Origin of the sequence: Actinomyces sp. zg296 (assembly GCF_009829695.1) — a bacterium.
GTDB lineage: Bacteria > Actinomycetota > Actinomycetes > Actinomycetales > Actinomycetaceae > Actinomyces > Actinomyces marmotae.
In genome coordinates this window covers 1-56,755 of the sequence record NZ_VWPG01000012.1, presented here as the reverse complement: position 1 = coordinate 56,755, position 56,755 = coordinate 1, and the positions used below count along the sequence as shown (strand labels likewise).

General features: G+C 71.5%; 48 protein-coding genes, 3 tRNA genes and 1 pseudogene (1 of these 52 cut by a window edge). 17 read left to right on the top strand and 35 right to left on the bottom strand.

What is annotated here, in order from left to right; all coding sequences use genetic code 11:
* Nucleotides 1-635: the 3' portion of a DMT family transporter gene (locus tag GVV76_RS09300; RefSeq protein WP_159626586.1), read on the top strand. It extends 316 nt beyond the left edge of the window; 635 of the gene's 951 nt are visible here — the last part of the coding sequence; its start codon lies beyond the left edge, outside the window; it ends in the stop codon at nt 633-635.
* 111 nt (nt 636-746) lie between these two features.
* Nucleotides 747-1,616 (top strand): LicD family protein, encoded by an 870-nt coding sequence (locus GVV76_RS09295; protein WP_159524043.1) that lies wholly within the window; start codon nt 747-749, stop codon nt 1,614-1,616.
* Here the strand turns inward: GVV76_RS09295 and GVV76_RS09290 are convergent.
* The 3 genes from GVV76_RS09290 to GVV76_RS09280 are packed head-to-tail and all read right to left on the bottom strand — an operon-like array spanning nt 1,595 to nt 4,624.
* Nucleotides 1,595-2,863 (bottom strand): lipopolysaccharide biosynthesis protein, encoded by a 1,269-nt coding sequence (locus tag GVV76_RS09290; protein ID WP_159626584.1) that lies wholly within the window; start codon nt 2,861-2,863, stop codon nt 1,595-1,597. The genes GVV76_RS09295 and GVV76_RS09290 overlap by 22 nt on opposite strands.
* Nucleotides 2,864-2,871: 8 nt before the next feature.
* The gene (locus tag GVV76_RS09285; protein ID WP_159626582.1) at nt 2,872-3,789 is read right to left on the bottom strand and encodes a glycosyltransferase family A protein; all 918 of its coding nucleotides are present in this window, start codon (nt 3,787-3,789) and stop codon (nt 2,872-2,874) included.
* Nucleotides 3,779-4,624, bottom strand: coding sequence for a LicD family protein (locus tag GVV76_RS09280; protein ID WP_159524040.1), 846 nt, complete (start codon nt 4,622-4,624; stop codon nt 3,779-3,781). The genes GVV76_RS09285 and GVV76_RS09280 overlap by 11 nt, the downstream gene beginning before the upstream one ends.
* Nucleotides 4,625-4,849: 225 nt before the next feature.
* Between GVV76_RS09280 and GVV76_RS09275 the strand changes: the two genes are divergently transcribed.
* Entirely contained in the window at nt 4,850-5,959 is a 1,110-nt protein-coding gene (locus GVV76_RS09275; RefSeq protein WP_159626580.1) for a glycosyltransferase family 4 protein, read from the top strand.
* On the opposite strand, the gene GVV76_RS09270 is transcribed toward GVV76_RS09275, so the two are convergent.
* The 4 genes from GVV76_RS09270 to GVV76_RS09255 are packed head-to-tail and all read right to left on the bottom strand — an operon-like array spanning nt 5,947 to nt 10,451.
* Nucleotides 5,947-6,366 (bottom strand): DUF2304 domain-containing protein, encoded by a 420-nt coding sequence (locus GVV76_RS09270; protein ID WP_159626578.1) that lies wholly within the window; start codon nt 6,364-6,366, stop codon nt 5,947-5,949. The genes GVV76_RS09275 and GVV76_RS09270 overlap by 13 nt on opposite strands.
* The gene (locus GVV76_RS09265) at nt 6,363-7,133 is read right to left on the bottom strand and encodes a glycosyltransferase family 2 protein (protein WP_159626576.1); all 771 of its coding nucleotides are present in this window, start codon (nt 7,131-7,133) and stop codon (nt 6,363-6,365) included. Before GVV76_RS09265 ends, GVV76_RS09270 begins: the two co-directional genes overlap by 4 nt.
* Nucleotides 7,123-9,024 (bottom strand): DUF2142 domain-containing protein, encoded by a 1,902-nt coding sequence (locus tag GVV76_RS09260; RefSeq protein WP_159626573.1) that lies wholly within the window; start codon nt 9,022-9,024, stop codon nt 7,123-7,125. Before GVV76_RS09260 ends, GVV76_RS09265 begins: the two co-directional genes overlap by 11 nt.
* Nucleotides 9,021-10,451: a sugar nucleotide-binding protein gene (locus GVV76_RS09255; RefSeq protein WP_159626571.1), complete on the bottom strand. Its 1,431-nt coding sequence runs from the start codon at nt 10,449-10,451 to the stop codon at nt 9,021-9,023. Before GVV76_RS09255 ends, GVV76_RS09260 begins: the two co-directional genes overlap by 4 nt.
* Before the next feature lie 214 nt (nt 10,452-10,665).
* Between GVV76_RS09255 and GVV76_RS09250 the strand changes: the two genes are divergently transcribed.
* The gene (locus GVV76_RS09250; RefSeq protein ID WP_159626569.1) at nt 10,666-11,580 is read left to right on the top strand and encodes a glycosyltransferase family 2 protein; all 915 of its coding nucleotides are present in this window, start codon (nt 10,666-10,668) and stop codon (nt 11,578-11,580) included.
* Between the two features lie 121 nt (nt 11,581-11,701).
* Here the strand turns inward: GVV76_RS09250 and GVV76_RS09245 are convergent, their stop codons facing one another.
* From GVV76_RS09245 to GVV76_RS09220, 6 genes are all read right to left on the bottom strand, one after another.
* The gene (locus GVV76_RS09245) at nt 11,702-13,765 is read right to left on the bottom strand and encodes a glycoside hydrolase family 99-like domain-containing protein (RefSeq protein ID WP_175994001.1); all 2,064 of its coding nucleotides are present in this window, start codon (nt 13,763-13,765) and stop codon (nt 11,702-11,704) included.
* Nucleotides 13,766-13,781: 16 nt separating this feature from the next.
* Nucleotides 13,782-14,648 (bottom strand): rhamnan synthesis F family protein, encoded by an 867-nt coding sequence (locus tag GVV76_RS09240; RefSeq protein WP_159626567.1) that lies wholly within the window; start codon nt 14,646-14,648, stop codon nt 13,782-13,784.
* Nucleotides 14,645-14,884 (bottom strand): methyltransferase, encoded by a 240-nt coding sequence (locus GVV76_RS09235; protein WP_159524032.1) that lies wholly within the window; start codon nt 14,882-14,884, stop codon nt 14,645-14,647. The genes GVV76_RS09240 and GVV76_RS09235 overlap by 4 nt, the downstream gene beginning before the upstream one ends.
* Complete coding sequence (locus GVV76_RS09230; RefSeq protein ID WP_236263368.1) at nt 14,881-16,257, bottom strand: ABC transporter ATP-binding protein; 1,377 nt, start codon at nt 16,255-16,257, stop codon at nt 14,881-14,883. The genes GVV76_RS09235 and GVV76_RS09230 overlap by 4 nt, the downstream gene beginning before the upstream one ends.
* Before the next feature lies 1 nt (nt 16,258).
* Nucleotides 16,259-17,092 carry an ABC transporter permease gene (locus tag GVV76_RS09225; protein WP_159524031.1) on the bottom strand — a complete coding sequence of 278 codons (834 nt, stop codon included), beginning with the start codon at nt 17,090-17,092 and terminating at the stop codon, nt 16,259-16,261.
* Between the two features lie 128 nt (nt 17,093-17,220).
* Nucleotides 17,221-19,179 carry an N-acetylmuramoyl-L-alanine amidase gene (locus GVV76_RS09220; RefSeq protein WP_159626565.1) on the bottom strand — a complete coding sequence of 653 codons (1,959 nt, stop codon included), beginning with the start codon at nt 19,177-19,179 and terminating at the stop codon, nt 17,221-17,223.
* Nucleotides 19,180-19,496: 317 nt separating this feature from the next.
* On the opposite strand from GVV76_RS09220, the gene rfbB reads away from it, so the two are divergent.
* Nucleotides 19,497-20,492, top strand: coding sequence for a dTDP-glucose 4,6-dehydratase (rfbB, locus tag GVV76_RS09215; protein WP_159626563.1), 996 nt, complete (start codon nt 19,497-19,499; stop codon nt 20,490-20,492).
* Between the two features lie 15 nt (nt 20,493-20,507).
* Here rfbB and GVV76_RS09210 read toward each other — a convergent pair whose 3' ends face one another.
* From GVV76_RS09210 to GVV76_RS09200, 3 genes are all read right to left on the bottom strand, one after another.
* Entirely contained in the window at nt 20,508-22,667 is a 2,160-nt protein-coding gene (locus GVV76_RS09210) for a DUF6541 family protein (RefSeq protein WP_159626561.1), read from the bottom strand.
* Nucleotides 22,664-24,667, bottom strand: coding sequence for a DUF6541 family protein (locus GVV76_RS09205; protein WP_159626559.1), 2,004 nt, complete (start codon nt 24,665-24,667; stop codon nt 22,664-22,666). Before GVV76_RS09205 ends, GVV76_RS09210 begins: the two co-directional genes overlap by 4 nt.
* 70 nt (nt 24,668-24,737) lie before the next feature.
* Nucleotides 24,738-24,905, bottom strand: a complete 168-nt coding sequence (locus GVV76_RS09200; RefSeq protein WP_159524026.1) for a hypothetical protein — start codon at nt 24,903-24,905, stop codon at nt 24,738-24,740.
* 242 nt (nt 24,906-25,147) lie between these two features.
* Between GVV76_RS09200 and GVV76_RS09195 the strand changes: the two genes are divergently transcribed.
* Nucleotides 25,148-25,852, top strand: coding sequence for a glycosyltransferase family 2 protein (locus GVV76_RS09195; RefSeq protein ID WP_442858371.1), 705 nt, complete (start codon nt 25,148-25,150; stop codon nt 25,850-25,852).
* Nucleotides 25,853-25,912: 60 nt separating this feature from the next.
* A complete protein-coding gene (locus GVV76_RS09190; protein ID WP_159524024.1) occupies nt 25,913-26,281 on the top strand; it encodes a DUF2304 domain-containing protein in 369 nt (122 codons plus the stop codon).
* A gap of 97 nt (nt 26,282-26,378) precedes the next feature.
* On the opposite strand, the gene GVV76_RS09185 is transcribed toward GVV76_RS09190, so the two are convergent.
* Nucleotides 26,379-27,350: a glycosyltransferase family 2 protein gene (locus GVV76_RS09185; protein ID WP_159626555.1), complete on the bottom strand. Its 972-nt coding sequence runs from the start codon at nt 27,348-27,350 to the stop codon at nt 26,379-26,381.
* A gap of 129 nt (nt 27,351-27,479) precedes the next feature.
* Between GVV76_RS09185 and GVV76_RS09180 the strand changes: the two genes are divergently transcribed.
* Nucleotides 27,480-28,763 (top strand): LCP family protein, encoded by a 1,284-nt coding sequence (locus GVV76_RS09180; RefSeq protein WP_235905426.1) that lies wholly within the window; start codon nt 27,480-27,482, stop codon nt 28,761-28,763.
* A 12-nt stretch (nt 28,764-28,775) separates the two neighbouring features.
* Nucleotides 28,776-30,149, top strand: coding sequence for an LCP family protein (locus tag GVV76_RS09175; RefSeq protein ID WP_236263366.1), 1,374 nt, complete (start codon nt 28,776-28,778; stop codon nt 30,147-30,149).
* Nucleotides 30,150-30,436: 287 nt separating this feature from the next.
* On the opposite strand, the gene GVV76_RS09170 is transcribed toward GVV76_RS09175, so the two are convergent.
* Genes GVV76_RS09170 through GVV76_RS09155 form a run of 4 tightly spaced genes read right to left on the bottom strand, consistent with a single transcriptional unit; the run spans nt 30,437 to nt 35,644 of the window.
* Entirely contained in the window at nt 30,437-31,258 is an 822-nt protein-coding gene (locus GVV76_RS09170; protein WP_159524021.1) for a carbohydrate ABC transporter permease, read from the bottom strand.
* The gene (locus GVV76_RS09165) at nt 31,255-32,148 is read right to left on the bottom strand and encodes a carbohydrate ABC transporter permease (RefSeq protein WP_201288254.1); all 894 of its coding nucleotides are present in this window, start codon (nt 32,146-32,148) and stop codon (nt 31,255-31,257) included. Before GVV76_RS09165 ends, GVV76_RS09170 begins: the two co-directional genes overlap by 4 nt.
* 23 nt (nt 32,149-32,171) lie before the next feature.
* Nucleotides 32,172-33,518: an ABC transporter substrate-binding protein gene (locus tag GVV76_RS09160; RefSeq protein ID WP_175994000.1), complete on the bottom strand. Its 1,347-nt coding sequence runs from the start codon at nt 33,516-33,518 to the stop codon at nt 32,172-32,174.
* Nucleotides 33,515-35,644, bottom strand: coding sequence for a glycoside hydrolase family 36 protein (locus GVV76_RS09155; RefSeq protein WP_201292230.1), 2,130 nt, complete (start codon nt 35,642-35,644; stop codon nt 33,515-33,517). Before GVV76_RS09155 ends, GVV76_RS09160 begins: the two co-directional genes overlap by 4 nt.
* Before the next feature lie 220 nt (nt 35,645-35,864).
* Between GVV76_RS09155 and GVV76_RS09150 the strand changes: the two genes are divergently transcribed.
* Both GVV76_RS09150 and GVV76_RS09145 read left to right on the top strand, forming a co-directional pair.
* Entirely contained in the window at nt 35,865-37,397 is a 1,533-nt protein-coding gene (locus tag GVV76_RS09150) for a glycoside hydrolase family 16 protein (RefSeq protein WP_159626553.1), read from the top strand.
* 35 nt (nt 37,398-37,432) lie between these two features.
* Nucleotides 37,433-38,446 carry a substrate-binding domain-containing protein gene (locus GVV76_RS09145; protein WP_159626551.1) on the top strand — a complete coding sequence of 338 codons (1,014 nt, stop codon included), beginning with the start codon at nt 37,433-37,435 and terminating at the stop codon, nt 38,444-38,446.
* A 123-nt stretch (nt 38,447-38,569) separates the two neighbouring features.
* Here GVV76_RS09145 and galE read toward each other — a convergent pair whose 3' ends face one another.
* The 3 genes from galE to GVV76_RS09130 all read right to left on the bottom strand — a co-directional run bounded on the left by galE (nt 38,570) and on the right by GVV76_RS09130 (nt 41,943).
* The gene (gene galE / locus GVV76_RS09140; RefSeq protein WP_159626549.1) at nt 38,570-39,559 is read right to left on the bottom strand and encodes a UDP-glucose 4-epimerase GalE; all 990 of its coding nucleotides are present in this window, start codon (nt 39,557-39,559) and stop codon (nt 38,570-38,572) included.
* A gap of 518 nt (nt 39,560-40,077) precedes the next feature.
* Nucleotides 40,078-40,632 carry a 5-(carboxyamino)imidazole ribonucleotide mutase gene (gene purE, locus GVV76_RS09135; RefSeq protein ID WP_159626546.1) on the bottom strand — a complete coding sequence of 185 codons (555 nt, stop codon included), beginning with the start codon at nt 40,630-40,632 and terminating at the stop codon, nt 40,078-40,080.
* A gap of 81 nt (nt 40,633-40,713) precedes the next feature.
* Nucleotides 40,714-41,943 carry a 5-(carboxyamino)imidazole ribonucleotide synthase gene (locus tag GVV76_RS09130; protein WP_159626544.1) on the bottom strand — a complete coding sequence of 410 codons (1,230 nt, stop codon included), beginning with the start codon at nt 41,941-41,943 and terminating at the stop codon, nt 40,714-40,716.
* 58 nt (nt 41,944-42,001) lie between these two features.
* Here GVV76_RS09130 and GVV76_RS09125 point away from each other — a divergent pair, with 58 nt between their 5' ends.
* The 4 genes and pseudogenes from GVV76_RS09125 (at nt 42,002) to GVV76_RS09110 (ending at nt 46,017) form a co-directional block, all read left to right on the top strand.
* Entirely contained in the window at nt 42,002-43,390 is a 1,389-nt protein-coding gene (locus GVV76_RS09125; protein ID WP_236263363.1) for a hypothetical protein, read from the top strand.
* Nucleotides 43,391-43,450: 60 nt separating this feature from the next.
* On the top strand, nt 43,451-43,939 hold the full coding sequence (locus GVV76_RS09120; protein WP_159626601.1) for a GtrA family protein: 489 nt from the start codon (nt 43,451-43,453) through the stop codon (nt 43,937-43,939).
* Nucleotides 43,940-44,117: 178 nt separating this feature from the next.
* Nucleotides 44,118-44,735, top strand: a pseudogene (locus tag GVV76_RS09115) (VTT domain-containing protein); the annotation flags it as partial.
* A gap of 268 nt (nt 44,736-45,003) precedes the next feature.
* The gene (locus tag GVV76_RS09110) at nt 45,004-46,017 is read left to right on the top strand and encodes a transglycosylase SLT domain-containing protein (protein WP_159626542.1); all 1,014 of its coding nucleotides are present in this window, start codon (nt 45,004-45,006) and stop codon (nt 46,015-46,017) included.
* Between the two features lie 95 nt (nt 46,018-46,112).
* Here the strand turns inward: GVV76_RS09110 and GVV76_RS09105 are convergent, their stop codons facing one another.
* From GVV76_RS09105 to GVV76_RS09090, 4 genes are all read right to left on the bottom strand, one after another.
* Nucleotides 46,113-47,192 carry a sensor histidine kinase gene (locus tag GVV76_RS09105; protein ID WP_159626540.1) on the bottom strand — a complete coding sequence of 360 codons (1,080 nt, stop codon included), beginning with the start codon at nt 47,190-47,192 and terminating at the stop codon, nt 46,113-46,115.
* A gap of 24 nt (nt 47,193-47,216) precedes the next feature.
* Nucleotides 47,217-47,882 carry a response regulator transcription factor gene (locus GVV76_RS09100; protein WP_159524571.1) on the bottom strand — a complete coding sequence of 222 codons (666 nt, stop codon included), beginning with the start codon at nt 47,880-47,882 and terminating at the stop codon, nt 47,217-47,219.
* Nucleotides 47,883-48,089: 207 nt separating this feature from the next.
* Nucleotides 48,090-49,301 carry an adenylate/guanylate cyclase domain-containing protein gene (locus GVV76_RS09095; RefSeq protein WP_413227773.1) on the bottom strand — a complete coding sequence of 404 codons (1,212 nt, stop codon included), beginning with the start codon at nt 49,299-49,301 and terminating at the stop codon, nt 48,090-48,092.
* 110 nt (nt 49,302-49,411) lie between these two features.
* The gene (locus GVV76_RS09090; RefSeq protein WP_159524572.1) at nt 49,412-50,329 is read right to left on the bottom strand and encodes a biotin--[acetyl-CoA-carboxylase] ligase; all 918 of its coding nucleotides are present in this window, start codon (nt 50,327-50,329) and stop codon (nt 49,412-49,414) included.
* 75 nt (nt 50,330-50,404) lie between these two features.
* Here GVV76_RS09090 and GVV76_RS09085 point away from each other — a divergent pair, with 75 nt between their 5' ends.
* Nucleotides 50,405-51,082 (top strand): Maf family protein, encoded by a 678-nt coding sequence (locus tag GVV76_RS09085; protein ID WP_159524573.1) that lies wholly within the window; start codon nt 50,405-50,407, stop codon nt 51,080-51,082.
* Nucleotides 51,083-51,111: 29 nt separating this feature from the next.
* Here GVV76_RS09085 and GVV76_RS09080 read toward each other — a convergent pair whose 3' ends face one another.
* From GVV76_RS09080 to GVV76_RS09055, 6 genes are all read right to left on the bottom strand, one after another.
* The gene (locus GVV76_RS09080) at nt 51,112-51,693 is read right to left on the bottom strand and encodes a MarR family winged helix-turn-helix transcriptional regulator (protein ID WP_236263362.1); all 582 of its coding nucleotides are present in this window, start codon (nt 51,691-51,693) and stop codon (nt 51,112-51,114) included.
* A gap of 152 nt (nt 51,694-51,845) precedes the next feature.
* The gene (locus GVV76_RS09075; RefSeq protein WP_159626538.1) at nt 51,846-52,706 is read right to left on the bottom strand and encodes a MaoC/PaaZ C-terminal domain-containing protein; all 861 of its coding nucleotides are present in this window, start codon (nt 52,704-52,706) and stop codon (nt 51,846-51,848) included.
* 27 nt (nt 52,707-52,733) lie between these two features.
* Nucleotides 52,734-52,904 carry a 50S ribosomal protein L33 gene (gene rpmG / locus GVV76_RS09070; protein ID WP_159524576.1) on the bottom strand — a complete coding sequence of 57 codons (171 nt, stop codon included), beginning with the start codon at nt 52,902-52,904 and terminating at the stop codon, nt 52,734-52,736.
* A gap of 60 nt (nt 52,905-52,964) precedes the next feature.
* A tRNA-Met gene (locus GVV76_RS09065) sits at nt 52,965-53,038 on the bottom strand.
* A gap of 39 nt (nt 53,039-53,077) precedes the next feature.
* Nucleotides 53,078-53,149: transfer RNA gene (locus GVV76_RS09060), tRNA-Thr, on the bottom strand.
* Between the two features lie 120 nt (nt 53,150-53,269).
* Nucleotides 53,270-53,353: transfer RNA gene (locus tag GVV76_RS09055), tRNA-Tyr, on the bottom strand.
* A gap of 248 nt (nt 53,354-53,601) precedes the next feature.
* Here GVV76_RS09055 and GVV76_RS09050 point away from each other — a divergent pair.
* The gene (locus GVV76_RS09050) at nt 53,602-54,099 is read left to right on the top strand and encodes a YajQ family cyclic di-GMP-binding protein (protein ID WP_159524577.1); all 498 of its coding nucleotides are present in this window, start codon (nt 53,602-53,604) and stop codon (nt 54,097-54,099) included.
* 471 nt (nt 54,100-54,570) lie between these two features.
* On the opposite strand, the gene htpX is transcribed toward GVV76_RS09050, so the two are convergent.
* Nucleotides 54,571-55,446, bottom strand: coding sequence for a zinc metalloprotease HtpX (gene htpX / locus GVV76_RS09045; protein WP_159524578.1), 876 nt, complete (start codon nt 55,444-55,446; stop codon nt 54,571-54,573).
* Nucleotides 55,447-56,755: the final 1,309 nt, after the last annotated feature.

The following is a 56,755-nucleotide window of genomic DNA, read 5'->3' as shown; positions in this document are numbered from 1 at the left end:
CCTTCTACCCGGCCCTGGGCACGCTCCTGGCCTACCTCATCCTCGGCGAGCGCATGAGGCCGCGCCAGGTCGTGGCCCTCCTCGCGGCCCTGGCCGCCATCATCGCGATCGGCTGGTCCTCCTCCGCCGACTCCGGCGGCGGCAACGCGATCCTGGGGATTATCGCGGCCCTGGCCTGCGTCTTCGGCTGGGGATCCGAGGCCGTCATCCTCACCTGGGGGATGCGCGACGACTCCGTGGACAACGAGACCGCCCTGCAAATCCGTCAGACGACATCGGGCCTGACCTACCTGCTCGTAGTGGCCCCGATCGTGGGGGCCCTCGGATTCTCCGCGCGCGCCTCCCTGACGCCGGCCACCGGCGTCATCGCCCTGGCGGCCATCGCCGGGACCACCTCGTACCTCTTCTACTACAAGGCCCTGGGCACGATCGGCGCCTCCCGGGGCATGGCCCTCAACATCTCCTACTCCGCGTGGGCGGTCATCTTCGCCCTCGTCCTGCAGGGGACCATCCCCACCGCCTCGCAGGTGGTGTGCTGCGCCGTCATCCTCGTGGGCACGGTCCTGGCCGCCACCGCAGACTGGTCCGACCTGCGGCTCACGCGCCGCGCCCCCGCGCTCACGAAGGAGGCGTGAGGACGGGGCCGCGCCCGGCCCCACTTGCTCGCCACGCCGCGCGCCGCGGGGCGGCCCGACACGTCGCGCCGCGGCTTCCTGGTCGGCGCCCCCGCGGGAGAGGATGAGCCCATGAGCACCACCGGCTACGACGATCCCGCCCTCCTCAAGCGCGTCCAGAGGGCCACCGCCCTCGCACTGGCCGAGCTCGACCGCGTCTGCGCCGAGTTGGGACTGGAGTACGCCGCCTACGGGGGCACCGCGATCGGCGCGGCCCGGCACCAGGGCTTCATCCCCTGGGACGACGACGTCGACGTCGTCATGCCGCGCCCCGACTACGAGCGCCTCCTGGCCGAGGCCGATCGCGTCCTGGGCCCCGGCTTCGTGCTGCTCAGCTCCCGCAACTCCCCGGACTACCCCAAGACCTTCGGCGTGCTGGGCCTGGCCGGGACCGCCTTCATCCCGGAGATCGCGCGCGACCGCGCCTACCGGGTGCCCATCGGCGTCGACGTCTTCCCCTTGGACGTCCTGCCCGACGACGAGCGCGCCTTCAAGCGGATGGCGCGGCGGACCTGGGTGTGGGGGCGGCTCATGTACCTGCGCGGGACGCCCACCGCCGAAGTCCCGCTGCCCGCGCCCGCGAGGCAGGCGGCCGCCGTCGTCCTGCGCGCCATCCACTGGGGCTTGAGGGCCGCCCGGGTCTCGCCGCGCGCCCTGTACGAGCGCTGGGACCGCGCCGCGCGCTCCCACGAGGGCGAGGACTCGGTGTGGCTGGGCGATTTCTCCACCCAGGACCCCAGGCGCTGGTCCATCCGCCGTGATGAGCTGCTGCCCACCGTCGCCCTGCCCTTCGAGGACATGACGATCCGGATGCCCCACGCCTATGACGCGGTGCTCACCCGTGGTTATGGCGACTACATGACGATTCCGCCGGTCTCAGAGCGGGTCAACCACAAGCCCTCGCTGGTGGACTTCGGGGATCACGACCTCGGGGAGGAGTGAGACGGCGTCAGCGGGGGCTCCCCGATCCGGCGGTAATCGCGGGCCAAGAACAGGGCCAGCAGCACCACGGCCAGGGAGTAGGACAGCACGCCGACCCAGCTGACACCGTTCATCCCGAAGGCGTCCACGAGCATCTTCATCGAAACTAGGGAGGCCAACGCGGCGACGGCGTTGCCCAGGAAGCTCGCCTTGAGGTCGCGCACGGCGATGAGCAGGTCGTTCATGAACCAGGCGAAGGCCGTCATGACCGTGCACACGACCGCGGGCAGCAGCAGGTCCGTGTGCCCGATGATCTTGTCGCCAAAGATGAGCCGCAGCACGGGATCGCCCAGGAGCAGCAGCAGGGCCGCCGTGACGGCGGTGACCACGAGGATCCCGCCGATGGTCCGCCACAGGAGGGTCAGGGCCGAGCGCTTATCGGAGTGGAAGCGGTCCGCGAACTCCCCCATGAGGGGGCTGTAGACGTAGACGGCGCCCATCTGCACGATGACGACGGGCGAAGCCACGGAGTTGTAGATCCCCAGCGCCTCGCTCCCGACGGAGGACTCCAGGTACTGGCGGGGCAGCGTCAGGACGGAAGAGCTGCAGACCTGGGCGATGACGAGGGGGAAGAGGGTGACCAGCAGGGACGCGGCGGCGCGGAGGTCGATGACGGGGCGCAGGCGCTCGAACTGGGCCGAGCGCGGCACGTCGTAGACGACGCCCACAAGGATGGTCACCACCGCCATGGTGATGATGGCCGCCATGAGGGAGTTCGCCAGCCACAGGACAACGCAGAAGCCCGCCAGGGTGGTCACGCCCTGGAGCATGTAGGACTTGCCGATGTAGTCCATCCGCCGGTGCCGCTGATCGATGGCGTGAAGGACCTCGATGAAGTTCGTCGCCAGGGAGTAGACCAGGTACACGGCGATAAGCGGCAGGGCGTCGAATGACGCCGTGGCCAGGGAGTAGACGATGCCGAGGAGGAAGGCCAGGGCAGTGGTCAGCACCCGCAGGCCCACGTACTCCCCGGCGCTGCGCTCGCCTTTGGTGTCGGTGACCTGGATCGTGCGCAGGCGGTAGTCGGCGAAGGGGTTGATGAGGTTCGCGATCGCCATGACGAGCGCGAGCCCACCCGCGGCGTCGAACCCGTGCGAGAGCCGCACGACGGCGACCCCCACCAGGTAGTTGCAGGCCAGCCGGATGATCGACCCGGCTGAGCTCCACAACATGTTCGTCCGGAGGGACAGGGCCTCCACCTGCGCCATCGGCACTCCTATCTGAACAACGCGTACCTGGCCACCAGCGCGGGCAGGTAGCAGGCCAGGGCCACCGGCTTGTTGGGCGCCATGCGCAGGGCTCCGGACTGCCCGGCCAGTCGGCAGCCCACAAGGTACAGCAGCGTCTCGCGGACCCTGCCCTTGATCGTGGTGGAGCGCTCGGCGCAGTAGCGCTTGTGCTTCCAGTAGCCGATGGGGTTCCGCTTGGCATTGGCCGCGAAATTGTGGGTGAGCCCGTCGGGCAGGTAGTGGCAGATCGTGAGGATCGTGTTGTCGGCGAGCATGACGTAGCGCTCGTCGAGACGGTAGTAGACCGAGGTCTCGGCGATGAAGATCTCCCCGGGGGCGACGTCGTAGGGATAGTCCCGCAGGACCTCGGTGCGATGAATGAGGGAGGTGTCCCCCCTAAAGCCCATCGTCTCGAAGAGGTCCCAGTACTTCACGTCGCGCGCGCCCTCGGGCATCCACGTGTCCATGGGGGTGCGCTCATCCGTGCCGCGCAGGGCGACGATCCCGGCGTAGCGGTCCTGCCCCTCGATGGTCGCCCAGGTGGCCAGCACGTGCTCGATGGCGCCGGGGAGCAGCCAGTCGTCGGAGTCGACGACGAAGAACAGCGGGCTGGTGGCCCGCTCCACACCGAGGTTGATGGCCCGGGGCTTGCCGCCATTCGCGGTCTTGACGTAGTCGATCTCGATCTCGCCGCGCTCGATCCATGAGGCGACGAGCTCCTCGGTGCCGTCGGTGGAGCCGTCGTCGACGATCATCCACACGAAGTCGTGGGAGGTCTGCGCCACGAGGCTGTCGTAGAGGACGGGCAGGATGTAGGCGCGCTCATAGGTGGGGGTGAACACGCAGACGGTTTTGGGCGCGGGGCCGGTGCGGCTCTCCGCGGGCGCAGGGCTCTCAGGCGTCACGGTCGGCCCCCTCCACCCAGGTGACGGCGCGCAGGTGCGCAGGCGGGCGCTCCTCGGCGGGCGGGATGCGCTCCCAGTCGCCGTAGTAGTCGGCCAGCACCTGGGCCGCCTTGGCGGGCACGGGGTACGTCCCGCCCTCGAAAGCCGCGCGGGCCGCGGGGAAGAGCGCCCGGGGCTCCAGGGTGTTCTTATCCATGTGGTCGTCCACGAGCAGGACGTAGCGGATGTCGTCATCCTGGGCGGAGGCGTCCTTGATATTCACCCCGCGCGCCAGGGCATCGGCCTTGGCGGCGATCCGATAGGGGTCGAGGCGGCGGGTGACCGGGTGGATGACGCGCTTGACGAACTTGGCGGCGCCGGAGGTGGCGTAGCGGGGATCGGTGGCGGCGAGCGAGCGCCATCGCACGAGCCGGGCTGCCTTGGCGCGCACGCGGCGCATGCTCGGGTCGGACAGCCTCACGCGCTCCAGGGGGAAGATGTCGACCCACAGGCCCAGGGCCAGCTCCTCATCGATGAAGGTCTCCTCCGCGCGCGTGCGGGTGTCGACGAGCTTGAAGAAGGGGTAGATCGACGTGCGGTCCCGGTAGGAGACCAGCTTGTAGCGGTCCGCGAGGGCGCCCGCGCGGCACAGGCGGAAGAGGGCCTCGTAGTCGTCGCGGGGCATGACGACGTCGATGTCGTCGTCCCAGGGGATGAAGCCCTCGTGGCGCAGCGCGCCGATGAGAGTGCCGTAGGCCAGGAAGTAGGTCAGGCCGTGCTCCGCGCACACGCGATCCAGCTCGCGCAGGACGTCGAGCTCGATCTTCTTGATCTCCTCTTGTGAGAGCGCTTCCATCGCTGGCCTTTCTCATCGCAGGCGCCGGATCGTGCGGGGATCGAGCGGGGCGGGCACCCCGGTCGCGGAGGCGGGCGCGCCGTCGATGCTACCCGTTCCCTCCCCACCGCCGGGGACGCCCGGGGGGCCGCCACCCCAGCACCGCGCCATCGATGGCCCCGCGTGTGAGACCATTCCCCCTGGGGCGCACCTTCGCCACCCCGCATCCCACCGATGGAAGCACGCATGAGACTCGCCCTGGTCATCAACACCTACCCGCCCCACCTGGGCGGCCTTGAGAACCACGTCTCCAACCTGGCGCAGGGGCTGCGCGATCTGGGCCATGAGGTGTGGGTGCTCACCCTTTCGGACAGCCCCGGGCTCCGCGATGACGACGGCGTGCGGGTCCTCACGGGGCGCGGCCACCTCCCCATCGCGGAGGTCATCAGCTTCCCGAGCGTGGGCACGACCAGGCGCATCGCCCGGTTCCTGCGCGAGAACCGGATCGACATCGTGGGCACGCACACGCGCTTCTTCCCCATGAGCCTCGTCGGGCTGCGGGCGGCGCGCATGGCCGGGATCCCGGTGATCCACACCGAGCACGGCTCGGGATTCGTGGCCACCCCCTCCCCCATCATCTTCGCGGGCTCGCGGGCGGTCGACCTGACGATGGGCCGCTACGTTCTGCGCCACGCCGATCGAGTACTGGCGATCTCCGCGCAGTCGGCGGCCTTCATCAAGCGCTTGGCAGGCGTCGGCGCCGAGGTCTTCCACAACGCCATCCCCGCGCCCGAGCCCCATCCCGCGCCCGCGGACAGGCCTGGCCACCTCGTGTTCGTCGGGAGGGTCGTGGCGGGCAAGGGCTGGGACGCCTTCCTGTCCTCCATCGCCGCCCTGCGGGGGCGCGGCATCGACGTCGACGGCGAGTTGCTGGGCGCGGGCGCCGAGTTGGAGGACGCCCGGGCGATGGCCCGCGAGCTGGGGATCGATGACGCCGTGTCGATCCCGGGGCGCGTGCCGCCCAGCCAGGTGCGCCAGGCGCTGGCCGGGGCGACCCTGGTCAACCCGACAGTGCTCTCCGAGGGCTTCCAGACCACGCTCCTGGAGGCGATCGCTGAGAGCGGCCGCGTGGTGACCTATGAGGTTCCCGGCGCCCAGATCCTGGCCGACCAGGGGGCGCCCGTCGTGATCACCGGGGAGCGCAGCGCCGAGAGCCTCACCGACGCCCTGGCGACGATGCTCGCCGCCCCACCGGTGCCGGCCCCCAGCGGCCTTATCGAGCAGTGGACCTGGCCCGTGCGCTCACGCCAGTACGCGGATATCCTCGCCGAGGTCCTGAGCGATCACCGGGCCTGAGGGTCCGGCCCCTCGCCGCTGGCCGGGCCCGGGCGCCGCGCGTCGGTCCCCGCCTCGTCGATGCGGGCGGTGAGCCGATCGACCTCGGCGCGCAGGATGGCGATCTCCTCGGCGAGGCGACGCCGATCCTCGGCGTTGTGGGACAGGTCCACGCTGAAGCGCAGGGAGAGCAGCAGGAGGATGATCCCCGCGACGAAGAATCCCAGGTTGAGCGGCACCTCGACGCCCAGTCGGCTGGATACCGCCCGCAAGCCGCCGGGGATGAGGGCGAAGAAGACGCAGCCGATGGAGATGATGATCCACCACGTCGCGTAGGCCTCCTTCATCCCGGAGTTGCGCATGCGCAGGAAGATGGAGACCAGCACGATCATCGCGAAGATGATGCCGAGTATGTAGGTGGAGCTCATCGTCGTCCCTCCTGGTTCTCCGATGGGGGTACGGCGCCCGGGGCGGCCCGGTTGGGGCGGCTGAGCGCGATCCCCAGGGCGAGGAAGGCCCTCAGGAGGAAGCGCGCGGCCTTGAGCGGGTTGTGGGAGGGCTCGCCACCCGCGCGGGGGCGCATCCGCACGGCGACCTGGCGGACCCGCAGGCCGGATCGCTTGGCGACGACGAGCGCCTCGATGGTGTCGCCCAGGTACTCGGCGGGATAGTCCTGGGAGAAGACCGCCAGGGCCCGGCGGTTGTAGAGCTTGAAGCCGCTGGTGGTGTCGGTCAGGCGGGTCCCGCTGACACGGGAGAGGATCACGGAGAGCACCCTCATCGCCCAGTGGCGGGGACCGCGCACCGAGTAGTCGCCTTTGCCCGCGAAGCGCGCGCCGATGACGAGGTCCGCCCCCGTGGCGCGCGCGCATTCGAGCATCACGGGGACCTCGGAGGGATCGTGCTGGCCATCGGCGTCGAGCTGAACCGCGTAGGAGTAGCCGTAGCGCACGGCGTAGACGAAGCCGGCCCGCATGGCGCCGCCGACTCCCAGGTTGATGGGCAGATCGAGGACCGTCACCCCGGCGTCGCGGGCGAGCGCCGCCGTGCGATCCGTCGAGCCGTCCGAGACGACGACGGCATCGGCGGTGCCCCCGAGCGTCGCCAGGACCTCGGCGATCACCCCCGGCAGGGCGACCTCCTCATTCCATGCGGGGATGATGACGAGGAGGTCGTGGCGGCGCTCAGCGCTCATGGGACTCCTCTGCGGATGAATCGGTGGGGCCGTCCACCGGCAGGGCCGGCGGCCGACTCGCAGGATCGATGGGGCGCGTCGCGCTCTCGGCGGCGCCAGGCGCGCCAGGCGCGTCGGGGGCGCCAGGAGCATCGGGGCTCTCCGGGGCGGTGGCCTCCCGCTGGCCGGCCTGGATCCGCGCGTGCCGCCCCGGCGAACTCCGGCTCACGAAGTCCTCGACCGGCTCCTGGCGCTCCGGCTCGGCCTGGCCAGCCGCGCTAGGGGCGGTCGGCACGGTGATGGCCCGCACGGGTCGGCCCCACACCAGGATGGACAACGAGGCGATGGCGACGGCGTAGACCAGGACGAGCGCCCGCCAGGTGTACTCCGGGGTGAGCGGGAAATCCGGCCACCACCATCGCAGGAAGAGGTCGAGGCTGTAGATGGGGTGGTCGAGGTCGAGGCGCCCATGCGTGTAGCGCTCCATGACCCGCCGCAGCGCGAAGGCGTTGACGAGCACCGAGCCGATCCCGATGAGCCAGACCTGCACGCCGACCACGTGCCTGCCCTTGACCGACATCGCGAGCCAGACGAAGAGCAGGATCGCCAGGAGCGGCAGCATGTAGCGGGGCTGGTACTGGTAGACCCGCGAGAAGCCGGCCTGCAGGGAGACGACCAGGGGGACCCCGGCGATGGCGCCGATGACGATGAGGATGCTCAACGCCTTGCGCCGCCCCACTCTCCGGGCGCCGGCGAACAGGCAGATCGCGGCCAGGCCGATGGCGATGCTCGCCGGGGCGCCGTCGAGGGGGATGTCGAACCAGCCCGCGCCCCAGCGCTGCCCGTAGAACCCCGCGAAGTACTCGGGAAGGGAGGTGAGCAGGGAGTGCAGGCGCTCCATCGACAGGTCGGTCTCCCCCGAGGAGGAGGTGGATTCGAGGGCGCTGGCCTGGCCCGTGGACCGCATGATCCACACGCCGATGGCGCTGGCGGTCAGGGCGAGAGCGGCCTCCGGGAGGATCCTCCTGGTCCATGGGGCGCCGACGAGCACGGCCAGCGAGATGACGAGAATGAAGAAGGCCGAGTCCCCGCGCGCGGAGCACGCCAGGAGCGCTCCGACCGCCGCGAGCCCCAGGAGCGCCCAACGGCGCCGCCCCTCCGCGCGCAGCGCGCCGAAGAGGGCGGCGGCGTACCCCAGAGTGCCCGATAGGGCCCAGGAGGTGGGGTTGTTCGAGGCCACGAAGTAGAGCCCCATGGGCATCCAGGCCACGAGGATCGTCAGGGCGAGGCTCTCCCTGTAGCGCGCTGGCAGGAGGAACCCGATGGAGCCGAGCAGCACCATCGCGATGAGGAGGTTGACCCCGCGCATGATGAGCACGGAGCCGGTGACGTCGGCGCTGACGAACTGGTGGTGGAACCAGTAGTAGCCGCCCGGGTAGTTGCCCGCGTCGTAGCGGCGCGAGTACGTGTACTCGTCGTCGGACAGGGCCTCCTTGCACCGCATCGTCCCATCGCCGTCCGGGTAGGAGAAGCAGGAGGTCCGCTGCGAGACGGTCTCGGGCACGTAGACCTGGACCTCATTGTTGATGACCTTGGTCGCGCAGCCCGAGGATTCCACGGGCGGGGGGCACCAGATGGCGCCCAGGTGGTAGTCGTCGTCCGGGGAGCCGCCGACCGGCGAGGCTAATGCCCAGCCGAGGCCGGTGACGAGCACCGTGAGTGCCAGGAGCGCGCCGAGGATCCAGCGGGTGGCGGGCCGGTCCAGCCAGGCGGCGCGGCGGGAGGAGGGCGCGGCAGGCAGGGAGTCGCCCCGCTCGGGGGAGTCGGGAAGGCCGGGGGCCTCGCCGGACCGGGCGGCCGCGGCGGCTGCGGGAGGAGGGTCCTCGTGGTCCCGCATGGTGTCGTGGCTCATAGGTTCGCGATGTAGGCGTCGAGGCGCTCCATCGAGTCGCCGGGGGTGAATCCGGTGGACTTGATCCGGCTGAGGTCCAGGGCGGACTTCAGGGGCCGGGGGGCGACGTCCTGGCCCGCGAAGTACTCCTCGGTGGTGATGGGGGTGACCTCGGAGGGATCGTGGCCGAGGCGCTCGTAGACGCGCTTGGCCACGTCCGCCCAGGAGACCACGGGCCCCTCGCCGGAGAGGTTGTAGGTGCCGTGGGGGGCGGAGGAGGACAGCAGGTGGATGATGCCGGCGGCCAGGTCGGTGGTGAAGGTGAGGCGGCCGGTCTGGTCATCGACCACCTTGGGGGCGATGCCGCGCTCGGCCAGCGAGGCCATGGTGCGCACAAAGTTCTTCCCGTCGCCCACCACCCAACTGGTGCGCACGAGGTAGTGGCTCGGGGCGGCGACGACGGCGGCGTCCCCACCGGCCTTGGATTGCCCGTACACGCCCAGGGGGCTGGGAGGCTCATCCTCGGCGTGGGGCTCGGTGGTGCCGTCGAAGGTGTACTCGCTGGAGACGTGCACGAGGGTCAGGCCGTGCCTGGTGGCGGCGCGGGCGAGGTTGGCCGGGCCGGTGGCATTGGCGCGCCAGGCGGCGGGCCGGCCCTCGGGGGTCTCGGCGCCGTCGACATTCGTCCAGGCGGCGGCGTTGATGATGATGTCGTAGGCGGACCAGTCGAGCGCGTCCATGGCGGCGGCGTCGGAGATGTCGAACTCGGGCAGGTCCACGCCGGTGGCCGCGTAACCGGCGTCGGTGAGCTGGCTCATGAGTTCGCGGCCGAGCTGGCCGTTGGCGCCGGTGACGAGCACCCGGCACCCCGGGCCGGCGGGCCGGCCGACGGCGGGGAAGGGGGTGACGGCGGCCAGGCGCGGGTGGGCCCTGTCCTTGTCCGACAGGATGGCGTCGTCGAGGGGGATGGGCCAGGGCACGGCGACGGTCTCGTCGGCGAGGTTGAGGAAGGTGTACTGGGCGTCGGGCGACCAGTGATCGTTGACGAGGTAGGTGTAGGCCGTGCTCGGCTCGAGGGTCTGATAGGCGTTGCCCACCCCGCGGGGCACGAAGACGGCGACGGAGGGGTCGATCTCGCAGGTGTAGACGGCCCCGAAGCTGGGGCCCTCGCGCAGGTCCACCCAGGCGCCGAAGACGCGCCCGGTGGCCACCGAGACGTACTTGTCCCAGGGCTCGGCGTGGATGCCGCGGGTCACCCCGACCTCGTCGTTGAAGGAGATGTTGTTCTGCACCGGGCCGAAGTCGGGCAGGCCGAGCGCCACCATCTTCTCGCGCTGCCAATTCTCCTTGAACCAGCCCCGGTTGTCCCCGTGAACGGTCAGATCGATCCGAAGGAAGCCAGGGATGGGGGTGGTCTCAACACCGAGGGGCTTCGCAGTGGTGGTCATGGGCTGGTAGTCCTCATTCCTCGTTGCGCCCAGCGCGCACCGGGCGCTGATTGGGATCGGGCCGAGTCTATCCTCCGCGCGGGGTGGCGGGCACCGTGATCGCCGCAACCAGGCCGGGCGCGGCGGCGGCGCATTAGAGTGGCGCTGCCAGGTCCACCCCCGCGCCACGCGGGCCGTCTTGGGAGAGCCCATGAACAACCCCGGGATCAGCCCCATGAGCAGCGCCACGGTCGCCGTCGTCGTCACCTATGAGCCCGGGCCCCTGGGAGGCCTCCTGAAGGCGCTCGCCTCCCAGTGCAACGCCGTTCTCGTGGTTGATAACGGATCCGCCGCTCCCGGGTTGGAGCGGGCGCGCGAGGCCTGCGCGGCCCATGGCGCCAGGCTCATCGAGCTGGGCGAGAACCTGGGGATCGCCGCCGCGCAGAACCGGGGCATCGCGGCCGCTCGGGCCCAGGGCGCCCGGTACGTGCTGCTGTCGGACCAGGATTCGATCCCCTCGCCCACCATGGTGGCCCAGCTGCTTGAAGCGATCGATGAGGACCCGCGGATCGCCGCCGTCGGGCCGCTGCCGACCGAGGAGCGCGAGGGCGCCGATGAACTCGTCTACGTGGACCGGGGCTGGAGCCCCAAGCGCGCCACCAAGGCCGAGCTGTCCCGGCCCAGGCTGGAGGCCGCCTTCCTCATCGCCTCGGGCTGCCTGGTGCGCGTCAGCGCGCTGGAGGAGATCGGGCCGATGCGCGAGGACCTGTTCATCGACCATGTGGACCTGGAGTGGGGAGTGCGGGCCCGGCGCTCGGGATGGCGGCTCGTCGCGGTGCCGGCGGCCCGGCTCGCCCACTCGCTGGGCGATGAGGTGGTTCGCCTGCCGGGGCGGGAGCAGCCGATCCACGTGCACGCCCCGATCCGCAACTACTACATCCTGCGGAACACCCTCGCGCTGGTGGGCCGCGGCTCGCCGCTGCCGGCGCGCTGGCGCGTCCGCTACTCCTACTGGGCGGCGAAGTACGCGCTGTTCAACGCCGCCCTGCCGGATCGACGCGCCGAGCGCCACCGGATGCTGCGCCGGGGCCTGGCCGATGGCCTGCGCGGCCGCCTGGGCCCCTACGCCTCCCGCCACCCCAACCGCTGATCCCCGCGAGACCGGTCGAAAACAGCACCGAGACCGGTCGAAAACAGCACCGAGACCGGTCGAAAACAGCACCGAGACCGGTCGAAAACAGCACCGAGACCGGTGCGCCGGCGCGGGGCCCTCAACTCCAGATGGCCTGGCGCAGAGCGAGGAGGTAGGTGCGCCCGTAGCGCGTGGTGGGCTCCAGGACAGCCGACTCGGCCCACTCGTTCCAGGCGTTGATGAACACGAGGCGGTCGGCCTCCTCGCGCCCGGCGACGGCCCGGATGAGGCCCGCCACCCAGCGGTGGAAGCTGTAGGGGTTGGAGCCGTACCAGGCATCCGCCCTCCACTGACGGCGGGCGGTGTTGTCGAAGGTGACCATGGCGCCGGGGTACTCGTGCTCGGTCAGGCGCACCGCGTTGCGCAAGGAGGCCTTGAGGGTGGCCTGATAACTCATGAAGTTGCCGCGCCAGCGCTTGTCCAGGCCGACGTCGAGGGCCGGGCCCGCGATCCACGGCAGGTTGTGGGGGGCGAACTCCAGGGTGCCGTCGAGCCCATTGGCGTGGTAGTCCTCGCCGACGCCGTCGAACTCCTTGGCCACGGACACGGCGATGACGTGGAGCTCACCGACGCCCGCGGCCCGGGCGCGCTCGCGCCAGGCGGCCACGACCTGCGGGAAGTTCTCCATCTGGGCGGGTCGGTAGACAGCGATGAGCGCCTTGCCGTCCACGCGCATGTAGCGGGGGTCCAGGAGGAACTCCATGACGTCGTCGATGAAGTCCTCGGCGGGGACCTTGTGGTAGTCCTGGCCGATGAGGACGTCCTGGCTGCGGCCGTCCCAGCGGCGCGTCCAGTTCTCATTGGCCCACATGATGCAGTACGGGAAATCGAGGTCCGAGGCCCGCAGCTTCTCGATGGGGCGGTTGAGGATCCGCTCGCCGGAGAACCAGTAGTAGTAGTACATGAAGCCGGCCAGGCCGTGGGAGCTGGCCAACTCGGCCTGAGCGGCGCGCACGGAGTCCATCTCCAGGTCGTAGTAGCCCAGCTCCGTGGGCTGCTTGGGCTGGTAGTGGCCGCGCCACGCGGGCACGGCGCCCACGACGTTGGACCACTCGGTGAAGCCCTTGCCCCACCACACGTTGTTCTGCGGGGAGTCGTGGAACTGGGGCAGGTAGAAGGGGATGACGGTGGCGGCCGGGACTCGCTCGGCATCGCGGTCGAAGCGGTGCCAGCCCTGACGGTCGGTGCCCGGGGCGGCGAGGATCTCCTGGATGGACTCGGGCTCCACGGTGCGCAGCCCGGCCTCCCTGGTGACGATGCCGACAATCCTCTCGACGGCGTGCGCGGTGGTGCCGTCCACCTGGCCAGCCTCGGGGTCGAAGTCGGCCGCCTGGAGGTTGAGGGCGCGCAGGCCCTGGAGTACCAGGCCGCGGCACCAGTACATGGAGCCGGAGGCGAACTCGAGCTCGTCAGGATCGATTCTCAGTTCGAGGCGGCGCAGGAGCTGCTCAACGATGCGCTGGTCCCCACCCCAGAACTGCTTGCCGACGATGGAGTCGGTGGCGGTGAGCACGCCCAGGGCGGGATCGGCGGCGAAGGCGGCGAGGATGCCCTCGATCGTCTCCCGCGACCCCGCGAGGTCGTCCAGGAACTGCTGCTTCCAGGTCTCACCGCTGCCGGCGAGCTCGGCGTGCTCCTCGCGCCAGGGGCTGCGCTTGGTGTGCATCTTGAGGATGAGGTCGTAGGGGTCGAGGATCCCGGAGTTGACCAGGTTGACGGTCGGCAGGATGTCACGGCCGTGGTTGTCCACCTCGACGACGACGCTGGTCCCCAGGTGGGACAGGTCGTCAGGGACCCGGACCGCCTCGCCGGAGGCGTTGGTGATGAACAGGTCGAAGTCGACCGGCATGAGGCGCAGGTGGGCGAAGAGCTCGTCCATGAGCTCGGGGTAGAAGCAGTGGATGACGACGGCGATGCGCGCCGGCGACTCGACGCGGAAGGCGGGGTCCACGCGCCACTTGTCCGGGAAGCCGGAGTCCTGGCGCCCGCCGAGGCGGTCGACGAAGGCGGCGAAGTCTGCGGGATGCTTGGGCCGGTAGCCGCGCACCGAGCCGGTGGCGATGAGGTTGGCGGCGGCGTTGCGTCCGCGGGCCGCGAAGTAGGTGACGCGGCGGGCGGCGCCGTGCTTGGAGATGCGGGTCATGTCTCGTGCCTCTTGCTCACCACTGGTGGATGTCGATGTTGTACATGCGCTGCAGATATTCGGCGCTGGCGGCCGCCTCAGCGGTCAGGTCCGGATGGGTCAGGATCGTGCGCTTGAGGAAGGGGGCGCCCGAGGTGATGATCCCCTGCCAGGCGCGGATCGTGGGGTTCTCATAGCCGGCCCCGATGTCCGGCCCGGCCACCCACTCGTCAATGGAGTAGGCCTCGGAGAAGGCGAGCCGGGACAGGCCCAGCTCATAGGCCATGACGACGTCCTCCTTGGTCGGCTGGACGCGGATGCCGTCGAAGAAGCGCACCCAGGCGCGCTCAGCGAGGATCCCTCCCCGGAAGGACAGGAAGTAGCTCTGCATGTGCCTGCCGAACTGGTGGGAGGTCGTCAGGCAGCGAATGTCGGGTCCCGGGGGCTCGGCCGCCCACTCCAGGAGGCCGTCGATGGGGGCGAAGGGCCCGAGCATGGAGTCGTTGGTCAGCAGGACGACGGGCTTGGAGCGCACGCCCGGGATCCAGCCCAGCCCGGTAGTCCAGGAACCGAAGTCGTAGCCGAGGTTGGGGCGGCGGATGATGATGGTCCGCTCGGGGATGCCGTGTGGGAACTCAAGGGGCTCGGGGCTCTCGCAGGTCGACACCACGATGGTGGCGTAGTCGGAGGCGTCCAGGGCTGCCAGGTAACGGCTCAGGGAGAGCGGCTGGTCCGGGGTGGCGGAGTACTGGGCGACGATGGCGACGCGCTCGGCGGCGTCGACCGTGCTCCTCTTGCCGCGCTCGACACAGATCCGGCCCCGGGTGACGTCGACGACGCGCGGCCCCTCGTTGAGGGCCTGGGCGCGCTGGGCGCGCTGGAGGCGCCCCAGGAGGCGGCTCACCGGGGCAGCCTTATGCGGACGGCCGACTTGACGAGCCGGACCGGTGCGGTGAGGTGCCAGGAGGTGGAGTGACGGATGTCGCTGAGCTGCTCCCAGGCGCCGTCGAGCTTGCGCTGCATGATGCGCTGCTCCTTCTCCAGGCGCTGGATCTCGGCGTGGAGTTCCCCGGCCTCGGCGTGCGCGTGGCGCAGCGCGGCCCGCAGGCGGCGGATCTCGTCATCCTGACTGACTGTCATCGGTCCTCCTCGTTCAAGGGCTCGGACTGCTCGGACTGCTCGGCCTGGGGCGCCCCCGTGGCATCGACGCTCAGGGCGGGGCTCCAGCGCCCCTCGGGCATGGTGATGAGGCCCGGCTCGTCGATGACCCTGCCCTCGTGGATGAGGAGCTCGGTCTGGCGGTCGGAGTAATCGTAGGTGGCGCCGTCGCGCAGGAGGCAGGTGGTCAGCCACAGGCGCCCCGGATGGAGGACCACGGGGTCCATCGTGTAGTCGATGAAGCCGTCCTCGCCCGCGCGCAGGTCGTAGAGGCGCCCGGCGTGGCGGGAGTTGGGGCCGGAAATCATGACCCCGCCGTCGGTGATGAAGGCCAGGCCGAGCTCGACGTCGCGCAGGTCCTTCCGGGCGTGGACGTGGACGCGCAGGGTGGCGGGCCTGCCGGTGGTGAGGAAGGGGACCTTCTTGCCCTCGCCGTCGAAGATCTCGACGCCGGTCATGCGGCACTCCCCCGAGCCCTGGTTGAGCCGGAAGTCCCTGTCTTCCTCCCGCTCGGCCTCGGTCTGCTCGGCGGCGCGCTTCTCGGCCTCCTTGGCGTTGACGGCGGCGATGTAGGCCGAGACGCCCTCGTCGGCGGGGCCGATCATCTTGACGCGGCCGTGGTCGAGCCAGACGACCTCGTCGCACATCTCCTTGGCCAGGGACAGCGAGTGGGTGACCAGGGCGATGGTGGTGCCGTGGTCGCGCAGGTCGCGCATGTACTCGAAGCACTTGCGCTGGAACTCCTCGTCACCCACGGCGATGATCTCATCGACGATGAGGATCTTGGGCCGGATCGCCACGGCGACGGCGAAGCCTAGGCGCACGGTCATTCCCGAGGAGTAGACCTTGACGGGCTGATCGATGAAGGCGCCGATGTCGGCGAAGTCGATGATCCAGTCGATGGTGGACTCGATCTGCTTGCGGCTGCGCCCCAGGATGGCGCCGTTGAGGAAGATGTTCTCACGCCCGGTGAGCTCGCCGTGGAAGCCGGCTCCGAGCTCGAGGAGGGCGTCGACGCTGTCCGATACGGTGACGGTGCCGCTCGTGGGGCGGTAGACGCCGGCCAGGAGCTTGAGCATCGTGGACTTGCCCGAGCCGTTGTGACCGACGAGCCCGAAGGTGCTTCCCTTGCGGATCTTGAAGGAGACGTCGTCCAGGGCGTGGAAGACGCGCTGCTCGGAGGTGGCGCGCCCGCGCACGAAGCGCTCCTTGAAGGTGGAGCGGCGGTCGGCCTGCATCTCGAAGGTCTTCGAGACGTGGTCGACGACGATGGCGTAATCCTCAGGCGCGGAGGCCGCTGAGCCCGCCGTGGCCGCTGATCCCGCCGTGGCCGCCTCGATCATGTCAGCGCTCATCTCAGATCATCTCCCCCAGGTCGGCGCCCCACTTTCTGATCACGACGCGGGCCGCGAGGTAGGCCAGCAGTGCCCAGCCCAGGCAGGCGGCCCAATGCGTCAGGGCCCCGGCCTGACCAAGGTAAGCCAGGTCCCGGAAGAGCCCGATGTACTCGGCGACAGGCATGTGCGTGACCAGGGACCGCAGGGGGATGCCCCAGTGGTGATTCGGGACGAGGTCCGCGTTGTAGATGATGGGGGTGGCGTAGAACATGAGCTGGAGGATGACGCCGACCAGCTGGGCCAGGTCGCGCATGTAGACGTTGCCGATGGCCAGGATGACGGAGACCGCCTGGACGAAGACGACGACGAGCGCGACGAGCAGCGGGATCAGCAACCAGGACCAGTTCAGGAATCCCATGAGGGCCAAGACCACGAGGAGCAGTCCCGCCTCGATGCCGCTCTGGATGCCGACGGCCATCCCGGCCCCGAGCACGGGGGCGTAGGCGGGGAAGTAGACCTTCTGAAGCAGCCCTCCGGAGGACAGGAGCCCGTTGATGCCCGCGTTGATCGAGTTCTGGAAGTAGCCCCAGATGGTCAGGCCGGCGAAGAGCCAGAGCGCGAACAGCGCGATACCGCCCGTGCGGTCCGCGACGGCGGGGGGCTGCATCTTGAACAGGCCGCCGAAGATGAGGGCGTAGATGCCCAGGGTGGCCAGGGGGACCACGAGGGACCAGACCCATCCCAGCAGGGTCCCGTTGAACTTGGCCTTGAGGTCCCTCTGCCCGAAGGCGTTGACGAGGCTCGCCTGCTGGGCGAGGGTCAGGGGCGACCTCACGTCGATATGCTCCGCCATGGCCTCACTCATCCGGGTCCGGGTGCGAATCCGCCGCCCTGGGAGATGGCGACTCGAAGCCCCAGTCTAGACCAGGGCCGACGCCGCGCGGGCCACCCGGCCTGTGCGTCCGGCTACGACCGGCGCGGTCAGGCGATCCAGGCGCCGGAGGGGGCGAAGCGGTAGTTCCTCCCATCGATGCTCTGCGTCCCGGTGACCATGCGCCCGTCGCCCGGGCCCAGGTAGTACCAGTCGGAGCCGATGCGGTGCCAGCCCGTGGCCATGCCTCCCCAGCCCTCCGCCAGGTAGTACCAGCCGCCATTGACCAACCGCCAGCCGGTGGCCATGGCCCCGCTGGAGGGGTCGAGGTAGTACCAGTCGGGGCCGATCCTCTGCCAGCCAGTGAGCATCGCGCCGGTGGAGTGCAGGTAGTACCAGCGTCCGCCGGCCTTCTTCCAGCCGGTGGCCATGGCCCCGCTGGAGGGGTCGAGGTAGTACCAGGCATTGCCGTCCCACAGCCAACCGGTGGCCATGCGGCCGGAGCCGGGCGAGAGGTAGTACCAGGTCGAGTCCACCTCAAGCCAGCCGGTGACGAGCTTCAAGTCGTCGGAGTAGTAGTACCAGGCACCCCCGGCCCGCACCCATCCGGGGCGGAGGGCCGGGGCGCTCATCTGGGTCGCGGCGATGGAGCGGATCTGGTCCAAGCGGGAGTAGCCGACGTCGCCAGGGCAGCTGGTGTAGCCGACGTCGCGGTGGGCGAGGATGCGGGGCAGGGAGACGACCTGCCCGGCTTCGTACTTCTGGGAGGAGCGGATGGTGAAGTCCGCCCAACCGCTCACGTCCGTCACCCCGCCCCGGGCGAGGAACCACCCGGCGAGCCCGCCGACGCGGTCGAGCTGGGCCCGCGTGGGGGCGACGGCCGAGTAGTCGCCCATCATGGAGACGCCCATGGTCCCGGTATTGGCGCCGTAGGCGTGACCGCCCACGGACATCGTCCCCGGAGCGGAGTCAAGGGTGCCCAGGCGGCCCTCGTAGACGGTGCCGTACTTGTCGACCAGGAAGTTGTAGCCGATGTCCCCCCAGTCCAGCGTGACCGAGTGGTAGTGGTAGATGCCCTGGATGATGCCCTTGGACTGGGCGGCGGTGTAGTTGTTTGTCCCCGCGGTGTGGTGGACGACGACGTGCTTCGCGCTCGCGTACTCGACGTCCCAGTCGGAACTGGAGGAGGCGCCCCAGGCCGAGCGCGGGATGACGCCGAAGGGCAGGCCGTCCACGGCGATCGCCCCGGCGAGGCCGGCCAGCGAGCCCCCCGCCCCGGCGGCGCCGGCGCCCGCGCCCGCCGGAGTGGGGGCCTCGACGGTCCCGGCGGCGGCGGCCTGGCGGGCGGTGGCGGCCCGGTCGACGGGCGTGGCGGGCGCGGTGACGGACTCGAGGTCAGAGGCCTCGATGGTCTCCTCGGAGCCGCTGGGGGCGTCGGGGACGAGGTGGAGGCGCAGGCCGGCGGGGATGGAACGGGCGTCGTCGATGATGAGGGCGGCCTGGACGGCGTCGGCGCCACCGGTGACGAAGGGCTCGGTGCCGGTGGATCGGGCGGGGCCCGAGTCGCGCCCCCCGGGGCCCTCGACCTCCAGGAGGTGCCAGGTGGACCACTCGCCGCCCTCGCGCACGCGCAGGTAGGCGCTCGCCCCGTCGGGCAGGCCCCCGTCGCCCCAGGTGAAGCCGGCCACCACGAAGCCGTCGACGGCGAGCGGCTCGGTCAGGATGGTGGCGTCACGCTCGGGGTCGATGCCGGAGGAGAGGTCCGCCGTCGCCAGGGGGAAGCGGGCCGTTCCAACGCCGGTGCCGGAGGCGGCTGGCGCGCTGCCGGCCGGGCTGGGGGCGGCGGACGGCGAGACCTTGAGGCCCGCCTGGGCGAGGGGGGTGGGGGAGCCGTCCCCCGAGGTCAGCTCCAACACCTTCGCGGGAGCGCCGTCGGGAGGAAGGGCGAGCGGACGGGCCGGGGCCACCGCGGGCGGAGCTAACGCGGAGGACGCCGCAGACTCACTGGCAAGGCCGAGGGCGATCAGGGGCAGGGTGGACATCATCCCGAAGGAGCGGCGGCTGAGCATGGAATCCTCTCGTGTCGCGCCACCGGCGCGACAATGCCGGTGTGACAATTGGGGTGAATGAGACTATTGGGGCCAGTTCGACACCCTACCCTCCCCTTTCGGGCCCTTTCACTGTGAGCCTGGCGATGATCATCGAAATGCAATGTTCGCCGGCTCCGGCAGCCCACGCGCCGCCCACCCGCCCCGTGGGGCCCGGGGCCCCGTGGGGCGCCGCGCCCGGGGCCTGTGGCATGATGGCGGGCGGAAGAACTCGGCGTTCTCACGGCATCGCATCCTCATTGCCTGTTGGCCGAGCAGTGTCGACCACGGAGTCCCTCATGAACGTCCTCATCACCGGTGGCGCCGGCTTCATCGGCGCGAACTTCGTCCACCAGACCCTGTCCCGCTACCCCGACGCGCGCGTCGTCGTCCTCGACAAGCTCACCTACGCGGGCAACAAGGGCTCCCTGGCGGATGTGTCGGACCGCGTCGAGCTGGTTGTCGGCGATATCGCCGATATGGACACGGTGGACCCGCTGGTGGCGGACGCGGACGTCGTCGTCCATTTCGCCGCGGAGTCGCACAACGACAACTCCCTCAACGACCCCTCCCCCTTCATCCGCACCAACCTGGTGGGCACCTTCACCCTCCTGGAGGCGGTGCGCCGCCACGGGACGCGCTTCCACCACGTCTCCACCGACGAGGTCTACGGGGACCTGGAGCTCGACGACCCGGCCAAGTTCACCCCGGAGACGCCCTACAACCCCTCCTCGCCGTACTCGTCATCGAAGGCGGGCTCAGATCTTCTCGTGCGCGCCTGGGTGCGCTCCTTCGGCATCGAGGCCACGATCTCCAACTGCTCGAACAACTACGGGCCGTACCAGCACATCGAGAAGTTCATCCCCCGCCAGATCACCAACCTCATCGACGGCGTGCGCCCCAAGCTCTACGGCGCTGGCGAGAACGTGCGCGACTGGATCCACGTCCTGGACCACAACGACGCCGTGTGGGACATCGTGGAGAAGGGCCGCATTGGCGAGACCTACCTCATCGGCGCCGACGGCGAGAAGAACAACAAGGAGGTCGTCGAGCTGATCCTGGAGCTGATGGGCTTCGAGATCGACGACTACGAGCACGTCAACGACCGTCCCGGCCACGACATGCGTTACGCCATCGACAACACCAAGCTGGTGACCGAGCTCGGCTGGGCGCCCAAGTTCACGGACTTCCGCTCCGGCCTGGCGGCCACCATCGACTGGTACCGGGACAACGAGGCCTGGTGGCGCCCGCTCAAGGCGGAGGTTGAGGCCAAGTACGCCGCCCAGGGCCAGTGAGGCCGGCAACGGGCCTCAGCCGCAGGCGGTGATGCGCCAGAGGGTCGCCGTGGACCCGGCGCCCGACGGCGCGGAGTCGACCTCCTCCAGGTACTCGTGGGGCACCTGGTCCATCCGCCAGCCCCACAGGGGTTGACGGCCGCCACCGGTGGCGCCATCGGGGCGGGCGTCGTCGGAGTAGTAGTGCGTCACTCCGCGCTCATTGAGGATCCGGCACACCTCGGGATCGGAGCCGAGCTGATCGAGGTGCTCCCCCAGCCACTCCAACTCCGGGCTGATCGGCAAGAGCCGCGTGGGGTAGACCGTGCGCACACCGGCCACGCTCCACAGGTAGGCGCTCCCGTTGGACGGGTTCCCTATGACGAGCGCGTGAGCGCCGAGCTCCTGGGGGGCGCGGCGGATCATCGCCAACTCGGCGTCGGAGAGCATCGTGCCGTAGGAGATGCGCCGCGGATCGTGGACCGCTTCCATGATCTCTGCCTTGAGCCCCCACCTCCACGCGGGGGCGAGGACGAGTGAGGCCGCGAGCGCGGCCAAGGCGACGCGGCGCGGGTGGGAGCCCAGCCGCCCACGCCATCCGGGCAGTGCGGCCCAGGCGCGGGCGAGGTCGCGGGCGCCGAGCGTGGCGAGCACGAGGAGCCCGATCGTCACGAGGACGATGATGCGGGCCCGCTGGGTGTACCACGGCCCGGCCAGGACACGCAGGGGCCACTGGGGCCCCGCGGCGAGGAGCAGGATGAGCGCGGCCGCCCCGGTGCCGATGGACCACAGGCGCGCCTGCTGGGCATCGCTGCCCCGGGCGCCCCGCCATGCCCCGACCACGGCGACGAGCGCCAGGGCGACCACCAGGGCATTGCCCGGGATGTAGGGGGTGAACCGGGCCAGCAGGGGATGATCGGTGGTGAGCGCATAGACGGTCTCCGCGAGGTTGCTCGGGGGGCGCTGGTAGGAGAAGACATCCACCAGCGAGCCGCGCACCCGCCAGCCGGCCCCGGCCACCAGGAGCCCGCCCGCGGTGGCGGTGGCGATCAGGGCTCCTCTCCCCCGCCCGCCGCGGCGCCAGGCGGCGGCCACCGGGCCCCACGAGCCCCGCACCACCAGCGGACCGGCCAGCACGATGAGGTTGAAGACGGCCGCGCCGTGCGCGCCAATGACCCCGAGACCACCCAGGGCGGCCAGCGCGAGGGCATGCGCGCGCCGTCGGCCGCCCATGGCGCCGGATCCGCAGGCGCGCGTGACCAGGGCGAGGCAGCCGGGCAGGAGGCACACGGACAGCGCATAGGGCCACACGCTGGTGAGGAGGAGGAGGACGGAGACCACGGAGCCGGACAGGGCGGTCCCCAGCCCCAGGAGCGCGCCCACGCCCCGATCCTCATCGGGGCCCGCGCGCCTGAGGGTCTCGCGCAGGAGGGCGGCCATGCTCAGTGGCCAGATGGCCGACGAGAGCACCACCACGAGCGTGTTGGAGCCCTCGATGACTCCGCCGGGCAGGAGCGCGGCGATGGCGTGCCAGACCATGGGGTAGTAGATGCGCTGGCCGTCGTAGAGCGGCCAGGTGCCGCCGAAGGAGCTCGCGTCCCCCGTCAGGCGCACGAAGGCGGTGGCGGACAGGTGGTAGATGGAGTCCGAGGCCTGCATCGGGGAGTCGAGCGCCCCGGTCGAGCGGATCACCGGAACCGCGGTCATGAACGCGGCCAGCCCCAGTCCCGCGCACAGCGCGAGTCGGCCCCGGGCGTCGAGGGGGGCCGGACAGGACGGTGGTCCGGCGGCGCCGGGCTCCCGGGGGGCGCGGCGCGCGAGCGCGCCCGCGGCGGCGCACGCGGCCCAAATCCAACCGACGGGGCCGATGAGCAGGTGGCCGCGGTCCCAGGGGATCCCCAGCGGCTGGGCCAGCGCGCTGCCCAGGGTGAGGATCCCGGCGGTGAGCGTCGGCGCGGCCCCCAGCGCTGTCACTCCGCGCAGCCCCCAGGCCTGGGCGATCGACCAGCCGGGGATGATGAGCCCGCCGAGGGCCGCCACCGCGATCGGCGGGGCGGCCGCCCACGAGGGGCCAACGGCGCCGCCGAGCCGGATCACCAGCGCGAGCGCCGCGATCCCGGCCAGCGGCAGGACGACGACGCGGGTCGCGGTGGCTCCGATCCACGCCGCGGGACGCAGACGCCAAGAGCCGCTCATGGGGTCGCCTCCTTCTGCTCGCAGGCGGTGATGCGCCACAGGGTGGCGTCCCCCTCGGAGTCGACGAGCTCGAGCCCCCGCGCGGGCGGACGGATGAGCGACTCGTCCCACCACGCATCGGCGACGCCGTACTCGGCGCCAGCGGCCGTCGGGTCCTCCTGGGCGAGGAAGTACTTCACGTTCAGGCGGTCCAATCGCGAGCAGATCTGCGCCGTCGTCGTCTCATCGACGCCGAGAGCGGGCCATAGGCGGGCCACGCTGCCCATGTCGGAGGGGTGGTAGGGCTCGCTGCGGGACATGTAGACCCCGTGGATGCCAGTCATGGGCCACACATAGCCCGCGCCCCGGGCGGGGGCGCCCAGGACCACCGCGTCGTCGGGGAGGACGCTCCTCGACCTCTCCAGCAGGACCAGCTCATCGACGGTGGCCAGTGTGCCGTGCTGAATCCGGCGCGGGTCCCACACCGAGGCGACCAGGCCGTGCAGCAGCGGCACCCGGCAGGCCACGGTCACCAGTACGACGGCGACGAGCGCGCCGCTCAGCAGCCGGGCCCCGCCGCGCCGCAGCGGCGGGCGCGCCCGCTCGACGGCGAGCAGGCCGCTGATCCCACGCGCGGCGAGGAGTATCGCGGGGATGGTCACCAAGGGCATGATCCGCGCCTCCTGGAGGTACCAGGGCGAGCCGATCTGGCGTCCTGGCCAGGCGGGGCCCGAGGTGAGCAGGACGATCACCGTGGCCATGAGCCACAGCGCGACCCAGGGGCGCAGGGAGGGGTCATGGCGCGCCTGCCACGCGCCCGCGAGCGCGAGGGCGGTGAGCACCGCCCCGGCGGGGATCCAGGCGACGGGGGGCACGAGGCCGTACTGCGGGGCATCGAGGATGATCCTCTTGAGCGCATCGAGGGTCCCGCCCCAGCCTCCCGCGGGCCGCTCGTAGGAGAGCACCGAGACCACCTGCTCGCCCATCACCCATCCGCCGAGCAGGGCCGCCGCGGTGAGCACGGGGAGGACTCGCAGCATGATGCGCCGCCCCCGCCCTCCCAGCCGGATGACATGGCTCATCGCCGCGGCGACGAAGGGAAGGCTGATCACCAGCACGTTGAAGGCGCCCGCGCCATGGGCGAGCACCGTCCCGCCCCCGATGACGACGAGCACGCCCAGGCTGGTCCCGGGGGTGCAGGTGCGATCGAGGATGTCGCGCAGCGCGGTGCCCAGGACGGCGAGAACCCCGGGCAGGGCGATGACGGACAGGACGTAGGGCCATACCGTCAGGGAGGTCATGAGCACCGGCAGCGCCACGGTGGTCGAGGCCAGCGCGACGGTCAGGCCGGTGGCCCTGGCCCACCCCTCGCCGAGGGTCCTGCGCAGCGCCGTGAGCATGCCCGTCAGAGCCGCCGGCCAGACCAGGACGGCGCACCCCAAGAGCAGGGCGTTGGTGGCCTGGATGGCGCTGCCCGGGATGAAGACGGCGATCGCGTGCCAAAGCGTGGGGTAGAAGACGCGGTAGCCCTGATATATCGGCCACAATCCACCGAAGGGGGAGGCATCTCCGACCTCCCTCATGACGGTGATGGCGTTGACGTGGAAGGTGACGTCGTAGGCCTGGGCCGGCCAGGAGCCCTTGGGCGCGCCCGTCGCCGCCGCCATCGCCACCGCCCCGGCCACGACGGCACCGCCGAGCAGCCAGGCGAACTCATCGGCCCGCAGCCTCGTGGAGCCCGCCAGGGTGGGGCCGATGCGAATCCACCCCTTGCGCCGCAGCGCGCGCGCGGGGAGGCCGAGCAGCGCCATGAGGCCGATGACGACCGGCGGCCCCCAGGCCATCCAGTGCAGTGACAGGACGCTGGTGAGCATCTGCGCCACGGAGATGATCGCGGCGCTGACCGCCGGGGCGAGGGCGAAGGCGGGCAGCCTGCCAACCCCGGCCGACCGGGCGACGGCCCAGCCGGGCGCGAGGAGGACGGTCGCCCCGAAAAGCGCGCCGAGAAGGAGTGTCAGCACGTGCTCGTCCCCCGGCCTCGCCTACCCTGATACCCGGCCCTGTCCCGGGCTCGCATGAACGGCACCGGCCTCAGCCCAGACGCTGGCCCCCGCCGATGGTCAGACGGGGCGCGCCCGTCCGCCTCTCGGCGTCGGTGGCGGCGCCGCCCTTCTCGCCGATGGCCTCGCGGCCCTTCTCAGCGCACTGGGCGGCCAGGGGAAGCCCGATCCTCCCCAGGGCGACGACGGCGATGCGCATGGTGGTCCTTCCAGGCCGGGCGGCGGGTCTGACCGTATGGTACGGCCTCTCCGCGCCGCTCCCCGCAGACGGCTCCACGACATCGGACAACGGCCCGACGCCGCCCCCTGCGGCGCGACGGCTGACTCGGCGATCCGCACCGCCATCGCGGCTCCTCGCCGCCCAGCGGGAGAAGCCCGGCCGGGCGCCGTCGTTCACGCGGGGGTCAGGGACGATCGGCCCGCGCGTGCGACAATGCCGTGGTGAGCACGCCCGCAGCCTCCAGGCAGGACCCCTCCCCGGCGACCGACGCCTGGCTCGTCATCCCGCTGTACAACGAGGCCCAGGTCATTGGCAGCGTCATCGGGGCGGCTCGCGACACCTTCCCCCACATCGTCGCCGTCGACGACGGATCGAGGGATGACTCCGCGCGGCAGGCCGAGCGCGCCGGGGCGATCGTCGTGCGCCACCCGGTCAACAGGGGCCAGGGCGCCGCGCTCCAAACCGGCATCGACTACGTCCTGGACAAGACGAACGCGGACTACATCGTCACCTTCGACGCCGACGGTCAGCACTCCCCCGATGACGCCAGGGCCATGGTGTCCGCCGCGCGCGAGGAGGGGCTCGGCTTCGTCCTCGGCTCCCGCTTCCTCGAGGGCCCCTCCCCCGTGGGCCCGGCCAAGCGCTTCATCCTCGGACTGGCGGCCAAGGTCTCTTCCCGATCCTCGGGGATGCGGATGACGGACGCACATAACGGGCTGCGGGTGCTGCGGCGCGACGCCGCCGAGAGGATCAACCTGCAGCAGGACCGCATGGCCCACGCCTCGGAGATCATCCGCCAGCTCGCCGCCACCGGCCTGCCCTGGCGGGAGCACCCGGTGACGATCACCTACACCGACTACTCCAGGGCCAAGGGCCAGTCCCTGTGGAACTCCATCAACATCCTCGTCGACCTGCTCTTCAGTTGAGCGGGCATCGGAGCACCGCACCCGCCGCCAGTCCATAGGACCAATCCATAGGAGCAGTCAGTGAGTCACCAGATCATCATCCAGGCCATCCTCGTCATCACCGTCGTCGCGATCGGCTGGACCATGGTGCGCACCCCGACCGGCGCGCGGCACGAGGCCAGCCGGCGCCTCCTGACCCTGACCTTCGTGCTCTTCGCGGTGATCGCGATCTGCCTGCCCCAACTGACCACCCAGGTGGCCAACGCCGTCGGGGTGGGCCGCGGCACCGACCTCCTCCTCTACGCCCTCGTCATCGCCTTCCTGCTCAACGTCCACTCCTCCTTCCGCCGCAAGGCCTCCCTGGAGCGGCAGATCACCCGGCTGGCGCGCCGGGTCGCGATCGACGCCGCGCCGGAGCCCCCTGCTAAGGCCCGCCGGGAGCGCCCCTGAAGGCGGGCGCGGGCCGGCGGGCGCGGACCGGCGGGCACGGGCCGGCGGGCGCGAAGCCCGGGAGAAGCCCCCTGGCGAGGGGGCCGGGGCCCCGGTCTCAGACGCGCCGGGCGGCGCGCACGACGATCTCCTCGCGCGCGCGCAGGCCGGCGGACAGCGCCCAGCGCAGCGGCGCCTGCCAGGGAGCGGGGTGGGAGGCCCGCATGTAGCGGCGCGCCGAGGCGTGGTGGGCGCGGATCATCCGCTCGGGGCGCGCCTTCCAACTCACGCCCTGCTCGTGGATGACGACAGCGTCTGGCACCTGGAGGTTGACGCGCCCGGAGGCCCCGACCCTCGCCCCGAGATCGACGTCCTCGAAGAACATGAAGTAGCCGTCGTCGAAGCCCCCGAGCTCGCGCCACACGTCAGCGGGCAGCAGGAGGCAGGCGCCCGAGAGCCAGCCCACGGCGTGGGTGACGTCCTCATTGCCGCCGTGGTAGCGGGCGGAGAAGGGGTTGGAGGGCCAGACCCTCCCCAGCAGGGCGTGCCCGGTGCCCGCCGCCAGCGAGGGCAGGGCGCGCCCGGAGGGGTAGACGGTCCCGTCGGCGTTGAGGAGCCGCGGGCCAAGCGCGCCCGCCCCGGGGTGGGCGATCGCGGCTTCGATGAGGACGTCGAGGCTGCCGGGGCGCCACACGAGGTCGGGGTTGGCCACGACGATCCAGTCCTCATCCAGCCCCTGGGCCGCGAGGTTGGCGCCCCCGCCGTAGCCGCGGTTGACGCCGTCGCCGACGACGCGGGCGCCGTGCGCGGCGGCGAGGGACTCGACGACGTCGTGTTCCTCGCCGTTGTCGGCGATGACGACGGTGATCTCGCGGGAGGTGGCGTCCTTGAGCGAGGAGAGGAAGCGCTCAAGCTCGTCCCCGGGGTTGTAGGCGACGGTGACCACGCGCGCGCGCCCGCCCCGGGCGCCCTGCCGGCCGGCCACCGGATCGGGCTCGGACCGAGCCACGGCATCGGGCGACACGCCGGGCCGGCGGCGCGAATCAGCCGGATCCGGCCGATCGGAGGGCGCGGGGACGAGGTCGGTCACGGGAAGAGCCTAAACGAGAAGGGGTCTTGCCGAGGCGGTGTGACGCCAGTCATCCAGACCGGAGGAAGATCATGTCTCGACGCAGTCACGGTACTAGGTCACGCCTAGCGGATTCTCTAGACTCGCCACGTGCCCTACACCGAGAAGCCACGCGCACGGCATTCGATCAAGGACCTGGGGAGGCGAACCGCCCGCCGGGCCGGCTTGGTGTTCCTGTCACTCGCCCTGTTCGTCACCTCAGCGGCGGGATTCGCCTACATGGACCTGCAGGGCCAGGTCAAGCGCTTCGACATCTCGGGCTACCTGGACGGCTCCGCCACCCGCACGGACGCCATCGGCGACTCCTACGACGGGCACGCCCTCAACATCCTCATCCTGGGCTCGGACACCCGCAGCGGGGCCAACAACGTCGACGGCGCCGACGGCAGCGAGGACACCTCCGTCGCCCGCTCGGACACGGCGGTGATCATGCACGTGTCCGCCGACCGCTCCCGAGTGGAGGTGGTCTCCATCCCCCGCGACCTCCTCGTGGACATCCCCTCGTGCAAGACCTACGACGGCACCGAGTCGGCCCCCCAGCCGGACACGATGATCAACAACGCCTTCGCCACCGGCGCCGGCACCGGCACCAATGAGAAGGCCCTGGGCATCGGCGCCGCCTGCGCGATCAACACCATCGAGAAGATGACCGGCGTCAACATCGACGAGTTCATGGTCGTCGACTTCCACGGCCTGGAGACGATGATCGATGCCCTGGGCGGCGTCAACCTCTACGTCTCCGAGGAGATCGACGACCCCGATTACACCCAGCTCCACCTGCCCGTGGGCTGCCAGCACCTCAATGGCCCCGACGGCCTGAAGTACGCGCGCGCCCGCCACGGCTACGGCAACGGCTCGGACATCGGCCGCATCGAGCACCAGCAGAACCTCATGGCAGCCATGATCCGCACCGCCAAGAGCAAGAACATCCTCTCCAACGCCAACCAGCTCTACTCCTTCGCCCGCACGGCGCTGGGGTCGCTGACCACCTCCGAGAAGATCGGCGACCTGACCAACCTCCAGGGCCTGGCCAACTCGATCCAGTCCATCGGCCTGGACCGCATCACCTTCCTCACCGTGCCCAACGAGCCCGCTGCACGGGACGCTAACCGCGTGGTGGCCACCAATGACGCCAAGGCGGTCTGGAAGGCCCTCAGGGAGGACACCCCCGTGCCCACCAGCTCGGTCAGCGGCAAGGCGGATGGCTCCCCCGCTTCTCCCGCGCCCGGCTCCTCCGACGCCGCCGCGGGCCCCTCCTCGACCGATGCGGCCGAGCAGACCGATGCCCCTGCCGGCAAGCCCAGTGGCGCCCCGGCCCCCCAGGCCCCCGCTCCCGCGTCTCCCTCCGCAGGCTCCGTCACCCAGTGCAAGTGAGGCGCGCGCCCTATGACGTCGAATGACGGTCTTCCCCCCAGCGTCACCCCGGGCTCTGGAGGACGTCCCGCCGGGCCCCCGAGGGTGCCACGCGCGGTGGGGCAGGGCCAGCAGCCGGATCCCCGGCCCGCGCCGGAGGCCCCCGCGCGCCGCAGCGTGCTCGGCGGGAACCAGGCGCAGGCGGGACCGCGGCCCCCAGTGCCGACGGCGGTCCCCCGCCAGCGGCCCGCGCCGCCCTCCGGCGGCAGCCATGCCAGGCCCGGATCATCGGCCCTCGCGCTCGGGGCCGCGCCGCGGCGCCCCGCCCCTGACGCCACGCGGGCCCTGCCCTCGGGCCACCCGGATACCCTCCCCGCTCCCTACGGACCCGTGCGGCCGGACCTACCCTCGGGCCCGATCAGCCCGGGGCGCCGCGCCCCCCGGCGCCGCCGCTGGCGCCGGGCCCTCGGCTGGACCGCCCTGGTGATCGCGCTCGTGCTCGGGGTCATCGTGGGCCGGGTGGCCTGGCTGGCCCACGAGGTCGACGACAAGCTCGGACGGGTGGACGCCCTGTCCGGCAAGAAGGACACCGCTGGGGAGACCTGGCTCATCGTGGGCTCGGACGCCCGTGGCGACGGAGGCATCGCCGACGACGGCACGGAGGGCTCCCGCGCGGACTCGATCATGCTGCTGCACAGGAACAACGGCCAGTCCTCGCTGACCACCCTGCCGCGCGACACGTATGTGGAGATCCCCGGCCGCGGCGGAGACAAGATCAACGCCGCCTACGCCTACGGAGGGCCCGAGCTCCTGGTCCAGACCGTGGAGCGGCTCAGCGGCCTGACGATCGACCACTACATGGAGGTCGGGATGGCCGGTGTCAAGGAGACGGTCGACGCCGTCGACGGCATCGACGCCTGCCTCGACTACGACGTGGACGACCGCGACTCCGGGCTGGTGTGGGACACCTCGAAGGGCACCTGCCAGCACATCGACGGTGAGAAGGCCCTGGCCTACTCGCGCATGCGCAAGTCGGATCCCACGGGGGACATCGGCCGGGGCCTGCGCCAGCGCGCGGTGATCAGCGCCGTCGTCGACCGGGCCGTGTCCGCCAAGACGCTCATCAGCTGGCCCCGCCAGGACAAGTTGGTCGACGCGGGCACGAAGGCGCTCACCGCCGACAAGGACACCGGCCTGACGGATATCGGGAAGATGGTGCTCGGCTTCCGCGAGGCCTCATCCCAGGGCCTCGCCGGGGCCCCGCCGATCGACTCCCTCGACTACGAGCCCGGCGGGATCGGGGCGGCCGTCCTCCTCAAGGACGAGACCGCGCCGGACTTCTTCTCCAAGTTGCGCGCGGGCAGGCTCACATCCTCCGACTTCAACAAGATCGAGCCCACCTCCTAACCCCCTCGAGACCGGTCCTAGGGCCAGGAACGATGGCGAGGTTTGAGGATTCCTTTTTATGACACACTGTCACATCTTGCGTTTGCCCAGGCCAGAGGCCTGCTCATAAAACTGAAGCCGGGCCCACACCCTCTTGGAGCCCGAGCAATCCTCAAACCGCGCCACTTCGCACTCGTCCCAGAACCCGCCGCACCGAGACCGGTCGAAATAACGATCGAGACCGGTCCCGACCTCGGGGGCGCGGGCGATCCCCCACCCGCGCCAATCCCACGCGGAGCCCTGTGCCCCTACTTGACCGCGCCTGAGGTGATCCCGGAGATGATCTGCCGCTGGAAGATGGCGAAGAGGGCCACCAGAGGCGCGCTCATGACAAGGACGTAGGCGAAGATGAGGTTCCAGTTGTTGAGCTGGACTCCCGAGCTGGCCACCATGAACAGGTTGAGTGGCAGGGTGTCCATGCGTCCACCCACAATGAACAGGGCGTAGAAGACGTCGTTCCACACGTACAGGCTCACCTGGATCGCCGCGGTGGCCAGCACCGGGCGCAGCAGGGGCAGGATGATGCGCGTGAACACGCCCACCGGGCCGGCGCCGTCGATCCTGGCCGCCTCCTCCAGGGACTCGGGCACCGTGCGCACGAAACCGGTGATGAAGAAGATGACCAGGGACAGGTACATTCCCGAGTAGGTCGCGATCATGCCCACCGCCGTGCCGGCCAGCCCCAGCTGGCGCAGGAGGAGGACCAGCGTGACGATCGCCGGGGGCAGGATGATCCCCGAGATCATCACCGCGTACAGCACGGCCGCCCCTCGGCCGGAGCGTCGGGCGAGAACCCAAGCGGCCATCGATCCCAGGAGCAGGACCACGAGCACCGAGGGGATGAGCAGCACGAGGCTGCCCAGCAGGGCCGTGTCCACTCGCGCCTGCTCGACGATCTTGCCGAGGTTGTCGAAGAGCTCCCAGTGGCTGGGCAGGCCCAGGCCCGGGGACAGCGCCTCGGCCTGCGACTTGCCCGCGGTCACGAGGACGGTCCACAGCGGGACGCCGACGACGATGAGCGCCAGGACGATGCCCAGAGCGGGCTGGAGGATCCTGCGGTAGAGCCTCACGCGATGCTCCTCTCACGGCGGCGCAGCATCCCGATGACCGGGAACGCCAGGACGACGACAGTCAGGAAGAGCACGAGGCTCATCGTCGTGGCCTGCGCGTACAGGCCCTGGCCGAAGGTGCGGTAGATGAACAGGTTGAGCAGCTCGGTGGACCCGCCCGGCCCGCCGTTGGTCGTGGCCTGGACGACGTCGAAGGAGTTCATCGACCCCAGTAGCGCCGTCGTCACGTTGAAGGTGATGGCCGGGGCGATGAGCGGCAGCCGGATCCTGGTCAGGATCTGCCAGGGGGTGGCCCCGTCGATGACGGCCGCCTCGAGGACCTGGCCGTCGATGGTCTTGAGGCCGGCGAGGTAGATGAGCATCGACATCCCCATCCACTTCCAGGCGTGGATGACGATCACGACGCCCAGGGTCCAGGTGGTGGAGTTGAGCCAGCCGATCTCCACCGTGTGGCCCACCAGGGCCGACAGCGCCTGGTTCACGCCGCCGTCGGGTTTGAGCAGGGCCCTGAAGATGTACCCGGCCGCGAGCGCTGAGAGCACCACGGGCACGAAGAACACGACTCGCAGGATCTTGTTCAGGACGGTGTCGCGCTCCAGCAGGAGCGCCAGCCCCAGGCCGAACAGGTTCTGGACGACGGCGACCCCGGCCGCGTAGATGAGCGTGGTGATCAGGGCGTGGCGCAGCGCGCCGGAGCGGGCGAGATCGGAGAAGTTGTCCAGGCCCACGCCGTTGATGGCGCTCTTGAAGCTCGACCAGTCGGTGAAGGCGTAGACGAAGTTGTAGACGGTCGGCGTCAGGAAGAACACCGCGATCACGGCCATCGCGGGGACGACGAAGACCCAAGGGTGCGTGGAGCCCGCATGGCCGCGGCGCGGTGCTCGTTCCATGACTGCCATGACTACCGTGCCGATCAGAAGCCCGTGGCGCCGATGGCCTTGGCGAGCTGGGCGAACTGAGACTGGGTCTCCTCACCGACCTGCGCGGGGGTCTTGGTCCCCGCGATCATGTCGCCGAGGTTCTTGGCGAGGTCGGGGTTGGCGATGGCCAGGGACTGCATGGAGCCGATGGAGGCCGACAGGGCGTCATTGGCCTCGACGGCCGCGGTGGGGACCGTGGAAGGGGTCTCGACGCCGGAGATGATCGACACGGCCTTCTGCTCTTTCACGAAGTCGGCGTAGCCGTCCGACAGCCAGAAGGCCAGGAGCTGGCGGGCGGCGGCCTCGCGCTTGTCGTCGCCGGTCTTGAAGGCGACGACGGCGTTGGTCTGCTCCGGGATGGAGGTGGCCACGGCGCCCTTCTTGGAGATCGGGAAGAAGCCGATCGTCTCGTTGAGGGTGGCCGTGTCCGTCTGCGCCGCCATGTTGGCGAGCAGGCTGTTGACGTGGATCGCCATGGCGGCCTCGCCGGCCAGCAGCGCCTTGGCCTGCTCGTCGAAGGTGGCCGTCTTGATGTCGGCGTTGTAGAGGCCGTCGGCGATCATCTGGGCGTAGGCGTCGATGGCGCCCTGGATGTCCTTGCCGGTAAAGGTGTCCTTGTTCTCGTTGACGCGGCCCCACAGGCCGTCCTTGGCGGCGTCGGCGAGCTGGACCTGGACGGCGTACTGGGACGCCCACCACTCCCCGCCCATCTCGAAGAAGGGGGTGACGCCCGCGTCCTTGAGGGCCCGCGCGGCGGTCAGCAACTCGTCCCAACTCTTGGGCGTGGAGACGGAATTGGCGGAGAAGACCTTCTTGTTGTACCACACGCCCATCACGGAGGGCGCCGAGACGAAGGCCGCGTAGCGCTTGCCTTTGACGGTTCCGCCAGCGTCCAGGATGGTCTTGGCGGTCTTGGACTCCCAGGGGGCGCCGTCGAGGACCTGGAGGCGCTCGGCGGCGCCCAGGCTGGTGAGCGCCGACGTCGTGGGCTGCCACATGGCCAGGTCGGGCAGGTCACCGGTGGCGACCTTCGTCTGGACGGTCTGCTCGTAGGGGTCGGGGATGGTGACGATCTCGACCTTGGCGCCGGTGGCCTTGGCGAAGGCCTTAGTCACGGCGGCGGGGATCGTGGCGGAGGACTGGGCGGCCCATATGGTCAGGGCGACGCCGTCGAGCTTCTCCGTGGCTCCGGGCCAGTTGGCGGGCGCCGACGCGGAGGAGGAGCCGGTGCCCGGGTCGGAGCAGGCGGCCAGGCCCAGGGCGGCGGCCGCGGAGGCCATCGTGGCGATGTAGCCGCGCCGGGAGAGGCTGATGCGGGGGAAGGAGGTGGTGGTGCTCATCGGTTCTCCGATCGTGCGACATCCTCGTCGCGGTGGGTGGTGTCCCGGACCAGGTAGGCCCGGGCGGTCGGTGTGGTGGATGTAGTTCTCAGGACGGGGCCGTGCGGCCCGTCCTCGACACTGATGCCCTCGTCGGCCACGAGGTCGGGGGGAGGCATGACCCGCGTCAAGCGCATGCCGGCCAGGGCTGGCAGGCTGAGGGCGGATCCAGGGCCGTCCTGGCCGGGGCGGGGCCGGTGCCACACGAGCAGCAGGCCCTCGCGGCCGGCGGGGGCGCGGCGGGCGGCGACGACCCATTCCTGGTCCCAGGAGGCGACGTCGTCGGGCCACCAGGGCAGTTCTTGGGTGAGGGCCGGGCGCAACTCCTTGGCCAGGTCGGTGGCGGCGCGCACGAGGCTGATCTGCCGGGGGCTCATGCGGTCCAAGTGGCCCGACAGGTAGAAGGAGCCGGCCAGGGAGGTCACGAGGGTGTAGGTGATCTCCTCGTCGGTCATCTCGGGCTGCGGGTAGGCCCAGGAGACCGCCTGCTCGGGGAGGAGGGCCAGGGGGGCGTTGGCCGCGATGGGCGGGTAGCGCACCGGATCTTGCAGGTCGGAGGTCGATTGGAGGCGGGCGTGTGCCAGGAGGGCGTAGTCCGAGTTCATGCCGCCCGAGGCGCAGTTCTCCACGATGAGGCCCGGATGGCGCTCGGGCAGCCGGGCGAGCCAGGCGGCCCACTGGCGGGAGTGCTCCATGAGCCCGTCTCCCGGGGAGTCGGCGTCGGCGTCGGGGCCCAGGCCCACCGAGTAGTTGTCGTCGACCTTGAGGTAGCCGATCCCGTAGGAGACCATCCGGTCCACGACGGCGTCGAGCGCCTCCCGGGCGGCCGGGTGGCGCATGTCCAGCCGCAGCCGCCCCTGCTCGACTAGTCGCTCGCCACCGCGGCGCATGAAGGCCTCGTCGGGGAGTTCCTCGGCGACGGGGCTGTTGACGCCGACGGCGAGGGGCTCGATCCACAGGCCCGAGGTCATGCCCTGGGCGCGGATGAGGTCGAGGGTGGCCTGGAGCCCATCGGGGAAGCGCCGCATCGAGGGCTCCCAGCGCCCGACGGCGTCCCACCACTCCTGGGCGTCGGAGTGCCATCCGTCGTCGATGCAGTAGACCTCCGCCCCGGCGGCGGCGGCCGCAGGCACGAGGGTGGCCAGCCGCTCCTGCGTGGGCTGGGCCATGAGGGTGTTCATGTAGTCGTTGTAGACGACGGGCGCGGCCTCGGTGGTGGGGGCCAGGGCGGAGCGCAGCGCCCTGCGGTAGCGGGTCATCTCGGCGGCCGCCCCCTGCCAGCCGTCCTCGGAGAAGGCCAGGGCGGCCCACGGGGTGGTGATCTCCTCGCCGGGCGCCAGGCGGTGGAGCCAGGCGTGCTGGAGGTCGGTAGGGCCGTAAGCGACCAGGCCGAGCCGGTCCGCGCGCCGCGAGATCTCGACGGTCCAGGCCCCATTGTGCTCGACCTGCCATCCCACGGCCTGGCCGGTGCCGGGGTCGATGATGTAGCCGGCCGGCTCCCACAGGCCCGAGGACCACCCGGACTCCGAGCTGATCCGCAGCGCGTCGCGGGGCGACTGGCCGTGCGAGGCGGTGCCGATGTCGACCAGTTCCTCGCCGAGGCGCCGGTGGCGCCACCGCTGCTCGGCCATCCACCCCGAGCGGGCGGTGAACAGGTCGAGGTCGTCCAGCGGGGCGCCGGGAAGCACGGTGGCTGACACCAGGGAGACGGCGGCCAGGGTGATGGTGGTCGCGCCCTCGTTGCGAAGCGTGGTGCGCAGGCGCCAGGACGCCTCGGTGGGGCGGGCGATGTCGGTCAGGGCGACCAGGCCGGTGGCGCTGTCGCACTGGGTCACGCGGGTGGTGGGCCAGGGCTGCCCGTCGAGGGACCCGACGGCGTGATCGGAGTCGGGGCGCAGGGCGGCGCCAGCCGCGCCGCGGGTCAGGCGATGGTCGACGAACTCCCGCCCGCCGCCCAGCGCGTGCACCTCTACCAGGGGGCAGGCGCGCGCGGGAGTGTGGTCGCCACCCAGGGTGAGGTGGACCGGCGCGTCACTGCTCACGTGCAGCCTGGCGCGTCCCAGTGACGTCGTCGTCGTGTCGCTCATCTGTCTGCCATGGGTTCGTAACGGGTGGGTCGCGCGGCGCTGGGGTGGAGGCGCGGTCCCGGGGGATGGCGATCACGGTAGGGGGAGCCGGGCGGGGGCGTCCAGCACCTCCGAAACAGGAGTTTCACTCATGCTTCCCAGCCCCTGCCCCGTTTGCGCCCAAGCCTGTAGCCTGGCGATCCACCCCGTTCCCCCGGAGAGCATGCAAAGGAGCATGAAGATGATCAGCAGACGGCACGCCCTAATGTCCCTAGCCGTCATGGCCGGCCTGCCCGCCGCCACGGTTCTCGCGGCCCCACCCGCACAGGCGCAGGGCAAGAGAATCGACCCCACTGGTCCCGGATGGGCCCTGGCCCCCTCCCTCAGCGATGAGTTCACGACTCTGGATGAGAGCCGTTGGCGCAAGGGCCTGTGGTACCCGGTGTCCGCCGACGCCGGTCGCTTCGCCCCGGACAACGCCGTCGTATCCGATGGCGTGCTGCGCCTGGAGGCCAGGCGCGAGCCCTCCCAGGTCGGGGGCAAGACCATCCCCATGACCTTCGGCGCGGTGGAGTCGCGCTTCGACACCCCCGGCCTGAACTCCTACATCGAGGTGCGGGCCCGCTGCCTCGACACCGCCAACATCCTGTCAGCCGTGTGGCTGCAGTCCTCCACCCTGACCGGCGAGGACCGGCTCATCGCCGACCCCAACCCCGAGATCGATGTCCAGGAGTCCGTCACCGACCCGGACGTCAACTGGGCGCACCACCTGTGGCCCTGGACGGGTTCCGGCCACACGCGGCGCGACGCGCAGCCCTCGGGCGGGAAGCACTCCGCCGGAGTGGACCTGACGGCGGACTTCCACCTCTACGGCGTCGAGCGCTCCGGCGCGCACGTGCGCCTCTACCTCGACCGGGTGCTCTACGCGGATATCGACACCAGCGTGCTGGAGCCGGATTTCGGGTCCCTGGCCCGCATGTCCCGCCACGTGGTGCTCAGCCTGGAGGGGCACAGCCGCTCCCCGCACCACCCCGAGCTCCTGCCCAGGTCCTTCGACATCGACTACGTGCGCACCTACGTCAATGATGCCGATGTGGTCCGGGCCGATGGCAAGCGGCGCCTGGTGGCCCCCGATGGCCGCCTCCTGGCCAACAAGGGAGGCCGGCTCGTCCTGGTCCCCGCCTCCGATGCCGCCGAGGGCGCCTGGTGGGCCCTCACCCAGCATGACGACCTCACCTACGAGATCTCCGCCGACGGCGCCTACCTCGCCCAGGAGCGGCCCGAAGGCTGGTACGGGCGGGGCTTGCCGGTCGTGGCGCGCCCCGAGCCCGGGGCCGGGGCGGATGACGCCTCAAGCCTGGCGCGCTGGCACGTGCGCGCCACCGGCGACTGCGCGCAGCTGCTCAACAAGGTCAGCGGCCTTCCCCTCGTCATCGACGACGCCGGCCAGGGCGTCTTCGTCCGCGGCGCGGACGGGGCGACGTGCTGGCGCTTGGAGGCGCCCGCGGCACCCAGCCCGAGCCCCTCGCCCAGCCAGGGGCCGGGGGCGCCCAGCGCCTCGGCCTCACCCGCGCCCACCGCCGCGCCGACCCCCTCGGCCGGCGCGACGGGCCCAGCGGACCCAAGCCACTCGCCCGCGCCCACCACCCCGCCCAGCGATGGGACAGGGAACGGGCCACTAGCCAGCACCGGGGCCCCCGCGGCCGTGACCGCGGCCGCCGCCGCGGCCATTGCGGCCACGGGAGGCATGCTCCTGCGCCGTCGCGGGGCATGAGGGGACGCCGGCCCGCATCCGCCTAGGATGCGCCCATGAGCCAGTCGGACGTTGACGGCCAGGAGCTCTGGCCGCGCCCCTGGAGGCCGCCAACGCTCGCCGATGTCGCCCGGCGCGCGGGGGTCTCCAAGGCCACCGCGTCCCGCGCCCTGGCCGCGGGCCGCGCCACGGCCAGGCCCGCGGCCACCGGGTGCGTCCAGCGGATCGCGCGCCGCCTGGGCTACACCACTCGGCGGCCGGATCTGCCGCGCCTGCTCGTCCTGTCCTCAGGGCTGGCGCGCACGGGGTACTGGGCCACCCTCTCCGGGGTCCTGGAGGCGGCTCAGGAGCACGGCACGGATCTGAGCATCCACGTCCTGTCCGCCTCCCCGGCCCGCCGGCGGGAGGCGCTCCTGCAGGCGCTGGGAACGCGAGTGGACGCCGTCGTCGTCCTGGAGTTCGACTCCTTGGGCCTGGCGGCGCTGCACGACCTGCCCGAGGGGCTGCCGCTGGCCGTCGCCGGGGGCTACCCCCGGCCCGACGACGGCGGCCTCAAGCGGGCCTGGACCGACGATCACGCGGGTGCGGTCATGGCCTGCGAGCACCTGCTCGGCCTGGGGCACACGCGCGTGGCCTATGTCGGCGTCCCCTCCGCGGGGCACCCCGACCCCCGCCTGGCCGGCTGGCGCGAGGTCATGGCCGGCGCCGGGCTCGAGGCGCCCGAGCCCGTGGCGACGGGATGGGGCGCGACGACTGGCGAGAGGGCTGCCGCGGCGCTGACCCGCAGCGGGGCGACAGCCGTGCTGTGCGGTAATGACGACCTCGCGATCGGCCTGCTCTCCGGCCTGGCGCGGGCCGGGGCGAGGGTCCCCGACGACATCTCAGTGGTCGGCGTCGACGACCACCCGCACGCGGGCGCCGCCACGCCCCCGCTGACCACCGTGCGCCTGGACTTCGCCCGGGTGGGCCAGGAGGCGGTCGCCCTGGCGCTGGGCACGAGGAAGGAGGAGCGGGTGGAGGTGCCCGTCGAGCTCGTCGAGCGCGAGTCAGTGGGCCGGCCCCGCCCCTGACCGCCGAGACCGGTCGAAATCAAGAGCGAGACCGGTTCCGAGCGGGGGGCGGGCGCCCGGGCAGGGGCACCCGCCCCCGTCGTCGTCAACCGGCGCGCTCCGCACCGCCCCGCGCGCGGCCGGTCAGGCGAAATGCCGCCGGTTCGGATCGGCCTGCCAGGCGGAGTAGGAGGAGGCGACGATGTCGTCGAGGTCATGCTCGGCCCTCCATCCCAGCACCGCGCCGATGCGCTCGGCGTTGCCGATGAGTTGGGGCGGGTCCCCGGCGCGGCGGGGGAGCTCCTCGGGGGCGATGTCGAGCCCGGTAGCCGCGATGACCTTGGCGACGACGTCGCGCACGGACGCTCCCACGCCGGTGCCGACGTTGAAGACGTGCTCGGCCATCTCCTTGCCGCTGGCGAGGTAGTCGAGAGCGTCGATGTGGGCGGTGGCGAGGTCGCGAACGTGGATGTAGTCGCGGATGCAGGTGCCATCCGGGGTGGGGTAGTCGGTGCCGAAGATCTTAGGGGTCTCGCCCTTGGCGAGGCGGTCCATGACCATGGGGATGAGGTTGAGGGTGGCCATGTCGCCCAGGTCGTCCCAGCCGGCGCCGGCGACGTTGAAGTAGCGCAGCCCGGCCCAGCGCAGGCCCCAGGCGGCCTCGGCGTCGGCCATCATCCACTCGCCGATGAGCTTGGTCTCCCCGTAGGGGTTGATGGGGTGGCAGTCGATGTCCTCGGGGACCACCTCGACGGGCGGCATGCCGTAGACGGCGGCGGAGGAGGAGAAGATCATCTGATCGACGCCCGCGGCCTCCATGGCGAGCATCATGTTGGCCAGGCCGCCGACGTTCTGCTGGTAGTACCAGGCGGGACGGGCGACGGACTCGCCGACCTGCTTGCGGGCGGCGAAGTGGATGACGGCGGTGACGCCGCGCTCCCTCATGACCTCGGCGAGCCGCTCAGGGGCGTCACCAGCGGCGACGTCGAGCTCGACGAGGGTCGCGCCCTCGACCCGGCTGGGGGATCCGTAGGACAGGTCATCGACGACGATCACCTCGTCCCCGCGCTCGAGCAGCAGACGGACAACGTGGGCGCCGATATAGCCGGCGCCACCTGCGACAAGAATGCTCATGCGCCCAGTCTAGAGGCTCAGGCCGCCCGATGGGTGGCGCTCATCACCCCGAGCGGCCCCGCCCGCCTCCGGGCGCGCGCAGTGGGGCGGCCCCCGGAGCACATCCCCCCGGAGCGCGCCCCCGGAGCACGCCCCGGAGCGCCGACAGGCGCGTTCCGCACCGAGCGGAGCCGCGCGCACCGAGCGGTGCGTCCTCCCCGCACCGGTGGGCGCAGCACGCACCCGTGAGTGCAGAGGGCACCCGTGAGTGCAGCAGGCGCGCGCAGTGGGGCGGCCCCCGGAGCGCGCCCGGAGCACATCCCCCCCCCCCCCCGAGCACCCCCCCCGGAGCGCCGACAGGCGCGTTCCGCACCGAGCGGAGCCGCGCACACCGAGCGGTGCGTCCTCCCCGCACCGGTGGGTGCAGAAGGCACCCGTGAGTGCAGCACGCACCGGTGGGTACAGCAGGAACCGGTGGGTGCAGAAGGCACCCGTGGGTGCAGCAGGCACCGGTGACGACGCCGCGGGCCGCTGAGCGATCAGCGCGCTCCCGGGCCCGCCCCGCCCCCGGTCCGCTCACGGAGCTTGGCTCCCTTGGCGTGGGCGGCGTCGGCGAGCTCGCCCTGGAAGGCGCGCATGGCCCGGCGAAGCCGCTCGGCCCGCGCCCCCTCCCCCGCGCCGAGGATCCGCGCCGCGAGCAGCCCGGCGTTGCGGGCCCCGCCGATGGACACGGTCGCCACGGGCACGCCTGCGGGCATCTGGACGATGGACAGCAGCGAGTCCATGCCATCGAGGCGCCCCAGGGGCACGGGCACGCCGATAACCGGCAGTTCGGTGACGGCGGCGAGCATCCCAGGCAGGTGGGCCGCTCCCCCGGCGCCGGCGATGATGACGCGCAGGCCCCGCGCGGCGGCGCCCTGACCGTAATCGATCATCTCGGTGGGCATGCGGTGGGCGGAGACGACGTCGGCCTCATAGGGGATGGCGAACTCGTCGAGGGCGTCGGCGGCCGCGCTCATGGTGGGCCAGTCGGAGTCGGAGCCCATGACGAGGCCGACGAGCGGTTGGGGGGTGGCATCGGGCGTGGCAGCCATGGCGGGCCTTTCACTGGGAGGGATGAGGCGGACCGGGTCGAGGGCGTCGGTGGAGGAGGGGCGGCGATGCGGAGGCGCGACTCAGGCGTCCCCGCGCAGGATGGCGACGACGGCGCGGGCCCGCTCGCGCAGCGCCTCCACGCCGTCGGCCGGCCCGACGAGGTTGACATGCCCGAGCTTGCGACCAGTGCGCCAGGACTTGCCGTAGAGGTGAATGCGGGCCTCGGGGTCGGCGGCCATCGCCCGGGCCAGCGCGTCCTCGCCGGGTTCATGCCGCCCCCCGATGAGGTTGACCATGACGCAGGCGCCCGCGGTCGGCTCGGCCGAGCCCAGCGGCAGGTCGAGGACGGCCCGCAGGTGCTGGGCGAACTGGCTGGTCACAGCGCCGTCCTGCGTCCAGTGCCCCGAGTTGTGGGGACGCATGGCGAGCTCGTTGACGAACAGGCGGGTCGGCTCCCCGAAGGCCTCGACGGCGAAGAGCTCGACGGCGAGCACCCCGGTGACGTCGAAGCGCTCGGCGATCTCTCGCCCGATGCGCATGGCCTCGTCGGCGGCGGCCGGGTCCAGCCCGGGGGCGGGCGCCAGCGCCTCGGAGCACATGCCGTCGGCCTGGATCGTCTCCACGACGGGCCATGAGGCGATCCGCCCGCTGGGAGAGCGGGCCTGGAGGGCGGCGAGCTCACGGGTGAAGGGGATGGCCTGTTCGACGAGGAGGCTGGTCACTGCCCCTCCGCCGAGGCTGCCGCCACCGCCGGTCGCGTCACCGGTGGCGACGGCGTCGATCCACTGGCCGGCGCGGCCGGCCTCGAGATCGCTCTCCTGGCGCACGAGGAGCACGCCATGCCCGTCGTAGCCGCCCCGGGGTGTCTTGAGGATGACGGGCCAGCCGTGCTCGGCGGCGAAGCCTCGGACGGTCGCGCGGATGGCGGCTCCGTCCCCGGTGGCCTCGTTCCAGGCGGGCTGGGGCAGTCCGGCGACGTCCATGGCGCGGCGCATGGCGATCTTGTCGCGGGCGAGCAGCAGGGCATCGGGGGAGGGCCGCACCCTCACGCCCTCGGCGGCCAGCGCGCGCAGGAGCGCGTCATCCTGGTGCTCGTGCTCGAAGGTGAGAGCCCCGGCGCCCGCCGCGAGCGCGCGGACGGCCCCGGCGTCGTCGGCGGCGCCAACGGGAGAGTCGACGGTGACCAGCGCCGTCGATCCGTCCGGGGCCTCGACCAAGGCCCGTAGATGGATGCCGAGGGCGCTGGCCTCCTCCTGCATCATGCGGGCCAACTGCCCGCCCCCGATGACGGCGACGATGGGTGCGCTCACGGGCACAGGCTACGGCAGGGCGTCGAGCCCCGCTCGATCTGCCCGTACCCTGGCACCCGTGTCTGACATCCAATCGCCGGGGAGCCCGATCCGCCGGTCCGGCAAGACCGGGCCCGACCAAGAAGGGCCCGTCCAAGGCGGGCCCGACCAAGGCGGGCCCGAGCCCTTGGCGGGCCCCGCCAGCCAGCCCGCTCACGCCCCCGGCGCCGCCCGGGCCCCGCGCCCGCCCCGCGCAGCGCGGGTCCTGGCGGTCTGGGGCGCGGCGAGCCTCCTGACCCTCCTCATGCTCAGGCTCGGGGCGCAGGACACGCCGGCGACGCCGTGGGCGGGTCCCGCCCCATCATGGAGCGAGCACCTGTCCTTCTGGGACGCGGGCTGGTACGAGCGCATCTTCCGCGAGGGCTACCCGGCGATCCTGCCCGAGGGCGGTGGCGGCGCCGTCGCCCAGAACTCCTGGGCGTTCATGCCGCTGCTCCCCCTGCTGGCCACCCCACTGACCTGGCTGGGCCTGCCCTTCTACCCGGCGGCGGCCCTCGTGGCGATCACCGCCTCGGGTGCGGGCGCCGTCATCATGGACCGCTGGCTGGCGCCGCGGGTCGGCGGGGCCCCCTCGCTGTGGGGCGTGGCGCTGACGTGGACCTCCATGTGCGCCGCCGTCCTCCAGGTCCCCTACGCCGAGTCCCTGGGGCTGGTGCTGGTCGCGGGCGCGCTCATGGCGGCCGAGCGCGGGCGCTTCGCCGTCTCCGCGCTGCTCATCATGGTGGGGTCCGTGGCCCGGCCGATCGGTCTTCCCCTGGCGCTCGCCCTGGGCCTGTGGTGGTTGTGGGAGATGGCGGCGGCGCGAGGGCACGACGGGCCCAGCGACGATCCTGGCGAGTGCGGCGACGGCGGCGGCCGAGCCCGCGCGTGGGCGCGGCGCCTGGGGCCGACCTGGGCCCGGCTGGGCGGCCGCGAGCGCGCGGGGCTGGCGGCCCTGACCGCGCTGGCGCTCGTGAGCGCGCTCGTCTGGCCGGTGGCGGCGTGGGTGGCGACCGGGCGCATGGACGCCTACACCGCCACGGAGACCTCGTGGCGCGGGGGCGGGCTGGTGCCCTTCCTGCCGTGGCTGGATCGCGGCCAGTGGTGGGTCGGGGAGCACCTGGGCTGGCTGCTGGTCGCCTGCGCCCTCGCCCTGGCGGCCCTGGGCCTGGCCTCGAGGGCGTCGCGCTCGCTCGGCCCCGCCGCCTGGTTCTGGTGCGTCGCCTACGCGCTCTACCTCTTGGCGTTCTTCGACCCGACGACGTCGCTGCTGCGCATCCTGCTCCCCCTGGCCCCACTGGCCTGGGCGGCCGCCGCGAGCGTGGGGCGCCGGGGCCGGTGGGCGCTGGCGGTGGCGGGGGTGATGGCCCAGGCCTTCTGGATCAGCTGGGTGTGGGACCTATCATCCGCAATCACCTGGGTGCCCTGATCGGTGGCTTAACATCTCCTCGTGAACGACAGCGCGGCATCGACCGCCACGGCCGAGCCGATGAGCCTCTCCAGCCGGATCCGCGCCTGGGTTCATGAGTTCCTTCAGTTCGGGGTCGTCGGCGCGCTCGCCTACGTGATCGACTCCGGCCTGTTCAACCTCGTCCAGCACGGTCCCACCGGCTTCCTGTCGGGCCACCCGAACTCCGCGAACGTCCTGAGCGCCACGGTCGCCACGATCTTCTCCTGGGTGGCGAACCGCTACTGGACCTACCGGGGCCGCACGAGGGAGAACGCCTTGCACGAGGGGCTCCTCTTCGCCCTGGCGAACATCGGTGGCCTGGTCATCACCCAGTTCTGCCTGCTGTTCACTCATCATGCCCTGGGACTGACCGGGCCGCTCGCGGACAACATCGCCGCCTACGTCGTCGGATTCGGACTGGGCACCGCCTTCCGATTCCTCTTCTACCACTACATCGTCTTCACCGGCTCCAGCGGGGGGCACGACGGCGCCTCCGAGCGCGCGGTCCCCTCCGACTCGGCGGAGTGACTCCAGGAGCCGCGCGGTCCACGAGGGCGCAGGCGCTTCGAGCCGGATCGTGCCGGATACCACATCGGGGATGAGGGAAGACTCACGGCCAGCACGGCTCTCCTCTCCCTAGCCTTGCCGAGTGACTGCTTCCCTCACGGCTCTCGCCGCGCTCAACGCCGTCGTCCCCGCGGCCCCGATGCCCGCCCTCGGCCCCAAATGGCTCGACGCCGGGGAGATAATCACCCAGATCGTCTCCTGGTTCGGCCCTTGGGCGATCGTCGGCGTCATGCTCGTCATCTTCGCCGAGACGGGCCTGCTCGTCGGCTTCTTCCTGCCCGGCGACTCCCTCCTGTTCACCCTCGGGCTTTTCGTGGCCACCGGCGATGTGGGCGCGCATATCTGGGTGGCCGCCCCGCTGATGTGGCTGGCGGCCATCACCGGCAACCAGACCGGCTACCTCATCGGGCGCAAGGCCGGCCCGAGGATCTTCAACCGCCCGAACTCCCGCCTCTTCAAGCAGGAATACGTGGAGCGCACGAGCGACTTCTTTGAGCGCCATGGGGGCAAGGCCGTCACGCTGGCGCAGTTCGTGCCGATCGTGCGCACCTTCACCCCGGTGATGGCCGGCGTCGGGCGGATGCACTACCGGCACTTCGTCACCTTCAACGTCATCGGCGCCACCCTGTGGGCCTTCGGGATCACGTGGCTCGGCTACTTCCTGGGCTCCATCGAGTGGATCCAGAAGAACATCGACGCGATGATCCTCGTCATCGTCTTCGTCTCCGTGGTGCCCATGATCCTCCACGCGCTGTCCGGGCGCCGCGGGAAGGCCGGGGCCGGCAAGCCCGATGCCGCGCCTGCCACCGGCGGGGCACGGGGATCCGACGGCGCCACCGAGCCCAGCCTGGCCGCCAGCACTCCGGCCACTGCCGCGGGCGCCCAGAGCGCCCCGGCGGGCCAGGCCGCCCCGAGCCCCGGCCCGGGGCACTGATCGGGGGCGGGCCCGCTCCAGCGATCAGGCCCGCCCCACCGCACCGACCCCGCAGCGCCGCTGCCCGGTCACAACCATCCACGAGGTACTCATGAACCTGCTCCGACCGATCTCCGCGCTCGGCTCCGCGACTCTTCTCGCGGGACTCGCGCTGACCGCGCCGGCGGCTCTCGCCTCGCCGGTCGACGCCGCGCCCGCCGTGGCGCCCGCCGCCCAGGCCGCCGTCGCCCCTGCCGACGGCTCCGCCAACGGGGGTGACACCGCCGGGAGCATCGGCTGGGTGATGTCCCGGGCCGGGTCCTGGTCCTACATCAACCCCGCCGACGGCCAGGCCATCACGGGATGGCTGCACACGGGCGGCTCCTGGTTCTACCTCGATGACGACGGCGCGCTCGTGACCGGATGGGCCGTCGTCGGCGGAGCCTGGTACTACTTCAACGCCGAGGGCCGCATGGCCACCGACTGGAGCTGGATCGACGGCGCCTGGTACTTCCTGGGCGACAAGGGCGCCATGGCGGTGGGCTGGAATCTCATCGGCGGCTCCTGGTACTACCTGGCCGACAACGGCCAGGCCGCGATGGGGTGGCTCCACAAGGGAGGCTCCTGGTACTTCCTGGGGAGCAGCGGGCGCATGGCGGTCGGTTGGGCGAGCCACCTGGGTTCCTGGTACTACTTCAATGGCTCGGGGCAGATGCTCACCGGCTGGATCGTGGACGGCTCCACCTGGTATCACCTCGACCCATCGTCGGGGCGGATGACCGCCAGCGAGCCGGTGGCGGGCGCTGCCGGTTCCTCGGGCACCTCCGCAGCCGAGGCGAAGACCTACGCGAGCGGCCAGATGAGCGCCTGGGGCTGGGACTCCAATGAGTACTCCTGCCTGGTGAGCCTGTGGGATCGCGAGTCCGGCTGGAACTACCAGGCCCGGAGCGCCTCGGGCGCCTACGGCATCCCGCAGGCCCTGCCCGGGGGCAAGATGGCCTCAGCGGGCTCGGACTGGGCGACCAACCCCGCCACCCAGATCACCTGGGGCCTGGGCTACATCCAGGGCCGCTACGGCAGCCCCTGCTCGGCCTGGTCCCACTTCGAGAGCACCGGCTGGTACTGACCCGCCTCCCCTCGCCGAGACCGGTCGAAAATAGGAGCGAGACCGGTTCGCGGACCGGTCTCGCTCCTATTTTCGACCGGTCTCGCTCATGGGGGTCAGAAGCGGCGACGGCGGCCGACGTTGACGATCGCCCCTTGCGGGAGGACGGTGTTCGGATCGAGGGAGCGCGGCACGGCGGCCAGGAGCACGGAGAAGACCGGTGGACGGCGCGCGGTGAGCTCGATACGGCCCCCGTCGGCCTCCACGAGGTCCTTGGCCAGCGCCAGCCCCACGCCGGTGGAGCCGTGCCCGGACACGGAGCGCTCGAAGATGTGCGGCGCGAGCTCGTCGTCGACGCCCTCGCCCTCGTCGGCGATGTCGATGAAGACGCCGTGCCCGCCGTTGGCGCTGCGCACGGACACTGTCGTCGTCCCCACCCCATAGCGCAGGGAATTCTCGATGACGGTGGCCAGGACCTGGGCGAGCGAGCCGGGGCTGGCGAGCACCGGCTGATCGACGTCGTCGGTCAGGACCAGCTCGCGCCCGGCCTCGGCGAAGGCCGGCCCCCATTCCTCGCGCTGCTGCTCGAAGAGCTCCCCGAGCAGGAGGGCCTCCGTGGTCCCACCACCGCTGCGGCGCGAGACCCTCAGGAGGTCGTCGACGACGCCCGTCAGCCTCTCCACCTGCTCCAGGCAGGCGTGGGCGTCGGCGCGCACCTCCTCGTCGTCGGCGATGAGCTCGATCTCCTCCAAGCGCAGGCTGAGGGAAGTCAGTGGCGTGCGCAGCTGATGGGAGGCGTCGGAGGCGAACTGCCGCTCGGCGGCGAGCCTGCCGGCCACGCGCTCGGCGGAGCGCACGAGCTCGGCCTGGACGAGGTCGATCTCCTCGATCCCGGAGACCCGGATGCGGGGGCGCACCTGCCCGCTGCCCAACTGCTCGGCCTCGGCCGCCAGGTAGATAAGCGGGGCGGAGATGCGCCGCGAGGCCTTCGAGGCGACCACGGACGCGGCGGCCAGGGCCACGATCGCCAGGGCGGTGCTCACCGTCACCACGGACAGGACTGTGCGCCAGCGCTCGTGATCGTTATGCGCGGAGCGCGCGGCATAGAAGATCGTCGCCGCGCCCAGGGGGACCCCCAGGAGGATGACGGCGACAAGCACCGCCGCCATGGTCATCTGGAGGGTGCGGCGTCGCATCGGATCCCCTGGGCGGAAGCGGCCTCAGGCCAGGCGGTAGCCCGCGCCCTCGGCGAGGAGGATGGCGGGGGCGTCGACGTCGTCGCCGAGCTTGCGGCGCAGCCAGGTGGCGTGCATGCCGAGCGTCGACTCCGAGCCGGTGGGGTCCTCACCCCAGACCTCCCGCAGGATGTCGTCGCTGTCGACGACGGCGCCCGCGCCGCGCACAAGGACTCGCAGGAGCTCGAACTCGCGGACGGTCAGCTGCAACTCCCGACTGCCCACGAAGGCGCGGTGGGCGGCGACATCCACGCGGATGTCCCCGTGGGAGAGCTGGTCGACGGCGGCCTCGCCGGAGGCGCGGCGGACCTGGGCGCGCACGCGGGCGAGGAGCTCGGCGAGCCGGAAGGGCTTGGTGACGTAGTCGTCCGCGCCGGCGTCAAGGCCGACGACGTGGTCGGTGTCCTCGCTGCGGGCGGTGAGCATGAGGATGGGGATGGTCAGGCCCTGCGCGCGCACGGTCCGCGCGACGTCAAGACCGTCCATGTCCGGCAGGCCGAGGTCGAGCACGAGGATGTCGGCCTCGCTGATCTCCTCCAGGGCGCCCTTGCCGGTGCCGTGGGCGCGGACCTCGTAGCCCTCGCGGCCGAAGGCGCGGGCGAGGGGCTCGGAGATGGCGGGGTCGTCCTCGACGAGAAGCACTGTTGTCACGATTCAGATACTAGCCGAGTTGCCCAAGGGCGGTAATGGCGCCATCGCCATGGAGAGCGGCACGGGCGCGCATTGACCCAGTTTCCCGCGGTATCGCGGGGAAACACCCGTCTAAGGGCGGCCTGATCGCCGGCGCCCCGCCCCAGCCCCGGACGGGGCCGGGCGGAGCCGCCCCAGCCCCGGGCGGAGCCGGCCGGAGCCGGGACCTCAGGCGCGCACGAGCGACCAGGGGGTGACGTTGCCCATGCCCTTGGCGACGACGTCGTGGCACTGGCGCACCCGGTAGCGCAGGGCGACGGGGCTGGCCATGAGGGCGCGGGCGGTGGCCTGGTCCATGCGGATGCCCCCGGGCTCGGCGGTGTCGACGAGGCGGGACGCGAGGTTGACGGGCGGGCCGAAGACGTCGCCGGAGCGGGACACGACGCGGCCCTCGACGAGGCTGGCGCGCACGAGGATCTCGTCGAGGCCCGACTGGAGCTCCTCGACGAGGGAGGTGACGACGTCGGCGGCGATGCTCAGGTCATCGGAGATGTACATGACGGCGTCCCCGATGGTCTTGACGACCCTCGCCCCCCGTGACGTGATGACGTCACGGGCCGTCGTCTCGAAGTCGTCGAGCATGGTGGACAGCTCCATGCGGCTCATCGTCTGGGCGCGCTGGGTGAAGGAGACGATGTCGACGAAGCCCAGTGAGCGCACAAGCGGGTAGTAGTCGGGGCCCACGCGCTCGACGCCCCGCCGTGAGATCTCGGCGCCGGTGCGGTCCAGGAGCGAGGCCAGGTGGCGGCGCCACACGTAGGTGAGCTGGTCGGTCAGGGGGGCGGTGATCTCGTTGATGTGGTCCAGGACAACGAGCCGGGCGGAGGTGTCGTCCAGGCCGAGGCGTTGGCCGACGTCCGCCACGAGGGTCTCGAGCTGCCACAGGACGAGTCGGTCCATCGTGTACGACTGGGCCCTGAGCAGTTCGAGGATCGCCGAGGTCGATAGGCCGCCGGGTCCGTCCGGACCGGGGCGGCGGTCCTCCTCGGAGTCAATGAGGTCGGCGATGGCCCGCAGGGCGTCGGCGTCCTGGCGGGTGAAGCGGGCCTCGTCGTCATCCACATCCGCGAAGCCCATGGCCCGCCAGAAACTGCGCGCGAAAAGCGGGGAGACCTCGGCCGCGCCGGCGAGTTGGGGCAGCGTCAGGTCGGGCCCGTCGCCGAGCAGCAGGCGGGAATGGGTGGCGGCCGTCGCGCGGTCGGCGGAAGAGCCGGCCGCATCATCGGGGGGCCCCGCGCTCCACTCGCCCCCGTCCCCGGGTATGAGGGCGGGCCCCTTCGTCTGATCGGGTGAGGACTCACCACCTGCTCGGGGGCCGGGAACGCGGCCCCCCGGCCGGAGCCCTTCCCCATGCGCCGACGGCGCCTCTGGCTGATTCACCCAGACAGGGTAGCGCAGGTCACAGGATTTCGTCAGGCCGACGTCAGATGTCTTGCCATCCTGAGGCCTTCATGCAACAAAGGCGCGAGATGGCGCGGCCCGCGCTCACATCATGCGCGCCCGGGAGGATCCACGGCTCGAACGCTCGCGTCCCCGGCCATGACGAGCCTCTCCGGGCCACCGTCATCCGGCCGCAGTCGGAGCCCGGGCTCAAGGCCGACGGCCGTCCCGGAGAACTCGCCGTCCGGGGCGCGCACGCGGACACGGGCCCCGAGGGTCGCGCAGGCCTCGCGTAAGTCCTGGCCGAGCGTGCCGGTGGCGGTCAGGGCCCCCTCAGGGTCCCCGCCAGCCGCCTCCCACTCCCCCAGGACCCGGAGCAGGCGCGGGGCGACGGCCCCCAGCACGGCCCCGGGGTCCGACCAGGGCCCGCCCGCACCCAGGCTCCGCAGCGAGGCGGCCCAGGGCACGGGGAGCGCGCCCGGCGGTTGGCCGGCATTGACTCCGATGCCCAGGATGATGGCGGGCGCATCCTCACGACGGGCGGGGGTCCCGGCCCCATCCCCAACCCCGGGCGCGGGGATGAGCTCGGCGAGGATGCCCGCGATCTTGCGGGCGCGCCCCCAGCCGGGCACCTCGCCATCAGCGCCGACCGCCCCCTCGCCGGTGGGCTCGACGATGACGTCGTTGGGCCATTTCGTGCGGACGCGCCAGGGCAGGCCCTCCAGCGCGGGGACGAGGGCGTCGCGCACGGCCAGGCCCGCCAGCAGTGGGAGCCAGCCGAGGCGAGAAGCGGGCACGAGCGGCCGAAGGACGAAGGAGACGGTCAGGGCGCCACCCGGCGGGGTCACCCAGTCGCGCCCGCCCCTGCCCCGCCCGGCGGTCTGGGCGAGCGCCCGCAGCGCCGACCCGTGGGGCCAGCGGTCAGCGGCGGCGGCATCAAGGCGCCCGGCGGGGGCGAGCTCCTGGCGCAGGTCGTCATTGGTCGAGCCTGTGGAGTCGACGGTCACCAGCCGGGTCGTGGCGCTCATAGGGCGAAGGCTACCCGCGGGCGTCGCCGCCCGGGCCCACCGTTCCCACCGCTGGCCCCTGGGTAGTCTGGGGCGGTGATCATTCTCGCCTCGAAGTCCACGGGCCGTCTGGCTACCCTCCGCGCAGCGGGCATCGAGCCCCGGGTGGAGGTCTCCTCGGTCAACGAGGGCTCGGTCCTGGCCGCTCTCGCCCAGCAGCGCGCCGCCGCTGGCGAGGACTCCCCCTCCCCCTCTGAGCAGGTGCTCGCCTTGGCCCGGGCCAAGGCGCTCGACGTCGCCGCCGCGCTGAGCGGCGATCCTGCCGGTGACGCGGGACCGGGGCCGGTGGGGCCCGGTGGGCGGGCCGGGGCGCCCATCGTCGTGGGATGCGACTCGATGCTGGAGATCGACGGGGCCGTCGTCGGCAAGCCCCGCACGCCCGAGACAGCCCGCGAGCGCTGGCTGGCGATGCGGGGGCGCACGGGCGTGCTGCGCACCGGGCACGCCCTGGTGCGCCTGGCCGATGGGGCGGGAGCGGAGGGCGTCTCGTCGGCGATCGTCCATTTCGGCGAGCCTAGTGAGGCGGAGATCGACGCCTACATCGCCACCGGGGAGCCCCTGTGGTGCGCCGGGGCCTTCACGATCGACGGGCTGGGCGGCGCCTTCATCGAGGGCATTGAGGGCGACCCGCATGGCGTCGTCGGCATCTCGCTGCCGCTGCTGCGCGGGCTCCTGGCCGAGTTGGGAGTGACCTGGACGGACTTGTGGGGCTGAGCCAGTCGGGGACCGGGAGGCGGCCGGCCTCAGTCGGCGGGGTTGAGCCGGGACATGATCTCGGCGAGCGCCTCCAGGTCCCCCCGACCGAGGCGGTCGATGACGTGCCTGCGGACGCCGTCGAGGTGCAGGGGCGCCGCTGAGCGCAGGAAGGCGAGGCCGGAGTCGGTGAGCGCGCAATTGACGCCGCGCTTGTCGGAGGGGCAGGAGCGCCGCTCGACGTACCCCTCCTTCTCCAGGCGGGTGACCGTGTGGGTGAGGCGGGAGCGGGAGTGCCCGATCATCTCGGCCAAGCCCGACATCCGCAGTTCCTTGCCCGCGGCCTCGTCGAGGCGCACGAGGATCTCGTACTCGTGCAGGGACAAGCCGACGCCGGTCTCAAGTTCGTGGTTGAGCGCGCCGGTGACGGCGGTGGCGGTGTGGAGGAAGGCGCGCCAGGCGCGCATCTCAAGGGCATCGAGTCGGGGCGATCCCGCGGCGCCGCAGCCACTGGCCGCCCGTATGGGGGCCCCGTCCGCCGGGCCCTGCCCGCAGGAGGGCGTGGAAGCGGGGGCCCGGCCGCAGGCGGGCCCATCCAGCTCCGCGAGCGCCCCTCCGTCCTTCCTGGGCATGTCTCTCCTCTCCGCGCTGGTCTGAGACGTCAGTCAGCGCCGATGGTGGTGTGGCCTCGCGATAATCGATCGACCCCTGATATGTCGTTAAGTATTGAACAATCAGGACGGGATTACCAGCGATGATCACCGGGGCCGCCTGCTCATCGGCGTCAGCCGGGGCCCACGCTCCGGCGCCGCAGCACTCTCCTGGCCCCCACGGCCGACCAGCCCGAGCCGTCATCGTCCACGATGAGGCCCGCCCCCACGGGCCCGACGGCGAGCGCGGCCGGGAAGAGCAGGTCGAGCCCCGCGGGCCCGGCAGGGGCGCCGGGTCCGACGGGGGCGGCGGGGACGGCGGCTCCGACGGGTCCGGCGGGTCCGGCAGGTCCGGCGGGGGCGGGCGGAGCCACCCCGAGGCTCAGCGCGGCCAGCAGCAGGCCGTGGGCGATGACGTCGGCCCCGGTCGTCCCCAGGCCCGCCCGCCGGGCGGCGCCCGGGTGGAGGTGGATGGGGTTGTCATCGCCGGTCGCGCCCGCCCAGGCGGCCACGTCCTCTCCGCTGAGGTGGAGCCGGCGGCCAGCAGCAGCGCCCTCACCGGCGGCGCCCTCGGCGCTCCGAGGGGCGCCGGCACGGGCCGGTGAGAGGCGCCGGGCGAGGTCGTGACGGACCTGGAGAAGCGAGGCCCCGGCGAGCGGCGAGAGGCGCGCGGCGTCGTCGACGATCACCTCGGCGGTGACCTCGATGAACTCCCAGCCCCCTCGGATGGTCCTCCTCATGCGAGGCGGGGGTGGCTGGGCCGCGCCTCCGGGTGCCGGGGTGATGCGGCAGCGCCGGTGGATGAGGCCCTCCCAGGGCTCGATCATCTCGCGGGCCAGAGTCAGGGCGGCCAGCGCTGGGGCGATGGCTCCGGCGCCTTGTTGGGCGGCCGCCTCGGCGTCATCGACACCGGAGCGGGTCAGGATCCGCTCGATCACGTCCTGGGCATAGCGAAGCCCCACCAACTCGGGGCCAGTGGGGCTCGGCGCGCTCATGCCCGGATCGTATCCGGGACGCGGGGCTCAGCGGGTCTCGCGGTGATCCGTGTGCTTGCCGCAGCGCGCGCAGAACTTGGAGATCGCGAGGCGATCGGGGGTGTTCCGGCGGTTCTTCTTGGTGATGTAGTTGCGCTCCTTGCACTCCGAGCAAGCCAGAGTGATCTTGGGACGCACGTCAGCGGTCTTGGAGGCCACGTGTCTCTCCTCTGATTGATCCTCGAGCAGCCCGGGGCGGCGATGTGCTCGAACCTTGCGTAGCGGGGGAGGGACTCGAACCCTCGACCTCACGATTATGAGTCGTGCGCTCTAACCAGCTGAGCTACCTCGCCATATCATGCGCGAGGGGCCGAACAGGCCCCCCGCATCAGAGCCTCGAACGAGGATTGAACTCGTGACCTCTTCCTTACCAAGGAAGTGCTCTACCACTGAGCTATCGAGGCAACGAACGAAATCCTAAGCAGAACCGTCATGCCTGGGCAATCTGGCCCCGCGTGGGCTCGCTCACTGCGGGCCGCCCCGCCAAGGGGCGCTGATCAAAGGGTCCAAGGACCCTCCGATCATGGTGGCGGGTGAGGGATTCGAACCCCCGTAGCTTGCGCGGCTGATTTACAGTCAGCTCCCATTGGCCGCTCGGGCAACCCGCCATGCTCCACATCGCCGAGTCCAGCAGACCCGCCGCGCGGTGCCGTGGAAGAATAACAAGCCGACGGCGGAGCGCGCCAATCCCGCCCCTAGGACCCTGCTCACACGGCCCTCGCGCCCCGAGCAGCGCCGGGCAGGGGGCGGCGCGGGGCCGTCGGGCCCCGGCAGCGGGGGCACCCGACGCCCGCGAGCGCCCCGCCCGGATGACCGCGCGCACCCATCAGTGGGCCATCAGTGGAAAGGGAAGGCAATGGCCTCAGACTCCTCCTTCGACGTCGTCTCCAAGCTCGACCGCCAGGAGGTCGACAACGCCGTCAATCAGACCGCCAAGGAAATCGCCCAGCGTTATGACTTCCGCGGCGTCGGCGCCTCCGTCACCCTGGCCGGCGATGTCATCACCATGGAGGCCAACTCCGCCGAGCGCGTGCTCGCGATCCTCGACGTGCTGCAGTCCAAGTTGTTCCGGCGGGGCGTGTCCCTCAAGGCCCTCGACCTTGGCGACCGCGAGCCCAAGCCCTCGGGGAAGATCTACCGCTTGGCCTGCCCGCTCAAGGAGGGCATCAGTCAGGAGATCGCCAAGCGGATCACCAAGGCGATCCGGGATGAGGGGCCCAAGGGCGTCAAGGCCACGATCCAGGGCGATGAGGTCCGGGTGTCCTCCAAGTCCCGCGACGACCTCCAGGCCGTCATCGCCCTGCTCAAGGGCCTCGACGTCGACGCCGCCCTGCAGTTCGTCAACTACCGCTGAGACCGACGGAGCCGAGGCGCCGCCGCCCCACCCGCGCATAGCATGGGCGGGCCCAGTACGCCGTGATCCGGCTGCCGGGTACAGAGCCCCACCCGCGCATGGCATGGGCGGGCCGCTTCCGTCGCCGGGGCAGGCGCCCCGGCGCTCGGCCAAGAAGAAGAGGGTCACCGGCCTCATCGCGGACCTCGCCGTCCTCTGCGTCCCTCACCACCGGCGGGATCCTCATCCTCGCCCGCGGCGGCTCCGACGAGCCCGGCGACTGCGTCGTCGCGGATGACACCGACTCCTCGAACCCTGCCGTGCGCAAGGGGGCCTGCTCCACGGGCGGTGCGCTGCGCGTTGAGGGGAGGACGAAAGAAGTCTCCGGCGTGCCGACGATCGGCTCGATGAGGAGCGGGAGGGGATTGCCCCCTCCCGCCCCTCGTCCTCCTGTGCCCGTGGCCCAGCGGGTTCCCGCGCTGGGCGGTCCGGTCAGTACCCGGCCATCTGCTCCAGGCGGCGAATGCGGTCGGCCATCGGGGGGTGGGTGGCGAAGAGGTTCTTCACGCGGCCGAAGGGGTTGGCGATCATCATCGAACTCACCGGCTCCATGCGCGGGTCTCGGGCCATCGGGGCGGCCGCGATGCCGCCGTCGAGCTTGCGCAGGGCGCTGGCCAGGGCGAGCGGATCGTTGGTGAGGACCGCTCCGTCATGGTCGGCGTCGTACTCACGGGTGCGCGAGATGGCGAACTGGGTGACGGTGGCGGCCAGTGGGGCGAGGAGCGCGAGCAGGAGGACGGCCAGGCCATTGCCCTCGCGGCGGTCGCGGCCGGCGCCGAACCACAGGGCCATGGTGCCCAGCGAGGAGATGACCCCGGCGATGCCCGCGGCGATGGAGCCGGTGAGGATATCGCGGTTGTAGACGTGGGAGAGCTCGTGGCCCAGCACGCCGCGCAGCTCGCGCTCGTCGAGGAGCTGGAGGATGCCGCGGGTGCAGCACACGGCGGCATTGGCGGGGTCGCGTCCGGTGGCGAAGGCGTTGGGGCTCATCGTCGGCGCCACGTAGAGGCGCGGCATGGGCTGGCCCGAGGCCGCCGACAACTCGGCGACCACCTTGTGCATGACGGGCTCCTGGGCGGCGGTGACCTCGATGGCGCCCATGGAGCGCACGGCGAGCTTGTCCGAGTTCCAGTAGGTGTACGCGGTCTGGGCCACCCCGATAAGCGGCATGATGAGCAGGAAGATCGAGGAGCCGGTTCCCCGGGTGAGCAGGTATCCGATGAGAATGAGCAGGCCCCACATCGCGCCCAGCAAGGCGGTGGTCTTCAGGCCGTTGTGGTGGTTGGTGCCTCGGTAGATCGCCGACATGCCGCCAGGGTAGCCAAGGAGCCTGTGCGGCTCCTGTGCGCCGTCGGCACCTGCGGCGGCCCCTCGCCCCCTCCTCCCCGCCCACCCCCGCCCGCCCCCGCCCACCCGCGAGACCGGTCGAAAATAGGAGCGAGACCGGTCGAAATCAGCGACGAGACCGGTTCATGGGGGCAGCCTCCTCGCGCCAGTCCCATCGAGGCCCCTCACGCTCCTCGACTCATAGGCCGGCCAGTGCGTCGATGTCGCCGATCGGATCGCCCGCGCTAACCCGTGGCCCCACCCACGGGCCCCGGTCGGGAGACGGCGCGCATGGGACCGGCGCGGTCATGCCTCCTGATGTGGCGCGGCGGTTCTTTCGTAGCGGGTGAGTTGACGATGTCGGTGCGGGGAGGATCGTGATGGTCTGGACGGCGGGGAGTGGCCGGGGCCGGTCATGCCAGGTGATGGTGTGGCCGTCACGCCGACGGCGGCGCCTGCCCGCCGCCCGTCGAGAGAAGCGCTGGGCCGACCAGGGTAGCGCTGAGCCAACCAAAGCAACGCTGGACCATCTAGGGCAGCACTCCCCGCGACGCCCACAAGGGCCCACCGATGCCATAGACAGCCAAGCACTGCTTTCAACAACCAAGCAGCACCCAGGACGCACCCAATACGCCCGACCAAAACAACGCTCAGCCAACCAGGGCAACGCTGAGCCGACCAAGGCAGCGCTGGGCCGACCAAAACAACTCTGAGCCATCCAGAGCAGCGCTCCCCGCGACACTCTCAAGGGCTCACCGATGCCATAGACAGCCAAGCACTGCTTTCAACAACCAAGCAGCACCCAGGACGCACCCAATACGCCCGACCAAAACAACGCTGAGCCGACCAAAACAACGCTCAGCCAACCAGGGCAACGCTGAGCCGACCAAGGCAGCGCTGGGCCATCCAGGGCAGCGCTCCCCGCAACGCTCACAAGGGCCCACCGATACCGCAGACAGCCAAGCGCTGCTTTCGACAGCCAAGCAGCACCCAGGACGCTCCCGCTACACCCGACCAAGGCAACGCTGAGCCGACCAAGGCAACGCTGGACCACCCAAGGCATCGCTCCCCGCGACGCCCACAAGGGCCCACCGATGCCATAGACAGCCAAGCGCTACTTTCAACGACCAAGCGGTGCCCAGGACGCGCCCGCTACACCCGGCCCACCCCACGCCCGACCCTCAGAAACCGTCCCGACCCCCAGGAACCGCCGGCCCACCCCACGCCCGACCCCCAGAAACCGTCTCGGCCCGCGGTTGCGCCCTCAAACTGCGAGAATGAGGGCGCAACC

Bases quoted from the DNA above. Each gene is read 5' to 3' on its own strand.
- GVV76_RS09295 (WP_159524043.1), top strand. From the start codon at position 747: ATGAGCACCACCGGCTACGACGATCCCGCCCTCCTCAAGCGCGTCCAG.
- GVV76_RS09290 (WP_159626584.1), bottom strand. From the start codon at position 2,863: ATGGCGCAGGTGGAGGCCCTGTCCCTCCGGACGAACATGTTGTGGAGC.
- GVV76_RS09280 (WP_159524040.1), bottom strand. From the start codon at position 4,624: ATGGAAGCGCTCTCACAAGAGGAGATCAAGAAGATCGAGCTCGACGTC.
- GVV76_RS09275 (WP_159626580.1), top strand. From the start codon at position 4,850: ATGAGACTCGCCCTGGTCATCAACACCTACCCGCCCCACCTGGGCGGC.
- GVV76_RS09270 (WP_159626578.1), bottom strand. From the start codon at position 6,366: ATGAGCTCCACCTACATACTCGGCATCATCTTCGCGATGATCGTGCTG.
- GVV76_RS09265 (WP_159626576.1), bottom strand. From the start codon at position 7,133: ATGAGCGCTGAGCGCCGCCACGACCTCCTCGTCATCATCCCCGCATGG.
- GVV76_RS09260 (WP_159626573.1), bottom strand. From the start codon at position 9,024: ATGAGCCACGACACCATGCGGGACCACGAGGACCCTCCTCCCGCAGCC.
- GVV76_RS09255 (WP_159626571.1), bottom strand. From the start codon at position 10,451: ATGACCACCACTGCGAAGCCCCTCGGTGTTGAGACCACCCCCATCCCT.
- GVV76_RS09250 (WP_159626569.1), top strand. From the start codon at position 10,666: ATGAGCAGCGCCACGGTCGCCGTCGTCGTCACCTATGAGCCCGGGCCC.
- GVV76_RS09245 (WP_175994001.1), bottom strand. From the start codon at position 13,765: ATGACCCGCATCTCCAAGCACGGCGCCGCCCGCCGCGTCACCTACTTC.
- GVV76_RS09235 (WP_159524032.1), bottom strand. From the start codon at position 14,884: ATGACAGTCAGTCAGGATGACGAGATCCGCCGCCTGCGGGCCGCGCTG.
- GVV76_RS09230 (WP_236263368.1), bottom strand. From the start codon at position 16,257: ATGAGCGCTGACATGATCGAGGCGGCCACGGCGGGATCAGCGGCCACG.
- GVV76_RS09225 (WP_159524031.1), bottom strand. From the start codon at position 17,092: ATGGCGGAGCATATCGACGTGAGGTCGCCCCTGACCCTCGCCCAGCAG.
- GVV76_RS09220 (WP_159626565.1), bottom strand. From the start codon at position 19,179: ATGCTCAGCCGCCGCTCCTTCGGGATGATGTCCACCCTGCCCCTGATC.
- rfbB (WP_159626563.1), top strand. From the start codon at position 19,497: ATGAACGTCCTCATCACCGGTGGCGCCGGCTTCATCGGCGCGAACTTC.
- GVV76_RS09210 (WP_159626561.1), bottom strand. From the start codon at position 22,667: ATGAGCGGCTCTTGGCGTCTGCGTCCCGCGGCGTGGATCGGAGCCACC.
- GVV76_RS09200 (WP_159524026.1), bottom strand. From the start codon at position 24,905: ATGCGCATCGCCGTCGTCGCCCTGGGGAGGATCGGGCTTCCCCTGGCC.
- GVV76_RS09175 (WP_236263366.1), top strand. From the start codon at position 28,776: ATGACGTCGAATGACGGTCTTCCCCCCAGCGTCACCCCGGGCTCTGGA.
- GVV76_RS09165 (WP_201288254.1), bottom strand. From the start codon at position 32,148: ATGGAACGAGCACCGCGCCGCGGCCATGCGGGCTCCACGCACCCTTGG.
- GVV76_RS09160 (WP_175994000.1), bottom strand. From the start codon at position 33,518: ATGAGCACCACCACCTCCTTCCCCCGCATCAGCCTCTCCCGGCGCGGC.
- GVV76_RS09155 (WP_201292230.1), bottom strand. From the start codon at position 35,644: ATGAGCGACACGACGACGACGTCACTGGGACGCGCCAGGCTGCACGTG.
- GVV76_RS09150 (WP_159626553.1), top strand. From the start codon at position 35,865: ATGATCAGCAGACGGCACGCCCTAATGTCCCTAGCCGTCATGGCCGGC.
- GVV76_RS09145 (WP_159626551.1), top strand. From the start codon at position 37,433: ATGAGCCAGTCGGACGTTGACGGCCAGGAGCTCTGGCCGCGCCCCTGG.
- galE (WP_159626549.1), bottom strand. From the start codon at position 39,559: ATGAGCATTCTTGTCGCAGGTGGCGCCGGCTATATCGGCGCCCACGTT.
- purE (WP_159626546.1), bottom strand. From the start codon at position 40,632: ATGGCTGCCACGCCCGATGCCACCCCCCAACCGCTCGTCGGCCTCGTC.
- GVV76_RS09120 (WP_159626601.1), top strand. From the start codon at position 43,451: ATGAGCCTCTCCAGCCGGATCCGCGCCTGGGTTCATGAGTTCCTTCAG.
- GVV76_RS09110 (WP_159626542.1), top strand. From the start codon at position 45,004: ATGAACCTGCTCCGACCGATCTCCGCGCTCGGCTCCGCGACTCTTCTC.
- GVV76_RS09105 (WP_159626540.1), bottom strand. From the start codon at position 47,192: ATGCGACGCCGCACCCTCCAGATGACCATGGCGGCGGTGCTTGTCGCC.
- GVV76_RS09090 (WP_159524572.1), bottom strand. From the start codon at position 50,329: ATGAGCGCCACGACCCGGCTGGTGACCGTCGACTCCACAGGCTCGACC.
- GVV76_RS09080 (WP_236263362.1), bottom strand. From the start codon at position 51,693: ATGCCCAGGAAGGACGGAGGGGCGCTCGCGGAGCTGGATGGGCCCGCC.
- GVV76_RS09075 (WP_159626538.1), bottom strand. From the start codon at position 52,706: ATGAGCGCGCCGAGCCCCACTGGCCCCGAGTTGGTGGGGCTTCGCTAT.
- GVV76_RS09050 (WP_159524577.1), top strand. From the start codon at position 53,602: ATGGCCTCAGACTCCTCCTTCGACGTCGTCTCCAAGCTCGACCGCCAG.
- htpX (WP_159524578.1), bottom strand. From the start codon at position 55,446: ATGTCGGCGATCTACCGAGGCACCAACCACCACAACGGCCTGAAGACC.